We start from the raw sequence: 55,243 nt of genomic DNA, 5'->3' as shown, positions 1-55,243 counted from the left end.
GCTCGTTGGCCTCACCCGGGGTGAGCGGCGCGTCCAGGGAGCTGGGCACGAAGCACCCGCTGGCCCCCAGCGCCTCGAGCACCAGGTCGAGCTCGACGCCGAGGTGGGCGGCGATCTCCCGGGGTCGCGGAGACCGGCCCAGCTCCTGGACCAGCGCCTCCTCGGCGCCGTTGATGGCGGCCTGCATCTCCTGGATGGAGCGCGGGGGGCGGACCATCCAACCGCGGTCGCGGAAGTGGCGGCGCAGCTCACCGCGGATGGTGGGCACGGCGAAGCTCAGGAAGTCGCGACCCTTGTCGGCCTGGAAGCGGCGCACGGCCTTGACCAGACCCAGGCAGGCGACCTGCTCGAGGTCGTCGAGGTCGATGCCGCGGTTGCGGTAGCGACGGGCTACGTCACGGGCGACGTCCACGTTGAGCTCGACGACGAGCTCCTCGATCTCGCGGCGCTCGTCACCCTCCTTGGTCGCGGCCTTCTCAAGCAGTTGGGCGGTGGCCGCCCGGCGGTCTGCCGGGTCGGGCCAGATGTTCTCTACGCCAGCCTTGCTGGCGAGTTTCTGCAGCACGAGGAACCTCCCACAAACGGGGGTTGACGTGGCAACGACTTCTCGACCACTCGCCCTACATAAGCACGCCTGTCGACGACTCGCAAGCCAGCGGGCACGCGAGAAAATACTTCAGGTACTAAGGTTTCGACCGCTCGGAACGGGGAATCACTCTGCAGCCATCTGTGCCCGATAGACCAGTGCGGCGGCCACCTCGGCCACCCTGACGTTGGTGTCGTTGGAGAGCTTGACCAGCACCTTGAAGGCCTCGTCGGGCCCGCAGCCGCGGTCGGCCATCAGGAGTCCCTTGGCCTGCTCGATCGTGGCCCTCGAGGTGAGCGCCTCCCGGAGCTGGAGCACCTCGTGACCGAGGTTGCTGATCTGCTCGAGGGCCTGGGAGAGCGCCGCCACACGCTCCTCGGCGGCGGGCTCGTCGAGGAAGATCCCGCCCTCGGTGGCGTCGTGGACCGCAGCGATCGCAGCCCGGGCGGCGGAGGTCGGCGGGTCGAGGGGGCGGACCCGGTTGACCACGCCCCGGACGGCGCCGTCGACGAGGAGGGGCCGGTTGACCGGCAGCCAGTAGCGGGTGAGGAACCCTCCCGGGAGGGAGCGGTCGGGGATGTCGTAGCGCTGGAGCAGCAGGTGGTGGAGACGCCCCTCACGGAGCACCCGCTCGGCGGAGCGGCTCATCTGAAGGTGGCCGTCGCTCTCCGGGTCGTCGGGGTTCTCGGGGAAGACGTGGAGCAGGCCGAAGGAGAGCAGCTCGTCCTCGGTGAAGCCGGTCACCGTGGTGAAGACGGGGTTCACCGCCCGGAACACGAGGTTCTCGTCGAGGACGCAGGCGGCTTCCTCGCAGTGGACGAACGAGTCCTCGCGGCCTACCGCCTCGAGCTGTCTGATCAATGCGTGCCTCCGAGGGAGCATGCGACGCGGGCGCAGAAGCTCGCGGCAGAACCTCCGAAGACATTCAACCATCCGTGGGGCCAAAGGCACACCCACGGTTTCCCGGCGGGGCCCCCGGGGTACGCCGCACGTGTGAGTGGCCCGATCTGGCTCGACGGCAGGAATGCCGTGCCGCACCCGCCGTTGGGTGCCGACGCGGAGTGCGACGTGGTGGTGATCGGGGCCGGCATCACCGGGCTGAGCACCGCCTGGGAGCTGGCCCGGGCCGGGCGGCGGGTCGTGCTGCTCGAGGCGCGCCGGCTGGGGAGCAGCACCACCGGCGGGTCGACGGCCAAGGTGAGCGCGCTCCAGGGCACGACCTACTCGCGGATCGCCGACCGTGCCGACCTGGACTCAGCCCGGGCCTACGCGCGGTCCCAGCTGATGGCGGTGGAGCACCTGGCCGGCGTGGTCGCCCGGATCGGTGGCGGCTGCGGGTTGGAGCGGCGGGCCAGCTGGATCTTCGCCGAGGACGCGCAGGAGGCGGCGGCGCTGCGCCGCGAGGCCGAGGTGCTCGCCGAGTGCGGCCTGGAGGTGCGGACCGGGTCCGACCCGGGGCTGCCCTTCGAGGTGGAGGAGACGCTCCGGCTCGACCGCCAGCTGATGATCGACCCCGTCGCCTACCTCGACGCCCTGGCCGCCGACTTCGTGCGGGCCGGCGGCGTGCTCCACGAGGAGAGCCGCGTCGTCGAGCTCGCCACCGGGGACCCGCACTGCGCGGTCACCCAGCAGGGCCACACCGTGCGGGCGCCGCACGTCGTGGTCGCCACCCACTTCCCAGCCTTCTCCGAGGGCCTCCTGTTCGCCCGTCTCAAGACCCACCGCGAGCACGTCCTCAGCGGACTGTTGCCCGAGGCGCTCTCCCTGCCCGACATGTACGTGGGCCTCGGTCCCGTCTCGCCCGCGCTGCGACCGGCCGGGGGAGAGGGCGGGGCGCGACTGCTCGTCTCGGGGGCCTCCTACATGCCCGGCAAGCAGAGCGCGGCGGTCCGCCTCAGCGACCTGATGGGCTGGGCCCGCGACCGGCTCCCCGGCTACGAGGCGGAGCGCCAGTGGTCGGCGCAGGACCACCACACCCCCGACGGCATCCCCTTCATCGGCGAGCTGCGCCCGCTGACCAGGCCCGGCTCCGGGGTCTGGGCGGCCACCGGGTTCGGCGGGTGGGGGATGGCGAGCGGCGCGCTGGCCGGGGTGCTGCTGCGCGACCTCGTCCTCGACTCCGACGTCGGTCGGGTCGTCCGGCCGCGTCCGGACGACGCGGAGCTCGGCTGGCGCGAGCTCTTCACGCTGCGCCGGGCCCGCTGGGGGGCCGAGAGCCGCCAGGCCGCCGAGCAGGGGGCGGCGTTCGTGGGCAACGCGGTCGCCGGCCGGCTGGTCGCGGCCGGCAGCACCGTCCTCCCGGGCTCCGCGGCCGACCTCGCCCCGGGGGCGGCCGGCCGCTTCCAGCGAGGAGGGGAGGTGGTCGCGGCCTACCGGGACCACGACGGCGTCCTCCACCAGGTCGCCGCGGCCTGCACGCACATGGGCTGCCTCGTCTCCCTCGACGAGACGGCGGAGAAGTGGCAATGCCCCTGCCACGGGTCGCGCTTCGAGCTCGACGGGCAGGTCGTCGAAGGGCCGGCCACCGCGCCGCTGCGGCGCGTCGAGGAGTGAGACCCCTCAGGGGCGGAGCTTGGGCGGCAGCACCTTGTGGGTGCCGTCGCACCACGGGGCGGTCTCGGTCTTGCCGCACCGGCAGACCGCGCTGACCGGCCGCTCGGTGCGGACCACGTTGCCCTGACCGTCGTCGACGAGGTGGTCGCCCCGCAGCAGCATCGGGCCGCCGGGGCAGATCACCACGTCGGCGTGCGGGATACGGCCGACCGGCCCCGGCCGGCCGCCGGGCTCGGCGCTCACGCCGCCGCCTCCCACCGCTCCAGGAAGTGCCGGGCGATCCGGTCCTCCTGGTCCAGGCAGGTGAAGGCGCCGAAGATGACGTCCTCCAGCAGCTCGGGCGACTCCTCCAGCAGGGCGCCGCAGATGGTGCGCACCGCCAGCTGCTCGTGCACCGCGTCGGCCTCGACGTGCTCGCGGTAGTAGTGCTGCATCTCCTCGGGGAGGCCGAGGCGGTCCAGGCCCTGGGCGATCCGCCGGCTCGGCAGCGAGCTGGTCACCTCGAAGGCGGCCAGGTGGCCCAGAGCGGCGCCGCGCAGCCGGCGGTGCAGGCCGAAGAGCGTCATCACGTTGTTCTGCTCCAGCACCTCGGTGGGCGTCTCGGCGACGTAGGCGCCGTAGGTCGCGTCAAGCCCGCAGGCGCGCATGCCCAGGGCGAAGAGGTGCGAGTGCAGCCGGTTGGGGTCGCCGCCGCCGTACTCGTCGTACTGCAGCTCCATCAGCGCCGCCTTGGCGGCGGTGCCGAGCCGGGGGACGACCCAGGAGACCGGGTCCGACTCCTTGAGGTGGTAGACCGACCGGGCCCGGAGCAGCTCGAGGAACTGCTCGCGGGTGGCGTGCCGGTGCAGGTACGGCGAGAGGGAGGCGCCCTCGTGCTCGTCGGCGAGCCGGAAGATCTCCTCCGCGCTCTGCGCGGTGGTGCCCGACTTCTCGAAGCGCGCGCGGAGGTCCTGCTCGAGGTCGTCCTCGAGGTGGCGGCGCAGGCCGAGCAGGATCGGGTCCCACTCCAGGGCATCGTCGACGCCGTCGAAGCCCCCGTAGTGCAGCTCGTGCAGCATCCACAGGCTCAGCTGGGCGTCGTGGTCGTCGTCGGCGACCGGGGCCGGCCGGGAGGCGAGGGGGCGGGGGCTCGACGCGGCCAGGGCGTCTCGCAGACGGTGACTGAGCGTCCCGCGGGGAGGAGGCAACTGCATGGTCCCGACGTACCCGGCGCCGGGCCGGGTCATGCCAGCCTCAGATCCAGCGGCGGAACCACATCCGCTCCAGCCACTCCTGGTGGGTGAGGAGCTCGTTGGTCCACACCGGCCAGAACCAGACGAAGCAGAGGGCCACCAGGGCCACGAAGGAGCCGCCCAGCACCGCGCCGAGCGTCCGCCGACGGTTCGGCCGCGGATCCGGGCCGACCAGCCGGGCCAGGCAGAGCACCACCGCGAGGACCAGGAACGGCAGGGTCGCGACGGCGTAGAAGAGGAAGATGGTGCGGTCGTCGTACTGGAACCAGGGCAGCCAGGTGGCGGCGGTGCCCACCACGGGCACGCCGAGGCGCCAGTCGCGCGCACCGACCCACAGCACCAGCGAGGCGAGCAGCGCGAGCGTCCCGCCCCACCACAGCACCGGGTTGCCCAGCAGCAGCACCTGGCGCAGGCAGGTGGAGCCCTGGGGCGCGTCGCACCCCTGCTCGCCGGGTGCGATGTCGAGCTCGGTGGCGACGCCGACCGGCCGGTTCATCAGCAGCCAGCCGTGGGGCTTGGAGGCATAGGTGTGGGTGGCGTCGTTGAGGAACTCGGTGTGGAAGGCGTAGACGTCGCGGTGGTAGTGGGCCAGGGAGGTCAGCGACTGCTTCAGCTCGCCGAGGCCCTCGGCGTCGGGCTCGTCGCGGGTCGGCCAGGGCTCCCCGCCGTCGTGGGTGGTGTACTGCGTGCTGGACAGCGCGCGCTCGTACTCGTCGGCGTGGGCCAGCCACCCCGACCAGGACGCCACGTAGACCACGAAGGCCACCAGCACCAGGTGGACGAAGGCCGGGACGCCGTCCAGCAGGGCCGAGCGGAGCACCGGCCAGCGCACGCCGCGAGCCCGTCGGGCGCCGGCGCTCCAGGCCCACACCAGCAGGCCGAACGCCGCCAGCGGGTAGAGCGCGGTCCACTTCGTCCCCACCGCCAGGCCGAAGGCGACGCCGCCGGCCAGCAGCCACGGCCGGAACCAGACCCGCGGCCCCCACCCGCGGGTGACCCCGCCGGGGACGCGCTCCTCCAGCCGCTGCCGGAACCACTGCCGGTCGGCCACCAGGCAGTGCACGGCACACAGCAGGAAGAAGGCCATGAAGATGTCGAGCAGCGCGAGCCGGGAGAGCACCAGGTGGAGTCCGTCGAGCGAGAGCAGCAGGCCGGCCAGCAGCCCCCAGAACACCGAGCCGGTCAGGCGCAGCGCGAGGCGGCACATCACCAGCACCATCAGCGAGCCGACCACCGCCGAGGCGACCCGCCATCCGTAGGGGTCCATCCCGAAGAGGTGCTCGCCCAGCCCGATCAGCCACTTGCCGACCTCGGGGTGGACGACCATCGAGGGGTCGCCGGTCCACAGGCCGTCGGTGGTCCCGTCCAGGATCTTCTCGTCGGCGCCCTCGGTGTAGCCGCGCGCGTAGCCGTGGTTGACCAGCGACCAGGCGTCCTTGGCGTAGTAGGTCTCGTCGAAGGAGAACTGGTGCGGGGAGCCGAGCCGCCAGAGCCGGAGGAAGAGCGTGACCCCGGTGAGGAGCAGCGCCGCGGACCACGCGACGACCGGGTCCTGGAGCCGTGGTCGGCGGCGCGGAGGGGTCACGAACGGACACTGTAGACGGATGCGGGTGCAGGATGGGCGCATGCACTCAGAGCGGGATCCAGGGCGTGGCGCCACCTCATCGACCCCCGGCGGGCCCGGTGTGCTGGTGCTCGCCGCGACGCCGATCGGGCAGGTGGGCGACGCCCCGCCGCGACTCGCCCACGAGCTCGCCCACGCCGACGTGGTGGCCGCCGAGGACACCCGCCGGCTGCGCCGGCTGACCAGCGACCTCGGGCTGGAGCTGGGCGGTCGGGTGGTCTCCTACTTCGAGGGCAACGAGCAGGCCCGCACCCCGGTGCTGCTCGAGGCGCTGCTCGCCGGGGAGCGGGTGGTGCTGGTGACCGACGCGGGGATGCCGAGCGTCTCCGACCCCGGCTACCGCCTGGTGGTCGCGGCGGTCGAGCACGACGTCCGGGTGACCGCGGTGCCGGGCCCGAGCGCGGTGCTGACCGCGCTCGCCGTCTCGGGGCTGCCGGTCGACCGGTTCTGCTTCGAGGGCTTCCTGCCCCGCAAGGCCGGCGACCGGGCCCGCCGCCTCGACTCGCTGCGTGCCGAGGAGCGGACGATGGTCTTCTTCGAGGCCCCGCACCGCACGGCGTCCGCGCTGGCCGTGCTGGCCGACGCCTTCGGCGACGACCGCCCGGGCGCGGTCTGCCGCGAGCTCACCAAGACCTATGAGGAGGTGCGCCGCGGCGGGCTGCGCGAGCTGGCTGAGTGGGCCGCCGACGGGGTACGCGGGGAGGTGACGGTGGTGGTCGCCGGGGCGGAGGGTGCCCCGGAGGTGGCCGACGACCCGGAGAGCCTCGCGGCTGCCGTCACGGCAGCGGAGGAGGACGGGATGAGTCGCAAGGAGGCGATCGCTGCGGTCGCGAAGAGGGCCGGGGTGCCCAAGCGCGTGGTCTACGACGTGGTGCACGTCCGATGAGCGGCCGGATCCCGTCGTACCGACGCGGTCGGCTGACCTTCGACGTCGTCGACAGCGGGCCCCAGGACGGCGACCCGGTGGTGCTGCTCCACGGCTTCCCCGAGCGGGCCGGCTCCTGGCAGGCCGTCAGCGCCCTGCTCCACGACGCGGGGCTGCGCACCCTCGCCCCGGACCAGCGGGGCTACTCCGCCGGGGCCCGGCCGGCCACCCGGTGGTCCTACCGGTTCCCCGAGCTGGTCCACGACGTGGTCGCCCTGGTCGAGGAGGTGGGGAGCCCGGTCCACCTGGTCGGCCACGACTGGGGCGCGGTGGTGGCCTGGGCGCTGGCCGACCGGCGTCCCGACCTGGTCCGCTGCCTGACCGCCGTCTCCGTGCCGCACCCCAAGGCCATGGTGCACGCCGCGCTGCACGGCCCCCAGCTGGCGCAGTCCTGGTACGTCGCGCCCTTCGCCGTCCCCGCCCTGGTCGAGACGGTGGTCCGGCTGCGTCCGGAGCTGATCGACGTACCGCTGCTCAAGGGCGGCATGCGCCCCGAGGACGTGGAGCGCTTCCACCGCGAGATCGTGGACGACGCAGCGCTGCCCGGCGCGCTCGGGTGGTACCGCGGGGCCTTCCTCTCCCCGCCCTCGGTGGGCCGGATCCAGGTGCCCACCACCTACGTGTGGAGCGACCGGGACGTGGCGCTCTCGCGGGAGGCGGCGCAGGCCTGCGGCGACTTCGTGGACGGCGACTACGAGCTGGTGGTGCTGGAGGGGATGAACCACTGGATCCCGAGGCAGGCGCCGGAGGAGCTGACGGCCGCGATCCTGGCCCGGATAGCCTCGGTGGGATGAGCCAGCCCACCCCCGTCGACCGGCCGAGCCGGGCCAGCGGCGCCACCCGCGACAGGGTCCGCCCGCCGGCCCCCGAGCCGTTGCCCCACCCGGTGGTCGACAACCACTGCCACCTCGACATCGCCGACGGCGATCCGCCTGCGACGCAGGAGGCCATCGCCGCAGCCGCCGCGGTCGGGGTGCCCCGGATCGTGCAGATCGGCTGCGACCTGCCCGGCGCCCGCTGGGCGGTGGCCGCGGCGCAGGAGCACGGGGCGCTGGTCGCGGGGGTGGCGCTCCACCCCAACGAGGCACCCCGGCTGGCGGCCGAGGGTCGGCTGGAGGAGGCACTGGCCGAGATCGAGGCGCTGGCCCTCGCCCACGACCGGGTCCGCGCCGTCGGCGAGACGGGCCTGGACCACTTCCGCACCGGGGAGGACGGCCGGCCCGCGCAGGAGGAGAGCTTCCGGCGGCACATCGAGATGGCCAAGCGGCTGGACCGGACGCTGGTCATCCACGACCGCGACGCCCACGACGACGTGCTCCGGGTCCTCGACTCCGAGGGTGTCCCCGACCGCTGGGTGATGCACTGCTTCTCCGGCGACGCGGCGTTCGCCCGCGCCTGCCTGGACCGGGGGGCCCACCTGAGCTTCGCCGGCACGGTGACCTTCAAGAACGCCCAGCCCCTGCGGGACGCGCTGGCGCTGGCCCCGCGCGACCGGATCCTGGTGGAGACCGACGCGCCCTACCTGACGCCGGTGCCGTTCCGGGGCCGGCCCAACGCCTCCTACCTGGTCCCGCACACGGTGCGGGCGATGGCGCAGGTCCGCGGCGACGACCTCGAGACGCTGTGCGCGGCCATCGAGGCCAACACCGACGCCGCGTTCGGCGGCTCCTGGTAGCCGCGGGCCTCCCCGAGCTCCGTGCCCGACCCTGTTCTGGCGTGACGCATGTCGGTCCTGGGGCAGATGTGGTCTGTGGGGCGAGAGGAGTGTCACTTTCTCCCGGTTTTCACCGGTTCGAGTTTGGCGCCTACCCAATTCTCGTTATCGTCTCGTGACTGTTGGCCGGGATCGGATGACTTCGCCAGCCGGGACCGCCCCACACCGCACCTCACCAGGAGCACGTGGATGCCGGATCCGGCACCGAGGCCCGGGAAGAACGAAGCTTGGAGACTCGTGCGCGAAAAGATCGCACACCTCAGCAAGAAGACCCCGCTGCTCGTCACGCTGGCCGCCTTCGTGGCCGTGGCGCTGGTGGGCACCACCCTCGGCTACGCCGCCTTGACCAAGTCGGTGACCCTGACGCTGGACGGCGAGACGCGTGAGATCAGCGCGATGGGCGACACCGTCGCCGACGTCCTGGAGGCCGAGGGCATCGAGATCGGCGAGCGCGACGAGGTCGCGCCCGGTCTCTCCACCCCCGTCAGCGACGGGAGCGAGGTGACCGTCGCCTTCAGCCGTCCCCTGGAGCTCGTCGTCGACGGCGACGCCGAGACCCACTGGGTGACGGCCCCCGACGTCGCGGGCGCGCTGGCCCAGATCGGTGACCGCTTCCGCGGGGCCGACCTGTCGGCCAGCCGCAGCGCCTCCATCCGGCGCTCCGGCATGGAGCTCGAGGTCGTCACCCCCAAGCCGGTCTCGGTGGCCGTGGCAGGCCGCAAGGCCCGCAAGCACCACGTGCCTGCGCTGACCGTCCAGGACGTGCTGGACGAGCTCGACGTCAGCCTCGACGCCGACGACGAGGTCAAGCCGGCCCCGGGCCGCGAGGTGAAGCCCGGCGACCGGATCACCGTCACCCGGGTCAAGGTCGTGCGCAAGCAGGTCAAGGGCGAGCGCGTCGGCTTCCGCACCGTGGAGAAGAAGGACGACGGCATGCTGGAGGGCGAGCGCAGCGTGGTCCGCGAGGGCCGGCCCGGCCTGCGCGACGTCACCTACCGGCTGCGCTACGAGAACGGCGACCTGGTCCGCCGTACGGTGCTGGACGCCAAGGTGCGGCGCAAGGCGGTCGACGCCACGGTCAAGGTCGGCACCCGCTCGTCGGGTCCGGACTACTCCTCCGGCAACACCGTCTGGGACCGGCTCGCGCAGTGCGAGTCGGGCGGCAACTGGGCCACCAACACCGGCAACGGGTACTACGGCGGCGTGCAGTTCAGCGCCGCCACCTGGCGCTCGGTGGGCGGCACCGGCCTCCCGCACCAGCACAGCCGCGAGGAGCAGATCAAGCGGGCCTCGATCCTGCAGGCGCGGGCGGGCTGGGGCCAGTGGCCCCACTGCAGCGCGCAGCTGGGCCTGCGCTGACTCTCCCGCCGGGGGTGCCAGGTCATAGGGTGACCCGCATGACGACGAGACCGCCGAGGCTCCTCGGTCCGGCGGAGGTGCGTCTGCTGGCCGCCGAGCTCGACCTGCGCCCCACCAAGCAGCGGGGGCAGAACTTCGTCATCGACGCCAACACGGTGCGCCGCATCGTGCGCGACGCCGCGGTGGGTCCCGACGACGTGGTCGTCGAGGTCGGGCCGGGCCTGGGCTCGCTGACCCTGGCCCTGCTCGAGGCCGCCGGCCGGGTGGTCGCGGTCGAGGTCGACCCGCTGCTGGCCGGGCGCCTGCCGGCGACGATCGCCGAGCGCGCGCCCGACCACGTCGACCGCTTCGAGGTGGTGCTGGGCGACGCGCTGCGCATCACCGAGGTGCCGGGGCCGGCGCCCACCGTGCTGGTGGCCAACCTGCCCTACAACGTCTCGGTCCCGGTGCTGCTCCACATGCTGGCCCTGCTGCCGTCGCTGGAGCGGGGGCTGGTCATGGTCCAGGCCGAGGTCGCCGACCGGCTGGCCGCCTCCCCGGGCTCGAAGGTCTACGGGGTCCCGTCGGTCAAGGCGGCCTGGTACGCCGACGTGCGCCGGGCCGGCGCGGTCGGCCGCAACGTCTTCTGGCCGGCGCCCAACGTCGACTCCGGGCTGGTGGCCTGGACCCGTCGCGAGCCGCCGGCGACCACGGCCACCCGCCAGCAGGTCTTCGCGGTCATCGACGCGGCGTTCGCCCAGCGGCGCAAGACCCTGCGCGCCACCCTGCGTGCGATGGCCGGCTCCGCCGAGGCCGCCGAGGCCGCGCTGGTCGCCGCCGGCGTCGACCCGCAGGCCCGGGGCGAGGTCCTCGACGTCGCCGACTTCGCCCGGATCGCCGAGAAGCTCCAGGAGGTCTCGTGATCAGGCGGCTGGAGAGTGCCGAGTCGGGCGTGCTGACCGTGCGGGCGGCCGCGAAGGTCAACCTGCACCTCGGGGTGGGCGCGCCGCGCGAGGACGGGTTCCACCCGCTCGACACCGTCTACCAGGCGGTCAGCCTCTACGACGACGTCTCCGTGGCGGCGTCCTCGGAGTGGACCGTCGAGACCGTCCTGGCGCCGTACCTGCTCGGCACCGAGGTGCCCGCACCCGGCGCCAACATCGTCGACCGGGTGGGGCGGCTGATGGGCGGCGAGCAGGGGCCCGGCGCGGCGGTGCGGATCGGCAAGTCGATCCCGGTGGCCGGCGGGATGGCCGGGGGCTCGGCCGACGCGGCCGCCGCGATGGTGGCGCTGGACCGTCTCTGGGACCTGCGGACCCCCGACTCGGAGCTGCTGGCGATGGCCGCCGAGCTGGGCAGCGACGTGCCCTTCGCCCTGCTGGGCGGCACCGCCCGCGGGCAGGGGCGCGGCGAGCAGGTCACCGAGGTCGCCGACCACGGCGACTACGCGTGGGTGGTGGTGCCCGACGAGCGCGGCCTCTCCACCCCCGAGGTCTACCGGCGCTTCGACGCCCTCTTCCCCGACGCCCCCGACGAGCCGTCGCCGGCCACCCGGGTGCTGGAGGCACTCTCCTACGGCGACCCCGGCCGGCTGGCAGTGGCGCTCCACAACGACCTGCAGCCCGCCGCCCTCGACCTGCGTCCCGACCTGTCCCGGGTGCTGGAGCGCGGCGAGGCGGAGGGTGCGCTGCGTGGGCTGGTCTCCGGCTCCGGGCCCACCTGCGTCTTCCTCTGCGACTCCACCGACGCGGCCCAGTCGGTGGCCGACGCGATGGCGGCGGTCCATCCGCTGGCGCTGCTGGCGGTCGGCCCGGTCGCCGGCGCCCACATGGTGGAGGTCCTCTGATGGCCGGCGGCTCGGTGCGTCCCAACCTGCTCAACCTCGAGCGCGTCTCGAAGTCCTACGGGATCCGCCCGCTGCTCGACGACGTCTCCCTCGGGATCGGCGCGGGGGAGCGGATCGGCATCGTCGGCCGCAACGGCGACGGCAAGACCACCCTGCTGGAGGTGATGACCGGGATCGAGGAACCGGACTCCGGTCGCGTCTCGCGCACCGGCGGCCTCGACGTCGGCTACCTGCACCAGGGTGACGAGCTGGAGGACACCCACACGGTCCGCGTGGCGGTGCTGCGGGGCAAGGACGACCACGAGTGGGCCGCCGACGCCACCGCACGCGGGGTGGTGCGCGAGCTGCTGGTCGGCATCGACCTCGACCGGGCGGTCACGGGTCTCTCCGGGGGCGAACGGCGGCGCTGCGCGCTCGCCGCCCTGCTGCTGGAGCCGCACGACCTGGTGATCCTCGACGAGCCCACCAACCACCTCGACGTGGAGGCCGTGGCCTGGCTGGCCCGCCACGTCGCCTCCCTGCCCAGCGCCCTGGTCGTGGTCACCCACGACCGGTGGTTCCTCGACGAGGTCTGTCAGACCACCTGGGAGGTGCACGACGGCCAGGTCGACTCCTACGAGGGCGGGTACGCCGCCTTCGTGCTGGCCAAGGCCGAACGGCAGCGCCAGTCGGCGGCCAGCGAGACCCGGCGGCAGAACCTCGTGCGCAAGGAGCTGGCCTGGCTGCGCCGCGGCGCCCCTGCCCGCACCTCGAAGCCGAAGTTCCGCATCGACGCCGCCAACCAGCTCATCGAGGACGTCCCGCCGCCGCGGGACCGCCTGGAGCTGCAGCGCTTCGCCGCCCAGCGCCTGGGCAAGGACGTGCTCGACGTCGAGGACGTCGACCTCTTCCGCGGGGAGCGCCAGCTGCTCTCCCACGCCACCTGGCGGCTCGGCCCCGGCGACCGGGTCGGCCTGGTCGGCGTCAACGGCGCCGGCAAGAGCTCGGTGCTGGCCATGCTGTCGGGCGACCTCGCGCCCCGCGCCGGCAAGGTCAAGCACGGCCGCACGATCGCCATGCAGCACCTCAGCCAGCAGCTCGACGACCTCGACCCCGACGCGCGGGTGCTGCCGATGGTGGAGTCGGTACGCCGGGTGACCAGGACCGCCGACGGGCAGGAGGTGACCGCCACCTCGATGCTCGAGCGCTTCGGCTTCACCGGCGACCGGCTGACCACCCGCATCGGTGAGCTCTCCGGCGGGGAGCGCCGGCGCCTCCAGCTGCTCCTGCTGCTGCTGAGCGAGCCCAACGTGCTGCTCCTCGACGAGCCGACCAACGACCTCGACATCGACACGCTCACCGTGCTGGAGGACTTCCTCGACGGGTGGCCCGGGACCCTGGTGGTCGTCTCCCACGACCGCTACTTCCTGGAGCGGGTCACCGACTCGGTGTGGGCGCTGCTCGACGACGGCAAGATCTCGATGCTGCCGCGCGGGGTCGACGAGTACCTGGAGCGGCGCCAGGCGATGCTGGCCGCCGCGGCCGCAGCACCCTCAGCCTCCGCAGCCGCCGAGCCGACGCCGAAGGTGCGCAGCGGCAGCGCCGAGGAGCGCGCCGCCCGCAAGACGATGGCGCGGATCGACAAGCAGCTGGCGAGGATCACCGAGCAGGAGGCCGTGCTCAGCGCGCAGATCCTCGAGGCCGGCGAGGACTACGAGCGGATGGGCGCGCTCAACGCCACCCTGCAGGAGCTGGCCGCGGAGCGCGACGAGCTCGAGCTGGAGTGGCTGGAGGCGGCCGAGCAGGTCGAGTGAGCCGACCGGTCAGCTGAAGGGGCGGAGCAGCTTGCGCAACAACGCGGCCAGCTGCTCCCGGTCGGCGTCGGGGAGGTCGCTCATCAACCGGCCCTCCGCCTCGAGCAGCGCCTCGAAGGCGCCGTCGACGGTGACCTTGCCGTCGGGGGTGAGGCGCACCAGCACGCCGCGCCGGTCGTGCGGGTCGGGCAGCCGCTCGACCAGGCCCCGGCTGGTGAGCCGGTCGACGCGGTTGGTCATGGTGCCGCTGGTGACCAGGGTCTCGCGCAGCAGCCGCCCGGGGGAGAGCTCGTAGGGCTCGCCGGCGCGGCGCAACGCGGCGAGCACGTCGAACTCCCACGACTCGATGCCGTGCGCGGTGAAGGCCGAGCGGCGAGCCAGGTCGAGGTGCCGGGCGAGGCGCCCGATCCGGCTGAAGACCTCGACGGGCGCGAGGTCGAGGTCGGAGCGCTCGCGCGCCCACGCCTCGACCAGCCCGTCCACCTCGTCCCGCATGGGTCCCACACTATCGGACGGTCGAGAATCTTGACATCAAGACAAATGTTGGCGAGGGTGGACGTCATGACCTTCTCCTGGGACCCGGCCCTCTACCTCGAGTACGGCGACGAGCGCGGTCGCCCCTTCGTCGACCTGCTCGCCCGGGTCCCCGCCGCGGCGCCGGCCCGGGTGGTCGACCTGGGCTGCGGCCCGGGCAACCTGACCCGGCTCCTCGCCGAGCGCTGGGCCGGGGCGGAGGTGACCGGGGTCGACTCCAGTCCCGAGATGATCGAGCGCGCCCGCGCCGTGCCGGGCATCGCCTGGCAGGTGGCGGACCTGCGCGACTGGCTCGCCGCCGGTCCGGACCCGGTCGACGTGCTGGTCTCCAACGCCACGCTGCAGTGGCTGCCCGACCACCTCGACCTGCTCCCCGCGCTCCTCGGGGCGGTCCGTCCCGGCGGGTGGCTGGCTTTCCAGGTGCCCGGCAACTTCGAGGAGCCCAGCCACACCATCCGGCGCGAGCTCGCCGCCTCGCCGCCGTACGCCGCGCACACCGGGGGAGCCGCGGTCCCGGACTCGCACGACGCGGCGACCTACCTGAGGGCGCTGCGCGGCCTGGGCTGCTCGGTCGACGCGTGGGAGACGACGTACCTGCACGTCCTCTCCGGCCCCGACCCCGTCTTCGAGTGGGTCTCGGCGACGGGGGCGCGCCCGACCCTCCAGGCGCTGCCGAGCGACCTGCGGCCCGCCTTCGAGGACGAGTTCCGTCGCCGGCTGCGCGAGGCCTACCCGGCCACGGACGGAGCCGTGGTGCTGCCCTTCCGCCGGATCTTCGTGGTGGCCGCAGTCACGGGGTGAGCAGGCTCGGGCTGGCCTCCATGCCGGAGAGCCCGTGCCAGGCCAGGTTGACCAGGTGTGCGGCGACGACCTCCTTGGCGGGCTGGCGGGCGTCGAGCCACCACTGACCGAGCATGGCGGTCATCCCGACCAGCATCTGCGCATACATCGGGGCGACCTCCGGGTCGAGGCCCTTCTCGCCGAACTTCTGCATCAGGATGCCCTCCACCCGGCTCGCGACGTCGCCGATCAGCGACTTGAAGGTCGACGTCGACGCCCCCACCGGGCTGTCGCGGACCAGGATCCGGAAGCCCTCGGGGCTCAGCTCGATGAAGTCGAGGAGCGCCCCCACCGAGTTCTGCAGGAGCTCGCGGGAGCTGTCGCCGGTCAGCGAGGCCCGCATCATCGTGAGCAGCCTGGTGACCTCCCGGTCGACGACCACGGCGTAGAGGCCCTCCTTGCCGCCGAAGTGCTCGTAGACGACCGGCTTGGAGACCCCGGCCTGGGCGGCCACCTCCTCCACCGCCGTCCCGTCGAAGCCTCGTTCGGCGAAGAGCCCGCGTGCGACGTCGATGAGCTGCTCGCGGCGCTCGGCTCCCGTCATCCGGCTGCGTGGCGGCTTGGTGCTCATGCGCACGAGCCTAAGCGGTCGGCTCGCTCTGACTAGGGTGGGGCGCATGAGCCTCCCGCAACGACCCCTCGGCGACAGTGCCGTCAGTGCGATCGGCCTCGGCGCCATGCCGCTCTCCATCGGGGGGGAGGAGGCGGCCGGCCGGGCGCGGGCGACCATCCACGCCGCGCTCGACGCGGGCGTCACCCTGATCGACACCGCCGACTGCTACGCCCCCGACGGCACCGGGCTCGGCCACAACGAGCGGCTCGTCGCCGACGCGCTCTCCTCCTACGCCGGCGACACCGAGCAGGTGGTCGTGGCCACCAAGGGCGGGCTGCGCCGCGACGGCGCCGCATGGCCGACCGACGGGCGCCCGGAGTGGATCCGCGAGGCGGTCGAGGGCTCCCTGGAGCGCCTCGGCGTCGAGCGGATCGACCTCTACCAGCACCACAGCCCCGACCCGGCCGTCCCCTACGAGGAGACGATCGGCGCGTTCGCCGAGCTGGTGGCCCAGGGCAAGGTGGCCCGGGTGGGTCTCTCCAACGCCGACCCGGCGCAGATCCGCCTGGCCCACGGCATCCTCGGCAGCTCCCTGGTCTCGGTGCAGAACCGGTTCTCGCCGAGCTTCCGCGGCTCGCGCCCCGAGCTGAACCTCTGCGCCGAGCTGGGCCTGGCCTTCCTGCCGTGGAGCCCGCTGGGCGGCATCTCGCACGCCGCCGGCCTGGGCTCGTCGTTCCCCGACTTCGGCGACGTCGCGCGCAAGCACGACGCCACCCCCCAGCAGGTCGCCCTGGCCTGGGAGCTGGCGCAGGACCCGTGCGTCATCCCGATCCCGGGCGCGAGCCGGCCGGAGTCGATCCGCGGGTCGGTCGAGGCGCTGCAGCTCCGGCTGGACGCCGAGGACGTCGCCCGGCTGGACGCCTCCTCCCAGCAGTGGGCCACCGGCTCCTGAGCGCGCTCAGACCCGCTTGTCGTCGTCCGGAGCGCCGCCGACCATCGAGACCTGGAGCACCTTCTTCTCGCCGACGAAGCGCTTCTGCACCAGGGTGGCCAGCCAGGTGAGGACCAGGTTGATCACGATGTAGAGCAGCGCCGTGACGAAGAGGGTCGGCACCCGGTTGTCGAACTCGAGGTAGATCTGGCGGGAGACCTGGGTGAGGCCCGGCGCCACCACGTAGAGCCCGAGCGCGGTGTCCTTGAGCGCGACCACGCACTGGCTGATGATCGCGGGCAGCATGATCTTCACCGCCTGCGGCAGCAGCACGATGTTCATCACCTGCGTCTTGCGCATCCCGATGGCGTACGCCGCCTCCGCCTGGCCCGGGGGGACCGCGTTGACCCCGGCGCGCAGCACCTCGGCGAGCACCGACCCGTTGTAGAGGGTGAGTGCGATGACCACCGCCCAGTAGGAGGAGCTGCCGTCGGCGATGCCCAGGGCGTACCAGGTGAAGACCATCAGCAGCAACACCGGGACGGCGCGGAAGAACTCCACCACCGCCCAGGCGGGCCACCTGACCCACCCGTGGTCCGACATCTTGCCCAGGCCGAAGATGGCGCCGAAGACCACGGCGCCTGCCACCGCGGTGCCGGCCATCTTGACGGTCTCCAGGACCCCGTCGACGAGGAGCGCCTCGACGAAGCGGGGGGTCACGAAGACCTCCCACTTCTCGCCGGCGAGCTGCCCGGCGTCGTAGAAGCGCCAGACCGCCCAGGCGACGAGGCCGACGAGGGCCACCAGCGAGACGACGCTGTAGAGGCGGTGCCGCGCGACGGTACGGGGCCCGGGGGCGTCGAACAGGACGCTGGTGCTCATCAGGCGATCCTCCAGTGACGCTCGAGGCGGTTGGCGGCGAAGGAGAACAGCTCGACGAGCACGATGTAGCCGAGGGCGAAGGCGATGAAGATCGCGGTGCGCTCGGAGCTGTAGTTGTTGGTGAACGAGCGCATCTGGGAGACCGCCTCGGCGACCCCGAAGACCGCGGCGACCGAGGTGTTCTTGATCAGGGCGATCTGCACGCTGGCCAGCGGCGGCACGGAGGCGCGGAACGCCTGGGGCAGCACCACCTGGCGCATCACGCCGGCGAAGGGGAGGCCGATCGCCCGCGCCGCCTCGGCCTGGCCGAGGGGGACGGCGTTGACGCCGGAGCGCAGCGCCTCGCAGACGAAGGCGGAGGTGTAGAGCGAGAGGGAGACCACCGCGGCGCCGAAGAAGGCGGTGAGGTCGAAGTCGCCGAACGAGATCTGCAGCCAGTTGAACCGGATGTCCAGCACCGGTGCGGCGAAGGAGAAGAAGGCGAAGACGATCACCAGCGGGGTGTTGCGCACGGTGGTGACGTAGAAGGCGGCGGCCTTGCTCAGCACCGCGACGGGGCCGACGCGGAAGGCGACCAGCAGCGTGCCCAGGAGCATCGAGAGGACACCGGAGAAGAGGAAGAGGAAGACGGTGTAGCCGAAGCCCTTGAAGTAGAGGTCGAGGTTGTCCAGGACTGCGGTCAAGCCGGGCTTCCCTTCTCGGTGGTGGGGACCTGGCCCGGGGCGGCGCGTGGTGCGCCGCCCCGGGTCATGGCGTCATGCGTGGTGCGTGGTCACGCCTGGATCAGGCGCAGTCGTCCAGCGCCGGGGGCTCGGGGGTCTCGACGCCCGACGGGCCGAGGGTGTCCTCGAAGGCCTTCGCCCACGTGCCGTCCTCGAACGCCTCGGTGAGGGTGTCGTTGATCCACTGGCACATCTCCGGGCTGTCCTGGGAGTAGCCGACGCCGATGCGCTCCTCGGAGAACTCCTCGCCGACGACCTTGAGCTGGCCCTCGTTCTGGGCGGCGAAGCCGGCCAGGATCGCACCGTCGGTGGACATGCCCTCGACGGTGCCGTCGAGCACCTTCTGCACGCACTCGGAGTAGCTGTCGAAGCCCACGCCCTTGGCGCCCTGCTCGTTGATCCGGTCGATCGAGGTCGAGCCCGTCACCGAGCAGACCTCCTTGCCCTTGAGGTCGTCGATGCTCTCGACGTCGCTGTCGGCGGGGACCAGGAGCTGCTGGCCGGTGACCATGTAGGGGCCGGCCTGGCCGACGACCTTGCGGCGGTCGTCGGTGATCGAGTAGGTCGCGAGCACCAGGTCGACGCGGCCCTCCTGGAGGAAGGGCTCGCGGTTGTCGGAGATGGTCTCGGTCCAGATGTCGGCGTTGTTCGGGTCGATGCCGAGGTCGGCGACCAGGATCTTGGCGACCTCGACGTCGAAGCCCTTCGGGATGTCGTCGGTGGCACCCTTGAAGCCGAGGCCGGGCTGGTCGAACTTGACGCCCACGGTGATCTTGCCGGACTCGGCGATCTCCTTCATGCGCGTGCCGTCCTCGAAGTCCTCGGCTGCGTTCTCCGAGACCTCGACCTCCTCACCGGCGTCGTCCTCGCCCGCGTCGCCGCAGGCGGCCATGGTCAGCGCCAGCGTGGCGCCGACGATGAGCGCCTTGCTCCTGATGAATCGCATGCGTTCTCCCTTGCTTTTCTCGGGTTGATGAGTCGTGCGTCTGGGGGGGATGCTCAGTGCTTGAGGATCTTGCCGAGGAAGTCCTGGGCCCGCTCCGAGCGCGGGTTGGTGAAGAACTCCTCGGGGGTGTTCTCCTCGACGATGGCGCCGTCGGACATGAAGACCACCCGGTCGGCGGCGGTGCGGGCGAAGCCCATCTCGTGGGTGACCACGATCATCGTCATCCCGCCGCCGGCGAGGTCGACCATCACGTCGAGGACCTCCTTGATCATCTCCGGGTCCAGGGCCGAGGTCGGCTCGTCGAAGAGCATCACCTTCGGCTCCATCGCCAGCGCGCGGGCGATCGCCACCCGCTGCTGCTGGCCCCCGGAGAGCTGGGCGGGGTACTTCTCGGCCTGGTGCGCGACGCCGACCCGCTCGAGCAGCTCCATCGCGCGCTTCTCGGCGGTGGCCTTGTCCTGCTTGCGCACCTTGATCGGCCCCAGCGTGACGTTCTCCAGGATCGTCTTGTGGGCGAAGAGGTTGAAGGACTGGAAGACCATCCCCACCTCGGCGCGGAGGTTGGCCAGGGCCTTGCCCTCCTGGGGGAGCGGCTGCCCGTCGAGGCTGATGGAGCCCTTGTCGATCGTCTCGAGGCGGTTGATCGCCCGGCAGAGCGTCGACTTGCCGGACCCCGACGGACCGATCACCACGACGACCTCGCCGCGGGCGACCTCCAGGTCGATGTCCTTCAGCACGTGCAGCTGCCCGAACCACTTGTTGACGCCCTGGAGGCTGACCAGGGTCTGGCCGGTGGAGGTGCTCTGAGCCACGGTCATTGCGGCAACCTACCCAGAGTGCACGCGGCGAGGCACCCCTGACCCCGTGGGTTCACCGAATCGTGACCTCGCGGCAAGGTCGCCGTACCCTGGGGAGGCCATGACTGCCACGCCCCAGACCGCTCCCCGCACCTACGAGGTCCGCACCTACGGGTGCCAGATGAACGTCCACGACTCCGAGCGCCTCACCGGGCTGCTGGAGGAGGCGGGCTACGCCGCCGCCCCGGCCGGCGAGCAGGCCGACGTCGTGGTCTTCAACACCTGCGCGGTGCGGGAGAACGCCGACAACAAGCTCTACGGCAACCTGAGCCACCTCGCCCCGGTCAAGGCCAAGCGCCCCGGCATGCAGATCGCCGTCGGCGGCTGCATGGCGCAGAAGGACCGGGAGACCATCGTGGCGCGGGCGCCGTACGTCGACGTCGTCTTCGGCACCCACAACATCGGCTCGCTGCCGGCCCTGCTCGACCGGGCCCGCTCCCACGAGGAGGCGCAGGTCGAGATCCTGGAGTCCCTCTCGGTCTTCCCCTCCACGCTGCCGACCAAGCGCGACTCGGCCTACGCCGCCTGGGTCTCCATCTCGGTGGGCTGCAACAACACGTGCACGTTCTGCATCGTGCCGGCTCTGCGCGGCAAGGAGACCGACCGGCGTCCCGGCGACATCCTCGCCGAGATCCGGGCGTTGGTCGCCGAGGGCGTCACCGAGGTGACCCTGCTGGGCCAGAACGTCAACGCCTACGGAGTCGAGTTCGGTGACCGCCAGGCCTTCTCCAAGCTGCTGCGCGCCTGCGGCGAGATCGAGGGGCTGGAGCGGGTCCGCTTCACCTCCCCGCACCCGGCCGAGTTCACCGACGACGTGATCGAGGCGATGGCGCAGACCCCCAACGTGATGCCGCAGCTGCACATGCCGCTCCAGTCCGGCTCGGACCGGGTGCTGCGCGCGATGCGCCGCTCCTACCGGCAGTCGAAGTTCCTCGGGATCATCGAGCGGGTGCGCGCCGCGATGCCGCACGCGGCGATCTCCACCGACATCATCGTCGGCTTCCCCGGCGAGACCGAGGAGGACTTCCTCCAGACCCTCGAGGTGGTCCGCCGGGCCCGGTTCGCCAACGCCTACACCTTCCAGTACTCCATCCGCCCCGGCACGCCGGCCGCGACCATGCCCGACCAGATCCCGCCCGAGGTGGTCAAGGACCGCTACCAGCGCCTCGTCGCGGTGGTCGAGGAGGTCGCCTGGGAGGAGAGCCGCAAGCAGGTCGGTCAGGTCGTCGAGCTGATGGTCTCCGAGGGCGAGGGGCGCAAGGACAACGCCACCGCCCGCCTGTCGGGTCGTGGCCCCGACAACCGGCTGGTCCACTTCGAGGCCGACTTCAGCGGCGTCGAGGCCGACTCCGTGCGCCCCGGCGACATGGTGACCGTCCGGGTCACCTACGCCGCCCCGCACCACCTGGTCGCCGACGGCCCGGTGCTCTCGGTGCGCCGTACCCGCGCCGGCGACGCGTGGGAGCGCCGTACCGCGGCCCCCGCGGCGCCCGCCGGGGTCGGGCTCGGCATGCCCACCCTCGGCGTCCCCGCCCCGCTCCCGCCTGCGCCCGCCTGCCGCTGACCCGCCGCTGCGTCATACGGGTTTGTGCACCGGCAAGGTCACCCGCTGACCTTCTCGCTGCACAAACCACTCAGCAGGACGGGCAACTGCGGGGGCTGCCGGACCAGCCGCGGGTCCTGAGCAGTGCCCCGAGTCGCGCGGCTGTGAGGCAGGAGTGGTCGAAGACCTGGCCCCACCCCAGACGGATCGTGACCCACCCCGCGACAGCGGCATCCAGATCCCGTTCGAGGTCGCGGTGGCGTGCCGCGGCCGTGTCGTGGAAGAGGCGGCCGTCCAGCTCGACCAGGAGACCGTGGGCTCGATACTCCACATCCCGGTAGACCGAACCCCGGAGCGAGTCCCGCACCTGCCGGTCGGCCGCGGGCAGGCCGTGTGCCCGCTCGACCCGGTGCAGGTACCCGTGCTCGAGCACCGAGCAGGCTCCCGTCGCCACGTCATCGAGGACCCTGGCGAGGAACCGTCGTCGAGGCAAGCGCTCGAGCTCGGTCCAGGCCGCCTGGAGCCGGGGTGCGGTGGTCCGGCGGGACTGGACCGCGTCCGACAGGATCCGCACCGCTCCGAAGTCGCTCGGGGCTCGGGCGGCCTCGCGCAGCACGGCGTGCTCGGTGCGCATCCGGGGTGGCGAGGTGTTCCAGTGGACCTTCGGTGTGAGGTCGGCGACCCGGTGCAGGCGCAGGCCCGGCGGAAGGTCGAGATCGCGCTCGCGCTCCACCGCCACGTGGATGACGCCGGCGTCGTGCGTGGTCCTACCCGGACCGTCGGTCATCCGGAGGGAGGAGGAGTCGCACAGCGCCGCCGGCCACGCGAAGAGGACCCCGGCCCACGCGCGCTGGATCCATGTCGGCTCGCCGGTGTGGGCGAGGTAGACCCGGGGGTGGTGCCGCGTCAGCTCGCGGCGCCGCTCGAGCCGACGAAGGTCATGAGGCTGCAGACCTGCCTCCAAGGCCTGCCGCCGGGAGATGACCCCCGACTGGTGCGCGAGCAGCTCGGCGAAGTGGTCGGTCGTCACGCCCCCGAGACTGCCGCCGACGTCCGGGACCCTGCCCTCGCGGCGGCCGGATGCTGGGGAGGGCGCCGTGTTCCACAGGGTCTGTGCTCCCGAAGGGTCACCAGGTGTCCCTCCGGGAGCACAAAGCGTGCTGGCTCAGCGCCCGACGTCGTCCGACGGGGCCTGCTTGGGCGGGATGCCGACCGGCTTGGGCTCGTGGCCGTCGGCGGACTGCTCGGGTGGTGCGTCGTCCGGGCCGACGGGGTGGGGTGCGGAGTCCCGCAGTCCGTCGGTCGCCTCCTGGCCGGGGCCGGCGTGGCCGACCCGCTCGCTGCTGATCCCCATGCCGCCGCCGAGGCGGTCGTCGCCGCCCGCGGCCGGGTTGGATCCCTGCAGGGACTCGGCCACGTCCGGGTCGACGGCGCCGGGGTCACGGTCCTGGTCTGGTGTCTTCTCACTCATGCCGGCGGCTCGTCCTCGGTGTCGTCCTCGCCCGAGACCTTGCCGTCGTCGGGCGCCTGGTCCTTCTCCTGGTCGGGCTCGGTGATCTCGTCCGGGATCGCGTCGTCGACGGCCGCGTTGTCCGCGGGGTCGAGGTCGTGCGGGACCGGATCGGCCGTGGGCTCGTCGGGCACGATGGCGTCCACGCCTCCCGGGTGGAGCTCGGGCTCCTCGGTGGTGGGCTTCGGCTGCTTGCCGATCTCGTCACTCATGCGCGCGCTCCTGGTTCAGAATCCGAAGGTCAGGTACTTCACCTCAGTGCCCAGATTGGCCAGCGCCAATCGTTCGTGACCGACCACGGGGTCGGGGAGGGCGTCGAGCGGGAACCAGTCCAGTGCCGCGCACTTCTCCGGCTCCACGATGCGGGGCTCCCCGTCCCAGCTGCGGGCGGTGAGGAAGAAGTCGATCCGCTCGTCGATCGCCGACGCGTGGGCGGTGCGCTGCATCGTGAACTCCAGGCGCAGGTCGGCGCCGGTGATGCCGAGCTCCTCGGCAGCCTCGCGGTGCGCCGCGTCGTACGCCGTCTCGCCCCGCTCCACGTGACCCGCGGCGGCGGCCGCCCAGTGGTCGTCCATGTAGCCGGTGCCGGTGCGCAGCTGGAGCAGCACCTCGGTGCCCCCTGCCCCCTCGCGCAGCAGGTAGACGTAGCTGGCGGGGACGACGACGAAGCGCTCCACCTCAGCCGGTGGGGTTCGAGGGGTCGGTGGGCGGCCCGGGGGTGGTCAGCCCCGGCTCCTCCTCGGTCTGCGGGTCGGGCGTCGGGCGCTCCTCGTGCTCGGGGTCTCCCATGTTCCACCTCCAGCTCGTCGGTCAGGTCGCCTTGGCACACTAGCCCCCATGCCCAGCGAGCTCCCGCCCGTCGTCGCCGTGGTCGGGGCGACGGCCGCCGGCAAGACGGGGCTCTCCCTCGACCTGGCCGAGCGGCTGGACGGCGAGGTCGTCAACACCGACGCGATGCAGGTCTACCGCGGCATGGACATCGGCACCGCCAAGCTGCCCCCGGAGCAGCGGCGCGGCATCCCGCACCACCTGCTCGACCTGATGAGCGTGCGGGAGACCGCCAACGTGGCGCAGTTCCAGGAGCTGGCACGGCGCACGATCGCGGAGGTGCGCGGGCGGGGCCGGGTGCCGGTCCTGGTCGGCGGCTCGGCGCTCTACACCCGCGCGGTGCTCGACCGCTTCGAGTTCCCGGGCACCGAGGAGTCGGTACGCCGCCGGCTCGAGGCCGAGCTCGCCGAGGCCGGCCCCGCCCTCCTGCACGCCCGCCTGGCGAGCCTCGACCCACAGGCGGCCGCCGGCATCCTGGTCGCCAACGGGCGCCGCGTGGTCCGTGCCCTGGAGGTCATCGAGATCACCGGCAGGCCCTTCAGCGCCACCTTGCCGCGGCTGGAGTACGCCGACCCGGCGACGGTGCAGATCGGCGTGGACATCGACCGCCCCACCCTCCACGCCCGGATCGCCCGGCGGGTGGCGCAGATGTTCGACGAGGGCTTCGTCGAGGAGGTCGAGCGGTTGCTGGCCGAAGGCCTGGAGGAGGGACTGACCGCCTCCCGGGCGATCGGCTACCGCGAGGTCGCGGCCCACCTGCGCGGCGAGCTCACCCTGGCCGAGGCCCAGGAGCGGACCGTGATCGCGACCCGGCGCTTCGCCCGGCGGCAGGACTCCTGGTTCCGCAAGGACCCCCGGATCACCTGGATCCGGTTCGACGACCCAGACCGGGTGGAGCGTGCGCTCCGCGCGGTCGGCTGACCGGGGCGTCCCGGTGGCCGGGTGTCACACTGGGCCGGTGACTTATCCGTTCCTCAAGGGCCACGGCACCGAGAACGACTTCGTGCTGCTGCCCGACCACGACGGGTCCGTCCACGGGGACCTCTCCGCCGAGCGGGTCCGCGCCCTCTGCGACCGCCGGGCGGGCCTGGGTGCCGACGGGGTGCTGCGGGTGCTGCGCACCTCGGCCGTCGGGGCGGGGGACCCCGAGTGGTTCATGGACTACCGCAACTCCGACGGCTCGGTCAGCGAGATGTGCGGCAACGGCCTGCGCGTCTTCGTCCGTCACCTGGTCGAGGAGGGGCTGGTCCCGGCCGACGAGCCGGTGCCGGTGGCCACCAGGGACGGGATCAAGGTCTGCACCGTCGACGGCGACCTGGTCACCCTCGACATGGGGGTGCCGAAGGTGCTGGGGGAGACCTCGGTGGCGGTGGGCGAGCGCTCCTGGCCGGCGCTCAGCGTCGACATGGGCAACCCGCACGCCGTGGCCTTCGTCGACGACCTGGCCGAGGCCGGGTCGCTGCTGGAGGCGCCGCGCCACGACCCCACGGTCTTCCCCGACGGGGTCAACGTGGAGTTCGTCGTCCGCCGCGCCGCCGGTCACGTCGCGATGCGCGTCCACGAGCGCGGCTCGGGGGAGACCCGCAGCTGCGGCACCGGCGCCTGCGCGGTGATGGTGGCGACCGCTCGCGCCGACGGCGCCTCGCGCCCGGCGACGTACCGGGTGGACGTGCCGGGCGGGGAGCTCCAGGTGAGCTGGACCGAGCAGGGTCACGTCCTGCTGACGGGGCCCGCCGTGATCGTGGCCCGGGGAGAGACCGCGCTCTGAGTCGAGTCGCGGGCGCCGAGCGCCTCGCACTCCTCCAGCCACTGCGCGCGACGCTCCGGTGAGGCGTGGCGGACGTCGGTGAAGCGGGTGACCTTGACCGGCTTGATGCCGCAGAACTCCAGGGTCCGGGCCTTCACCTGCTTGACGGTGGTGTCTCCCACCAGCGGCAGGTACCAGCGGGGTGAGTCCGAGGTGACGACCACCCGACCGGTACGGCCGGCGAGCAGGCCCTCGGGGCGTCCGTTGTCGAGGTAGCGGAACGCCCAGCCGATCTCCAGGGTCCGGTCGAAGAAGCCCTTGAGGAGTGCCGGCACCGAGCCCCACCAGAGCGGGGTGAGCACGGTGACGTGCTCGCTGGACTCCAGCAGCTCGCGGGCGCGTGCCAGGTCGGGCTCCAGGTGCTGGCCGGGGCGGTAGCCGGCGTGCAGCACGGGGTCGAAGTCGAGCTCGCGCAGGGTCAGCGCGACCCCCTCGGCGGCGGCGCCGGCGGCGTAGCGGGCGGAGAGGGCGGCGGTGAGCGACGTCGGGTCGGGGTGGGCGTCGACGATCAGGGTGCGGGTCATGGCGGTGCTCCGATCTGGACAATGACAAGAATGTGGACACCGCCAACATCGCGTACCATCTTGTCCGTGTCAAGATCTCCGTCGGCCTATCACCACGGCAACCTCCGGCCCGCACTGGTGGCGGCCGCGGCCGACCTGCTCGAGGAGGTGCCTCCGGCCCGGATCAGCCTCCGCGAGGTCGCCCGGCGCGCCGGGGTCAGCCACAACGCGCCCTACCACCACTTCGGGGACCGGGCGGGGCTGCTCGTGGCGGTCGGCGTGCGGGCGATGGGCGACCTGGTCGCCGCCCAGGAGCGGGCGATGGCGGGGGAGGAGGGGCCGGTGGCGCGGCTGACCGCGATGTTCACGGCGTACGTCGGGTTCGCGGCCGACAACCCGCAGGCGTTCTCCCTGATCTTCGACCCCGAGTACTGCTCGGCCGGCACGCCCTCGACCGCGATGGCGCCGCTGATCGCGCGCAACGAGGAGCTCCTGGCACGCGAGGTGGACGGGCTGGTGGCGCTGCCTCGCTTCGCGGGCCGCGACCCCGCCGCCCTGGCGGCCGGCCTGTGGGCCACCGTGCACGGGATGTCGGAGCTGGTGGTGCTCGGCCACCTGCCTCGCGAGGTGGTCGCGCCCGCGGCCGCCGCCCTCCTCGCATGAGGAATGGCCGGGGCGGGCACGGTGTTGACCACCGATAACGGGTCGCGTCAGGTGCGCCCCGGGCCTACCCTGAAGGGCATATGACGAACGCACGCGACTTCTCGCTGAACGACCAGCTCGACGCCACGCAGGCGTGGGACGACGACGACTTCGAGTCGGGCTACGCGGAGCCCGACCCCGACGAGCCCGACCCCGAGGAGACCACCGGGTCGATGGACCTCGCCGAGCGCCACGCGCTCAAGCGGGTCGCCGGCCTCTCCACCGAGCTCGAGGACATCTCCGAGGTCGAGTACCGCCAGCTCCGGCTCGAGCGGGTCGTCCTGGTCGGCGTCTGGACCGAGGGGTCGGTCGAGGACGCGGAGAACTCCATGGCCGAGCTGGCGCTGCTGGCCGAGACCGCGGGCGCCGAGGTGCTCGACGCCATCTACCAGCGCCGGCAGCGCCCGGACCCCGCGACCTACATCGGGCGCGGCAAGGTCGACGGGCTGCGCGAGATCGTCGCCGCCACCGGCGCCGACACCGTGATCTGCGACGGGGAGCTGGCGCCCAGCCAGCTGAGGAACCTCGAGGACCGGCTCAAGGTCAAGGTCGTCGACCGGACCGCGCTGATCCTCGACATCTTCGCCCAGCACGCCAAGTCGCGTGAGGGCAAGGCGCAGGTCGAGCTGGCCCAGCTGACCTACATGAAGCAGCGGCTGCGCGGCTGGGGTGGCAACCTCTCCCGCCAGGCCGGTGGCCGGGTCTCCGGCGGTGAGGGCATCGGCGGCCGCGGCCCCGGTGAGACCAAGATCGAGACCGACCGTCGCCGGATCAACGACAAGATCGCCAAGCTCCGCCGTGACCTCAAGGCGATGAAGGGCACCCGGGAGACCAAGCGCTCCCAGCGCCAGCGCAACCAGATCCCGTCGGTGGCGATCGCCGGCTACACCAACGCCGGCAAGTCCTCGCTGCTCAACCGGCTCACCGACGCCGGGGTCCTGGTCGAGGACGCGCTCTTCGCCACCCTCGACCCCACCACCCGGCGTACGACGACCGCCGACGGCCGCGTCTACACGATGAGCGACACCGTCGGCTTCGTCCGGCACCTGCCCCACCAGCTCGTCGAGGCGTTCCGCTCGACGCTGGAGGAGGTCGCCGACTCCGACCTGATCCTGCACGTCGTCGACGGCTCGCACCCCGACCCGGAGGGCCAGCTGGCCGCCGTCCGCGAGGTCTTCGCCGAGATCGGGGCCGACAAGGTGCCCGAGCTGGTGGTGATCAACAAGGCTGACGCGGCCGACCCGATGGTCATCGCCCGGCTGCGCCAGCGCGAGCCCCACAGCGTGGTGGTCAGCGCCCGCACGGGCGAGGGCATCGCCGCGGCGCTCGCGACCGTCGAGGCCGAGCTGCCCCACCCGTCGGTGGAGTTCGACGCGCTGCTGCCCTACGAGCGGGGCGACCTGCTCAACAAGCTGCACCAGCACGGCGAGATCGACCAGCTCGAGCACACCGGCGCCGGGACCAGGGTCCGCGGACGAGCACACGAGGAGCTCGCGGGCGAGCTCCTCGTGTACTCCGTCTGAGCCGTCCTCAGATGAGGTCGCGCCCCTCGCGGCGCGCCTCGCGCCACTCGCCGAGGAACGCGCGGCTGATCACGAAGAGGACGGCGGCGACGATCACCGGCCACATCAGGACGTAGAGGGTGAGTGCGACGGTGCTCATGGCGTTCTCCTTGTGGGTCCGGGTCAGCGGACCGGGTCGAGGTTGTCGTCGAGGTCGTCGTCGGCGTCGAAGTCGCCGACCAGGTCCTTGACCGAGTCGAAGTCGAACGACGCACCGCTGAGCGACGACATGCCCCAGCAGACCAGCGTGCTGACGGCGTAGGCGACCAACGAGCCGCTGAGGGTGGCGTAGTCGTGGATCGCCCCGAAGGCGAACGGGGCCGCGACCAGCGCCGCGACGACACCGGCGATCTTCGCGGGCGTGAGCCCGAGGAAGCCGAAGACCATCAGGGCGGCGACCACGCCGACGCCGATGATGGAGAGCACGTCGACGACGAGCCCGGTGACGCCGTTCATCGGGATGAGCGAGAAGCGCACCGGGAGGAAGACGGCCAGGGCGACCAGCACCGAGACGGTGAACGCCTTGTTGGTGACCTTCTCCCAGTAGAAGCTGGCGATCACCGGGAAGACCAGCGCACCCCACAGGGCACCGACGAAGACCAGCAGGTCGAGGATGTCGAGCTGGAGGCTGGCGAAGGCGATGGCGATCGCCGTCGAGACGACCATGGTGGCGCGGCCGATCAGCAGCATGGTGCGCGGGTTGGCGCCCTCGCGGCCGGCGACGTTCTGGCCGTAGACGTCGGCCATCACGATCGACGACAGCGCCGAGAGGTCGGAGTCCGCGGTCGAGGAGAGCGCCCCGATGATCATGATGAAGAAGACGGCCACCAGGACACCGGGCAGGTAGGCGGCGGCCATCTGCGGGACGAGGTTGTTGACGTCCCCGCCCTGCGGCTCCAGCCCCAGGTAGAGCGCCATCACGCCCAGCATCCCGACCCCGATCACCATCGCGCCGTAGCCGATGGTGGCGGTGATGAAGGTGGGCTTGATCAGGTCCTCGCGCACGGCGAAGAGCCGCTGCGCGATGGTCTGGTTGCCGATGGCGTAGGCGAGGACCGCGGCGATGTAGGGCGCTCCCTGGTTGAGGAAGGCGTCGCTGGAGAAGAAGTTGCCCTGCTGCGCGGTCAGGTTGCCGGCGCCTGTCTCGAACGCCGCGGGGAAGCCGGCGGCGAAGAAGATCACCGGCACGATCACCATGACGGCACCGAGCATCGCCGCGACCTGCACGAAGTCGGTCAGCACCGAGGCGCGGAAGCCGGACCACAGCGTGTAGAGCAGCACGCCCCCGGCCACCATGAAGACGCCCTGGACGAAGGTGAAGGGGGAGAGCAGCGAGATGAGCACGCCGCCGGCGATGAAGTTGGACATCAGGCTGATCAGGCTGCCGACCACGTTGGAGCCGGCGAGCATCAGCTGGCTGGAGCGGCCGTGGCGCACGTGCAGCACCTCGGCGAGGGTGTGTGCGCGGGGCGCGACGGCGCGGATCCGCCGGCCGAACGGGTAGATGAACAAGATCATCAGCGCGCCCCACAACCCGTAGTGGATCGGGCCGGAGATGCCGTAGGTGTAGCCGGAGCTGGCGGAGGCGTACATCGACGACGCCCAGATCCAGGTCGCGGTCATGCTGGCCGCGGAGATCCCGAAGCCGATGTTGTGGCCGGCGGTCATGTAGCCGTCGGCGTTCTCGTTCTTCTTGCCGATCCGCGTGGAGATCCAGAAGGTCCCCCCGTAGAACGCCAGCAGCAGGAGCAGGATCGTCCCCACTCCGAAGGTCACCGAATCCAACCCGTCCACGTGCAGCTCCTCACGTCGCCGGAGGCGTCGCACCCCGCCGGCAGCGTTCCCGGAACCGGTGCGTGGTCGGGGGTTCTCGCTGGCGGCGGCCGCGTCCACACCCGGGGGCGGACGTCGGGGGCGGTCCCCGAAGGCGCGCGCTTAGGGCCCCAGCGAGTCAGTGATTCCTCGGGAGCTCCGACTTCTCAGCACGTTATCAACTTCCTCTCAGGTAACGTCACGGGGGACCTTCCGAGGGCACCGGAACCAACCGGGCGCGCGGCGCGTTCCAGAGGAGGTGCCCGGATTGGGCACCTCTGGTCGGCTAGGGAAAGATGCGTCGCATGTCACGTGGTGCCTGGATCCGCTTCATCCTCGTGCTCGGCCTGCTGGCCGGGTGCGCAGCGCTCGCCCTCAACAAGGAGCCGAGGCTGGGTCTCGACCTCAGCGGCGGCACGTCGATCACGCTGGAGACCAGCGACAGCCCCTCGGGGGTGAAGGCCAACGCGGAGAACACCGACCGGGCCGTCGAGGTCCTGCGGGGCCGCGTCGACGCGCTCGGCGTCTCCGAGCCGACCTTGGTCCGCTCCGGCGACAACCGCATCCTGGTCGAGCTGCCCGACGTGCAGGACTCCGAGCAGGCGGTCGAGACGATCGGCCGGACGGCGCAGCTGACCGTCCACCCGGTGGTCGCCGGCGGCCTGCCGAACGCCGACGGCAAGCCCTCGGAGAAGGGCAACCTGCTCGTCCCCAGCGAGCAGGGCGACGTGCTCGAGGTGGGCCCCGCGGTGATGGAGGGCAACGACATCACCGGCGCCGAGGCGGTGCAGCCCCAGAACAGCACGGGCTGGGCCGTCGCGGTCGACTTCTCCCGCGCCGGATCCGACGCCTTCGAGAAGCTCTCCGCCGACGCCGCCTGCGCCACGGGCGACCAGCGACGCATCGCCATCGTGCTCGACGGCGAGGTGATCTCCTCGCCCGAGGTCCAGGTGCCCTGCGGCAGCGCGATCATCGGCAGCACCCAGATCACCGGCAACTTCACGATCCAGGAGGCCCAGGAGCTGGCCATCCTGATCGAGGGCGGCGCGCTGCCGCTGCCGGTGGAGATCATCTCGGTCAGCGAGATCGGCCCCACCCTGGGTGACGCCGCGATCGACGCCTCGTGGAAGGCCGGCGTCATCGGCCTGGTGCTCACCGGGCTCTTCATCATCTTCGTCTACCGCTTCGTCGGCTTCCTCGCCACGATCGCGCTGACCTCCTACGCGCTGCTGGCCTACGCGATGCTCGTCGGGCTCGGCTCCACGCTGACCCTGCCGGGCCTCGCGGGCTTCGTGCTGGCCATCGGCATGGCGATCGACGCCAACGTGCTGGTCTTCGAGCGCGCCCGGGAGGAGTACCAGGCCAACCCGTCCGCGGGGCTGCGCCGGGCCCTGATGATCGGGTTCAACAAGGCCTGGACCGCGATCATCGACTCCAACGTCACCACCCTGCTCGCCGCCGGCCTGCTCTTCTTCCTCGGCTCCGGGCCGATCAAGGGCTTCGGTGTCACGCTGAGCATCGGCGTGGTGGCCTCGATGGTCTCGGCGCTGATCATCGCCCGGGTGCTCACCGAGCTAGGGGTCGCCAACAAGTGGGTCTCGCGGCACCCGCAGGTCTCCGGCATCGCCGACATCGGCCGGGTCCGCACCTGGCTGGAGCGCAAGAACCCGCAGCTGATGGTCAAGCGCGCCCTGTGGCTGGCGATCTCCGGTGTGGTCACCCTGGTGGCCCTGGCCGGCATCGTGGTCAACGGGCTCAACCTGGGCGTCGAGTTCAGCGGGGGCCGGGTGATGGAGTTCTCCACCACCGAGAAGCTGGACGCCGACGAGGCCCGCGACGCGGTCGAGGAGGCGGGCTTCGCCGACGCGACCGTCCAGGAGTCCGACCAGGCCAACATCACCGTCCGCACCGGCGAGATCAGCAACGAGGAGGCCGAGGAGATCCGGGCGGCGCTGGCCGAGATCGGCGGTGAGGCCGAGGAGGTCCGCGACGAGAAGATCAGCGCCTCGTTCGGCAACGAGCTGCGCGACAAGGCGATCATCGCCTTCGCGATCGCTTTCGCCGCCCAGCTGATCTACCTCGCCGTCCGCTTCAAGTGGACCTTCGGCCTGAGCGCGGTGATCGCGATGGCGCACGACGTGCTGATCGTGGTGGGTCTGTTCGCCTGGCTGCAGAAGCCGATCGACGGCATCTTCCTGGCCGCCGCGATGACCATCATCGGTCTGTCGGTCAACGACACGGTGGTCGTCTTCGACCGGGTCCGTGAGCGCTGGCGGGAGTCCAAGCCCGGCGAGCTCTTCACCGACCTGGCCAACAAGGCGGCGGTCGAGACGCTGCCGCGGACGGTCAACACGGGTCTGGGCACCATGTTCATCCTGGCCGCCCTCGCGGTCCTGGGTGGAGACTCGCTGCGCGACTTCGCGATCGCCCTCCTCGTGGGTCTGGTGGTCGGCACCTACAGCTCGGTCTTCACCGCGACCCCGCTGGTCACCTACCTCCAGGAGCGGTGGCCGATGTCGAAGGAGAAGAAGATCAGGGTCGAGCGCGCCCCCGACGACTCCGGTGCCGTCGTCTGAGGTGCCTGACTGTCGGCGCCCGGCCCTAGGCTTCTCGGATGCCTGACGCGACCGAGACCGCCGCACCTCCCGCACCCTCGGTGCCGGAGGTGCTGGCGGCTGCCGTGGGGGCGCTGGGCGGTCAGGAGCGCCCCGGCCAGGTCGAGATGGCCGAGGCGGTGACCGCGGCGATGGAGTCTGGCCAGCACCTGCTGGTCCAGGCCGGGACGGGCACCGGCAAGTCGTTGGCCTACCTGGTGCCCAGCCTGCTGCACCGCGACCGGGTGGTCGTGGCCACCGCCACCCTGGCCCTCCAGCACCAGCTGGTGGAGCGCGACATCCCGCGGCTCATGGAGGCGGTCGGCGACCGGGTGGACTCCTCCTACGCGGTGCTCAAGGGGCGGTCCAACTACGCCTGCCTGCACCGCGTCCGCGAGGGCGTCCCCGACGAGCAGGGTGTGCTGGTCGACGTCCCGGCCGGCTCGATGGGCGCCGAGGTCCTCGAGCTGCGCAGCTGGGCCGAGGCCGAGGTGGAGTCGGGCGGCTCCGGCGAGCGGGACAACGCGCCCCGCCACACCGACCGCACCTGGCGTCAGGTCAGCGTCAACCACCGGGAGTGCCTGGGCGCGGCGCGCTGCGCCTTCGCCACGGAGTGCTTCGCGGAGCGGGCCAAGGAGAAGGCCCAGCGCTCCCACCTGATCGTCACCAACCACTCCTTGCTCGCCATCGACGCGATCGAGGGGGTGCCGATGATCCCCGACTACGACGTGGTGGTGATCGATGAGGCCCACGAGCTCACCGCGCGGGTCACCCAGGCGGCGACCGACGAGCTGTCCGTGGGCGACGTGGAGCGGGCCTCGCGCCGGGCCCAGCGCCACGTGGCCGAGAACGCCGGCGCCTCCAACCCCGCCGACGACCTGGCCGACGCCGCCGAGGCCCTCGCCGACGCCCTGGCGATGACCCCGGGGGGCCGGATCGACCAGATGGGGCAGCAGCTGGGCGACGCGCTGGTGCTGGTCCGCGACGCCGCCCGGGCGGTGGTCTCGGCGTTCGGCAAGGAGGAGAAGGGCGCGGGGGAGGCCGACGCCGCCCGGACCCAGGCCAAGGGGCTGGCTCAGGAGGTCTTCACGACCGCGGAGCGGATGGCGGCCGGCAGCGACGCCGACGTGCTGTGGCTCAACGAGGCCCGCGAGCGGATGCCCGCCCGGCTGGCCGTGGCACCGCTCCAGGTGTGGGCGCAGATGCGCGAGCGCCTGCTCACCGACAAGACGGTCGTCTTCACCTCGGCGACCCTGATGCTGGGCGGCGACTTCGCCTCCGTGGCCGGCAGCCTGGGGCTCAAGCCCTCGGAGCGCGTCGACACCGGCGCCCCCGCCGTCGAGTCCGAGGGAGCGCGCCCGTGGCGCGGGCTCGACGTGGGCTCGCCGTTCGACTACGGGCGCCAGGGCATCCTCTACCTCGCCCGCCACCTGCCGCCGCCCGGCCGGGACGGGCTGGGCCAGGCGCAGCTCGACGAGATCGTCGATCTCGTCGACGCCGCCGACGGGCGCACGCTTGGCCTCTTCTCCTCCCGCCGCGCCGCCGAGGCGGCCGCCGAGGTGGTGCGGGAACGGCTGCCCCACCTGACCACCCTGGCCCAGGGCGAGGCCCAGCTCCCCGAGCTGGCGCGTCAGTTCGTGGCCGACCCGCACACCTGCCTGTTCGGCACCCTGAGCCTGTGGCAGGGAATCGACGTGCCAGGGCAGACCTGCCAGCTGGTGCTGATCGACCGGATCCCGTTCCCGCGTCCCGACGACCCGCTGATGTCGGCCCGCCAGCGCGCGGCCGACCGCGCCGGGGGCAACGGCTTCATGCAGGTGGCCGCGACCCACGCCGCCCTGCTGCTGGCTCAGGGCGCCGGCCGGCTGATCCGCACCACCTCGGACCGGGGTGTGGTCGCGGTGCTCGACCCGCGGCTGGCCACCGCGAGGTACGGCGGGTTCCTCAAGGCCAGCCTCCCGCCCATGTGGACGACCCACGACCCGCAGGTGGTGCGCAAGGCGCTCAGCCGCCTGGCCGCGGCCGCCGGGGAGTAGGGCTCAGTAGCCGAGGATCTGGTAGTCGCGCCGGTACATCGCGCTGACCAGCTCGCGGAGCTCGTCCGAGACGTCGAGCCGACGCCCGCCGGGGGCCGTCTGGTTGCGCGGGCGGGCGGGCACGGCGGGCGCGCCGACCCGCTCGCAGACCTCGGCGAAGTCGCGGTCGAAGGTCTCCAGCCGTCCCACGAAGTCGACCCGGTCGAGGTCGATCAGTCGGGTCTGCAGCGCCAGGTGCTGGTCGGTGCCCGGGACGGCGCGCAGGTCGTGGGTGGCGGTCCACCGGGCGAACTCCTCGACCCGCTGCATCCGGGCGTGGGTGTCGCCGTCGAACTTGAAGTAGTTCGTGTTGACGACCTTGTCCTGCCAGGCCGAGAGGAACCGCTCGAGCGGGTCGCGGACGAAGGCGAAGGCGAAGTAGTCGGCGAAGAGCGCCGTCGGGTAGCGCACCCGCATCGCGTGGTCGACGTCGAGGGAGACCTCGTGGGTGGCGAAGTGGTGCCGCACGGTGCGGGTGGCGACCTTGGCGACCCGGTACCAGACGAAGCGGTGGCTGTGGCTGATCGTGAGGTTGTAGCCCAGCGCCGAGACCCAGCCGGCCTCCGCGCTCGCCCGGGAGAGCGCGTCGAGCAGGTCCTTCGACTCCGCCGTCAGCTTGAAGCGGTCGTCGGGCCGGGTGCGGAACACCTCCGGCGAGACCCCCTCGGCGAGCGGCGGGGCCGGTGAGGACTGGGGCTCTGCTCGGGACCGTCGCATCGCCGCGAGTTTAGCCTGACCTCCCGGGCCAGGATCACATGCGGCGCAGGACCGCGGTGACCTTGCCGAGGATGGTGGCGTGGGTGCCGTCGATCGGCTCGTAGGCGTCGTTGTGGGGCAGCAGCCAGACCTGGCCGTCCTTGCGCTGGAAGGTCTTGACGGTCGCCTCGCCGTCGATCATCGCGGCCACGATCTCGCCGTTGGCGGCATCCGGCTGCTGCCGGATCACCACGTAGTCGCCGCTGCAGATGGCCGCGTCGATCATCGAGTCGCCCGAGACCTCGAGGAGGAAGAGGGTGCCGTCGCCGACGAGCTGCTTGGGGAGCGGGAAGACGTCCTCGACGCGCTCCTCGGCCAGGATCGGCCCGCCGGCGGCGATCCGGCCGAGGACCGGGACGTACTGGGCGGCGGGCGCCGCGTCACCCACACCCGTCGGGTCGAACGACGACTCCTCGGCGCTGCTCATCGCCCGGCGGGCGGCCAGCACCTCGGGCAGGAAGACCTCCAGGGCCCGAGGGCGGTTGGGGTCGCGCTTGAGGTAGCCCTTCTCCTCCAGCACCTTGAGCTGGTGGGCGACGCTGCTGGAGCTGGTGAGGCCGACCTCCCGGCCGATCTCGCGCATGCTCGGCGGGTAGCCACGCTGCTCGAGCGAGTCCTTGATGGAGAGCAGGATCCGCTGCTGACGCGGGGTGAGCCCGGTCGCGTCCGGCGGCCCGTCCGGCATCGGGACGACCTTGCCGCTCGTCTCGCGCGTCTTGGGCATGCGGTGCCTCCTGGGGGTGGTGCGGTCTCGGTGACCTCACCGTAGTGCGCCAGGAGGCGGAGTTCAAACAGGTGTTCGAACGGGCGTGTCGCTCAGGGTCAGGGGCTGCAGACCCAGCTGACCACGTTGAACCCGGTACGGAAGCCCAGGTCCACCAGGGCCTGGTAGGTCTCCTCGGCGGCGATCACCGTGGCGGTGCCGGCGCCGGTCTCCCGGGCCCGGTTCATCATGGTGCCGGCCAGGGCTCGCTCGAGGCCGCGCCCGTGGGCCTGGGGGAGCGTGACGATGTTGCCCAGCATCACGCTGTTCCCGCGGCGGTGGGAGGTCCCGGCGCCCTGGGGGTCGCCGGTGAAGGAGCTGCGCGCGATGAAGAACTGGTGGTCGGCCGGGTCCATCGTGTCCAGGAAGTCCATGTGGGTGCCCCCGGCGTGCGCCGGGAGGCCGAGCCCGGCGAAGATCGTGGCCGCGACGGGCTCGGTGTGGTCGGGCCACACGACGTCGATGTAGACGTCGTCGGGGGCCTCGGGGTCGATCGGCCGGTCCAGGTTGACGTGCATCGCCGCCGCCTCGGTCGCCACCAGGCCGGCCTGGGCCAGAGCGGCCTCGAGTGCCGGGGTGGTGGTCTCGGGGGTGGTCATCCACTGGAAGGGGAGCCCTCGGTCAAGGAAGGGCGCCAGGAGCTCGGGGACGCGCCCGGCGACGTCGGCCGAGGCGATCCGGGCGTTGGCGATCACGTTGCACACCTCGAGCGGGAGGTGGGACCAGTAGACCGTGGCGTCCGGCTCTTCGACGGTCTTGAAGGCCGGGGACTGCGCCATGGTGACGACCAGGGCCTCGAGATCGGCCTCGATGGTCTCCATGGGAGTGGTCAGGAGATCGCGCATGCAGCCACGCTATTCGCGCGGGAATCACACCCGCATGCCTGAAACTGATGACATCACTGTGCTTTGTGGCGGATGGCGACCGGGCGCGGCGTTGGTGGTCCTCAGTCGAGGACGTGCCTCAGGTACTGCATCGGCGCGTCCAGGTAGCGCCGCCAGTGGCTCACCAGCTCCAGCTCGTCCCACGTCGTCTCCCGGATCCCCCACGGCCCCACCTCGAGGAGCCGGGCGCCGGGCAGGGCCGCCACCAGGGGAGAGTGGGTGGCGCACAGCACCTGCGCTCCGCGGCCGGCCAGCTCGTGCAGCGTCGCCACCAGGGCGATCTGGGCGCTGAACGACAGCGCCGCCTCCGGCTCGTCGAGGCAGTAGAGCCCGGGGGAGTCGAACCGGGAGCGCAGCAGGGCCAGGAACGACTCGCCGTGGCTCATCTCGTGGTAGCGCGGGTCCTGACCGGTGGCGAACCCCTCCTGCCGGGTGAAGTAGCCGTGCATCGTCTCGGCGCGCAGGAAGAACCCCCAGCGCGGGGCTCCCGGGGACTTCTCCAGGTCGAGCCACTGATGCAGCGGTGACTCGGTGGCACGCGTCCCCTCCTGCACGTTGCGGGTGCCCCCCTCGGCCGCGAGGCCGAACGCCATCGCCACCGCCTCCACCAGGGTCGACTTGCCGGACCCGTTCTCCCCGACGAGCAGCGTGACGCCCTCGGCCATCTCGAGTCCCTCGCGCAGCACCTGGGCGACCGCCGGGACGGAGGCGGGCCAGACGGCGTCGGGTGAGCCGGCGTCCGGCGCGGCGGCGTTGGCGACCACCCGTCGTACGACGCGTCGCTCACGCGTCCAGTCCTGCCTGCGCACGTGGCGAGGGTATCCGCCCGGCCGGCGGGGCGACACGCCATCGAACAATTGTTCGGCCAGGTCCTTGATTCGTTCGAACACCTGATCTAACGTCGCACATGTGTTCGATCGAACGTGTGATCGAGACGGATCGCCCCAGTGCTTCGTCAGGACTGTCGGTGGTCGCAGTTAGACATCAGTTCGACAGCAACACCCACAGGCTGACCGCCACTTCCCCAGGAGGTCCCGATGAGCACGATGACTCTCACCCCCACCCGCCAGCTCGCCCCCGTCCGTGAGCTGCGGCCTGCTGCGCCCCGTGCGGAGGTTCGACCGGAGCGGGGCGGCGTCCGCCTGACCCGGCGCGGCCGTGTCGTCGTCTTCGTCGCCGCTCTCCTCTTCGTGCTTGTCGCGGGAGTCTTCCTGGGCGGCGGCTCTGTCGCCACGCAGGAGTCGGGCACGCCGGCGCCCACCGAGATCGTGATGGTCGAGGACGGCGACACCCTGTGGGGCATCGCCGCCGCGATCGCCGAAGACGGTGACGTGCGCGCCGTGATGGGGGAGATCGAGCGGCTCAACGCCCTCGACTCCGGGATGGTCACGATCGGCCAGAAGCTCCGCGTCCCGCTCGCTGAGTGACGAAGCCGCTGGCCTCACCCCTCCAGCCTCCACCGGTCGCTTCGACCCCGGCCGGTGGATACAACTGAATAGTTTCCGCCGGTCGCCTCGACCCCGGCCGGCGGATGGGGAAGACAAGAGGCGGGGCCCTGCCGGGCCCCGCCTCTCCCTGTGTCCAAGGGTGGACGTCGTCGTGGGGCCCGCCGTCGGTACGGGCAGGTCAGCGGCGAGAGATCCGGCGACCGCCGGGAGGCCGAGCTGCCCGGGCCGGGGGAGCGGGGGCCGGGTCCGACGTGGGCTCGGCCGGCCCCGGGAGGTCCTCCGGCTCGGAGCGGTGGGCGGCAGCTTCTCTGGCCAGCCCGAGCGCCGCGGTCAGACGGGAGGCGAGCATCAGCCCCACGAAGAGGCAGGCCATGGCGCCCAGCGAGGCGAGCGCCAGCATCAGCCAGCCGCCGGAGCTGCCGGAGCGTCCGGCGATGCCGAAGTCGATGGCGGCGTAGACGAGATAGCCCCAGGCGATCACGCAGAGGGTGATCCCGGCGGCGAGCCCCAGGATTGCTGGGTCGAAGGGCGGCGCGGAGCGCGCGGGCCGGGCGGCGCGGGCCGGGCGGCTCGCGCGGGCAGGAGCCGCCCGCCTCGCGCCTGCTCTCTTCCCCGTCGCCACGGCCTCATTGTGTCAGGCCGGTCCAGTCCCGCGGCCCGGGGATCGGGGCCGCGACACGCCGCGGTCCAGACCGATCCGGACCCCGGCAGGGGCCCTGACCTGCGACTTTGCCGGTGCCCGAGGGCGTCCTGCGAAACCGGGCGCCGACTTCGCCGGTTCAGGTTGCGCAGGTGGTGCCGGGGACGTACGGTTACCACTACATCTAGTAGTTACACCGTTGTGGTTTTCCACATGTAGTTAACAGTCGCCGGGCTCCCACCCACAGGCGAAGCCGATTCATCCACAGGAAATAGCCGCTCATCCACAGGTGTTAGACCTGTAAGGGCGGTGTCGTCGCGGTGCCCGGAAGGGCTCCTCTCCTCGACCCGAACGGAAGGAGACCCCCATGCACTGTCCGCACTGCCGGCACACCGACACGCGGGTCCTCGACTCCCGGGTCTCCGACGACGGCGGCCAGATCCGCCGCCGGCGTACCTGCCAGGCCTGCGGCAAGCGGTTCAGCACCGTCGAGCAGATGCAGCTGCTGGTGCTCAAGCGCTCCGGCGCCACCGAGCCGTTCGCCCGGGAGAAGGCCATCCACGGGGTCCGCAAGGCCTGCAAGGGCCGGCCGGTGACCGAGGACCAGCTGGCCTGCCTCGGCCAGGCGGTCGAGGACACCCTGCGCAGCGAGGGGGTCGCCGAGGTGCCGGCCCACGAGGTCGGCCTCGCCATCCTCAGCCCGCTGCGCGAGCTCGACGAGGTCGCCTACCTGCGCTTCGCCTCCGTCTACCGCGCGTTCGAGAGCGCGGCCGACTTCGAGGCGGAGATCGCCATGCTGCGCGCCGAGCGCGCGGCGCTGCCCGTCCCGACGGGCTAGCCCACGATCCGCCCGGCACGTAGTGGGGAAGCTGCGTGCCGGGCGCTCAACACAGAGCAAGAACCAGATGACAGACCGACGCAACGAAGCCAGGACTGAGGAGAACCCATGACGAAGACGGTGAACAAGGGGGGCCTGAAGATGCAGCGCATCTTCAGCACCGAAGGCACCCACCCCTACGACGCGATCAACTGGGAGCGCCGCGACGTCGTCCAGACCAACTGGAAGACCGGCGAGGCTGTCTTCGAGCAGCGCGGCGTCGAGTTCCCCGACTTCTGGAGCGTCAACGCCTCCACGATCGTCACCACCAAGTACTTCCGTGGCGCCGTGGGCACCGACGCGCGCGAGTGGAGCCTCAAGCAGCTCATCGACCGCGTGGTGAAGACCTACACCAAGGCCGGCATCGACCACGGCTACTTCGCGACCCCCGCGGACGCCGAGATCTTCGAGCACGAGCTCACCTGGCTGCTGGTCAACCAGTACTTCTCGTTCAACTCCCCGGTCTGGTTCAACGTCGGCACCTCTTCCCCGCAGCAGGTGTCGGCCTGCTTCATCCTCAGCGTCGACGACTCCATGGACTCGATCCTCAACTGGTACAAGGAAGAGGGGTTCATCTTCAAGGGCGGTTCTGGCGCCGGCCTCAACCTCTCCCGCATCCGCTCCTCCAAGGAGCTGCTGAGCAGCGGCGGCACGGCCTCGGGCCCGGTCTCCTTCATGCGCGGTGCCGACGCCTCCGCGGGCACCATCAAGTCGGGCGGCGCCACGCGCCGGGCCGCCAAGATGGTCGTCCTGGACGTCGACCACCCCGACATCGTCGAGTTCGTCGAGACCAAGGCGCGCGAGGAGGACAAGATCCGCGCGCTGCGCGACGCCGGGTTCGACATGGACCTGGGCGGCAAGGACATCACCTCCGTGCAGTACCAGAACGCCAACAACTCGGTGCGCGTCAGCGACGAGTTCATGCGGGCGGTCGAGGACGGCCGTGAGTTCGGCCTGCGGGCCCGCGACACCGGCGAGGTCATCGAGACCGTCGACGCCCGTGAGCTCTTCGCCAAGATCAGCAAGGCCGCCTGGGAGTGCGCCGACCCGGGCCTGCAGTACGACGACACCATCAACGACTGGCACACCAACCCCGAGACCGGCCGGATCACCGCGTCCAACCCGTGCTCGGAGTACATGTCGCTCGACAACTCCTCGTGCAACCTGGCGTCGCTCAACCTGCTGAAGTTCCTCAAGGACGACGACACCTTCGACGCCGACCTCTTCGCCAAGGCGGTCGAGTTCATCATCACCGCGATGGACATCTCGATCTGCTTCGCCGACTTCCCGACCGAGTCGATCGGCCAGACCACCGTCGACTACCGCCAGCTCGGCATCGGCTACGCCAACCTCGGCGCGCTGCTGATGGCGATGGGCCTGGGCTACGACTCCGAGGGTGGCCGCTCGATGGCCGCCGCGATCACCAGCCTGATGACCGGGACGTCGTACAAGCGCTCCGCCGAGCTCGCCTCCGTGGTGGGCCCGTACGCCGGCTACGCCCGCAACGCCGAGGCCCACAAGCGGGTCATGCGCAAGCACCAGTCGGCCAACGACCAGGTGCGGGTGCTGCACACCGAGGACAGCCGGGTGCTCAAGCTGGCCACGAGCGCGTGGGCCGAGGTGATCAAGCTGGGCGAGAAGAACGGCTTCCGCAACGCACAGGCCTCCGTGCTCGCGCCCACCGGCACCATCGGCTTCATGATGGACTGCGACACCACGGGCATCGAGCCCGACTTCTCCCTGGTGAAGTTCAAGAAGCTGGTCGGCGGCGGCTCGATGCAGATCGTCAACCAGACGGTGCCGCGGTCGCTGAAGAAGCTGGGCTACCAGCCCGAGCAGATCGAGGCGATCGTCGCCTACATCGCCGAGCACGGCCACGTCATCGACGCGCCGGGTCTCAAGCAGGAGCACTACGAGGTCTACGACACCGCGATGGGTGCGCGCGCGCTGGCCCCGATGGGCCACGTGCGGATGATGGCGGCGTGCCAGCCGTTCCTCTCCGGTGCGATCTCCAAGACGGTCAACCTGCCGGAGAACGCCACGGTCGAGGAGATCTCCGACATCTACCTTCAGTCCTGGAAGCTGGGGCTCAAGGCGACGGCGGTCTACCGCGACAACTGCAAGGTCGGCCAGCCGCTGGCCAGCGGCAAGGGCGAGAACAAGGGCCAGGACTCCAACAAGGCCGCGGCCGCCGCCGTCGAGCCGACCGTGGTGGAGAAGGTCGTCTACGCCCCCACCCGCAAGCGGCTGCCCAAGTCGCGGGTCTCGCGGACCACGTCGTTCACCGTCGGCGGTGCCGAGGGCTACATGACCTCCGGTGCCCACGACGACGGCGAGCTCGGCGAGGTCTTCCTCAAGCTCGGCAAGCAGGGCTCGACCCTGGCCGGCGTGATGGACGCCTTCTCGATCGCGGTCTCGATCGGCCTGCAGTACGGCGTCCCGCTGGAGACCTACGTCTCGAAGTTCACCAACCTGCGCTTCGAGCCCGCCGGTCTCACCGACGACCCGGACGTCCGGATGGCGCAGTCGATCATGGACTACATCTTCCGCCGCCTGGCTCTGGACTACATGTCCTTCGACGAGCGGTCGATGCTCGGCATCTACTCCGCCGAGGAGCGGCAGCGCCACCTCGAGACCGGCTCCTACGAGCCGCTCGTCGAGATCAGCGAGGCCGAGTCCCTGAAGACCGACACCGCGTCCTTCGACCTCGAGGAGGTCGAGACCAAGGACACCCACGGTGCCGAGGCCCGCGAGGTGCCGGCTCGCCCGACCACCGGCGAGGCGCACACTTCCGCCGAGCTCTTTGAGAAGCTCACCGGGACCGCGGTCGACAGCCCGCTCTGCATGACGTGTGGGACCAAGATGCGTCCGGCTGGGTCGTGCTACGTGTGCGAAGGGTGCGGGAGCACCTCGGGTTGCAGCTGATCTGACCTGCATAGGACGACAGTCCGATGCTGAGCGAACGACAAGTGCTGCGACAAGTACTGCGACAGGTGCTGCGACAAGTGCTGAGTTCGTGATCAGCCACTGAACGACAACGACTGAGCCCCCGAAGGAATCCTTCGGGGGCTCAGGCGTTCTTGCTTGGTGCTTTCGACCAACACGCGGCGCTACGCATCGCGGTCGTGGAGCGCAACCACGCCATGCGCGTCGACGCATCCGAGTGGGACAAGCCGGGCGTCTACATCCTTCTCGACCCGCCGCAAGCCGACGGCTCGTGGGGCTGCTACGTCGGGAAGGCACCGGCTGGCCTGCGGAGCAGGCTCACCGCGCACGTGCGAGGCAAAGACCACTGGCGGCGTGCCCTGCTGGTGCAACGCGACACGACACATGGGTTCAACTCCGCACAGGTCGCCCTGCTCGATGCCGCCGAAGACGCCCGCCCCTCCAACGGGAACCGCCCCTCGGATGAGACCCTGCCCGCGTTCGAACGCGCCTCGCTCCAGAACGCGATCACCCCAATCGCCCGCGTCCTCAGACTGTTGGGCTACGACACCGCCACCGCTGACGACTCGGGCACCATCACCACGACCACCCGTGCCACCCGGACCAGCCGCTTCGTGGGCATCACCCTCAAGCAAATCATCACAGCAGGCTTCCTCCCCACCACCCCCACGACAGTGACGTCCACCAACTCGGCGTGGCCAGCCAGCGGCACCCTCAACACCGACGGCACTATCCCCTACCAAGGCGCCACCTACCCCACGCCCTCGGCAGCAGCCGCCGCCGTGAAGGGCGGCGCAGCGAACGGCTGGGACTTCTGGGCCACCGAAGACGCAAGCGGCAAAACCACCCTCGCCACATGGCGTGCTCGCTTCGTTGACGCCAAGACAGCGCCGAGTGCCTCACCGCCGCCAACGGTCGCTTGAGACTGTCAGCGAAGCAGGCACCTGTCGTCGACTGCTGTTGAATTGTTGACAGGCTCCCTCCGATGGTCGTCCTATAGAAAGTCAAATGACGGGGCGATAGAGGGCGTGCAGTCATTATCCCCCACGCGAATCATGAAGGGCAGTGCGACATGAATGTCGAAACCAAGAGGTCTCAGTGCGTTACGGGATTCGTCGTACTTTCTGCGCTCATCGCCGTTAGTGGTGGTTTGCTCGCGGACCTGCTGTTCCCGCAGAAGCACATGATGGCTCCCGGCGGCCGTACTAACCACGGGCTGGAGGTTGCGTTTAATAGCAGTGCCATCTTCTACGCGTCGGTGTTTGTGGTCAGCCTTCCCCTTGGCCTGCTCACCTTCGGATCTCGCACCACCGCCGTCATCCATGAGTCGGCGGTCGCCGTCGCAGGCATCCTTGCCGCGCTGGTCATCGGTTTACACCTGTACAGTGAGATGGAGTGGAGTCGCGAGTCCATGGTGGGGGGGATCCTCACCCAGCCGAGTCCGGAGCACTACGCCACCATCCTTGTCGCCGGACTAGTTGCTTGGGTTCTGCTGCTCGTCCCGCTGGCTCGGCGAGTGGGTCACCGGTGGCGGAGCGGCCAAGAGGACGCGGTCGGATCCGACCTGTCGTCTGATACGTCATCCTACTGTCGTCTACGGGATCAGTGAGGTTGCAGAAACTCCAGCCGGTTGCCGTTGTTGTCCTCGGTATAGAACCGCCGCATACCGGGGAAGGCGTCATCCCACGTCAAGGGCCACTGGTGCGCGCTGAGCCGCTGCGCCAGCGCGTCCAGATCGGAGACGAGCAGTCCCGGGTGCGCCTTCTTCTGCGGCCTGAAGTCCGCCTCCACACCGAGGTGGATCTCCAGTGAGTCGGCGCGGACCCATAGTCCGCCGCGTGCAGCGAGCGCCGCGGGCTTCTGAACCTCGGTCAGGCCGAGTACGCCGACGTAGAACGCACGGCACGCGTCCTCACCGCCGGGCGGCAGAGCCAACTGAACGTGATGCAGCCCGAAGTTGAACTCCGTGGTCTTGGCCGGATCTTCATAGGGCTGAATCACGTGGGCGCTCCTGGTGTCTTGATGTCAAGAGTCTGACATGAAGGTCGCTACATGCCCGTGCACAGAAGCTCAGGGTCGCCAACGAGCGGATATGCATTCAGCTCGGGCGCAGAGGTGTTGGTCGCGGAGAGTGACATTCGGTAGGGAAGGTTCAGTGCGACCTCGAACGGATGGGCGGCGCCGGGAGTCAGGACGGGGGAGGTCCAGAGCGGCTGCTCCTCAGCCGAGAGCGTCACCGTGCCAGTGGTCCCATCCGCAGACGCGTCCGAGAGACCGGCGAGACCACGGAACATCTTGCAGTTGCGCCCAGGGGTGTAGCGCGATTCCCAGGAGCGGGCGGGGTAGTAGGTCAATCCGCCCCACGCCGGCATCCGGCGGCCAGAGAGGGTCGTCTCCGTGACGCCCGTCGCGGTGGTCTGCTGGTACGGCGTGAACTCACGAAGCGGGATCCACCGCCACACCTTGATGGCCACCGGCTTGGACGCCTTGCTGCGTCCTGCCTTGGTCTCGATGCGCACGCGGAACCTCTTGGTGTTCTCGTGCTGGGCGGTGATCTTGAAGACAAGCTTCTTGCGCCCGCGGACTGCCATGGCCTTCACCGGCTCCCACGTGGACAGAGTCGAGTAGATCGACTTCTCGAAACTCTCAAGAGTCGCCTTGCGGACGTTCTTGGCAGCCGGAATGCGTGCACGGATCTCCAGCACGTCGCCCTCCACCACTTCGGCCGTTTGGCGAGGAGTCATGATGACTGGTTTCGCGGACGCGGCTTGCGCCACGCCAGCGGGCATGACGAGTGCCAGAGTGCACAGAAGGACGGGCGAGAGACGTCGGAACACGGGACCTCCTAGAAATGGCAGAAGCAGTGACTACTGAGCGACCGCGGACGCGTGGTTGAAGAAGTCCGTCGGCATCTGGGTTCGGAGTCGCCAGGTGATGGCGATCGGCCGATCGCCGGTGTGGCTGACGTACGTAGCCGGCCCCAAGAACAGGTAGGGCGCGGTCCCGAACTCGTCCTTGGGCTCCTGACGGGCGAACAGCAGCACCGTGCTGGACCCGCTGAGGTAGCGCTGACCAGTCTTCGACTGCACCGACGTCGTGGACTGTGACTCCCAGTGGAACAGGTCTCGGGAGATCGGGTAGTCGGCGTACATGGTGGTGGGGGAGTAGTCGGCTTCAGACTTCTTCAGGGTGATGAAGAACGCGTCCACGTTGAGGTCGGGGAGGTAGAGCACGCCCTCGCGGAAGCTGTTGGGCAGACGAGGAAAGTCGAGCGCCGCGAGAATCTCTTCGCGCTGGTAGCGGGCATGAATCTGCAGCGGAACGCCGCTCAACGACTCGTCGAGCGGGACGGGTACGTGCCGAGCCGCTTGGAAACTCAGGTTCACGACGGTGGAGATCTCGGCGCGCGTCGCCACCTCCCGACGGACCGCGTCGAATCCGTCCGTGACGCTCTCGTAGCCACCCCCGTCCGACCACAGGGAGTAATAGAGCATGCGGGCGAGGCGCTGCTCCACGGGCGACAGGTCGTCGTACTTGGCGGAGTCCCCCTCGAGGAAGCCGCTGTAGAACGACGCACGGACCGGGTCGTCGACGTGCGCGAACGCGCGCACGCGTTTGAGCAACCTTTGCTCAAGATCCGATCCGGGCAGGGTGGGGAGCCCGGCATCCTTCCGAAGCTTGGTCCAGGAGTGACTGCCACGGCGCAGGACGTCGCTGAGCTCAAGTCCCGATCCGGCCAGGAAGGAGTCAAGCGTCTTGTCCTGGCGATGACGAAGCTGAGCAACGATCTGGGTCCAGCGATTCCCCAACTGGGACTTGAGGTTTTCCAGCACCACCTGCTGGGTCTGCCGGTCCAGACGAACCTGGCATCCGGACGGGAGGAAGGGGAAGTCCTCTTGGACAGCCTTCTCCAGCTGTTTGCCGTGAAGTCCGGTCAGGGCGGCGAACCTGCTGCCGAAGTCGAACTCCTTGCGGTGATAGCCCACGAAATCCAGCACGGTGAGCACGGCTTTGGTGTGCGTGCGCCGTAGGCCGCGTCCGAGCTGCTGCATGAAGATCGTGGCGCTCTGCGTGGGGCGGAGGAACAGCACCGTGTCGACCTCAGGAATGTCGAGCCCCTCATTGAAGACGTCCACGGTGAAGAGGACGTTGACACGAGCATCCCGCAGATCGCGCAGTGACTGGGCCCGCTGGTCCTGCGGGGTCGCGCCCGTCACGGACTGGGCGGGAATGCCCGCATCATTGAAGGCGCGGGTCATGTACTCGGCGTGCGCCACGCTGACACAGAAGCCGAGTGCCCTCATGCGTGCGACGTCGGCGACCTTGTCCCGTACGGCCGCCAGGATGATGCGTGAACGCACGTCATTGCCCGTGAAGACGTTGTCCAGTTGCGTGTCGTCGTAGCGACCACGCGCCCAGGTCACGGCCCGAAGGTCGGTGCCATCGGCCACGGCGAAGTAGTGGAAGGGACACAGGAGATCGGCTCCTAGGGCGTCCCACAGCCTGAGTTCCGCGGCGGTGCGGCCCTCGAAGAAGCCACGCACGTCCAACCCATCCGCCCGTTCGGGGGTCGCGGTGAGGCCCAGGAGCTCTCGCGGCTGAAGGTGTTCCAAGAGCCGCCGATAGGTGCGAGCTTCTGCGTGATGGAACTCGTCGATGACCACGATGTCGTACGCGTCGGCAGGGATGTTCGCGATGCCGTACGACGTCAGCGACTGGACGCTGGCGAACACGTGCTTCCAGCGCTCCGGTCGCTGACCACCCACATAGAGCTCTCCGAAGTCGCCGTCGCCCAGCACCTCGCGGTAGGTGCGCATGGACTGCTTGAGAATCTCCTGGCGATGAGCCACGAACAGCAGGCTTGGTTGTGATCCTGCGGCTCGAGCCAGGTTGCGGTAGTCCAGGGCCGCGATCACCGTCTTGCCCGTTCCGGTGGCGGCGACTACGAGGTTGCGATGGCGGTTGTGCAGCACACGCTCGACCTCGATCGCGTCCAACATCTCTTGCTGGTAGGCGTAAGGACGGACGTCGAGCCCGGCCAGCGTGATCGTGACGCGGTCAGAGGCTTTGACTCCCTTGGCCTCAAGGAGGGCGTCGTCCAACCGGTCTGCGTCCCGCTCCGGGTCGTAGGGCTCGAACTCGGGACTGTTCCAATATGAGTCGAAGGTGGCTCGGAACTTGTCCAGGAGACTGGGCGTGGCAGCCGCGCTGAGCCGCACGTTCCACTCGACGCCCTCGAGCATCGCCGAGGTGGTCAGGTTGGACGACCCGACGTACGCCGTGTCGTAGCCCGTGGCTCGACCGAACATCCACGCCTTGGCGTGCAGGCGGGTGCGCTTGGCGTCGTACTGGATCTTCACCTGCGCCCCGAAGTCCCGGACCAAGCGGTCCAAGGCGCGTCGCTCGGTGCCACCGATGTACGTGGTCGTCACCACTCGAATGGGGACCCCGGCCTGACGAGCGTGCTCGAGCTCTTGCTCGATGAGTCGCAGCCCGTGCCACATGACGAAGGCGCAGAGGAGATCGATCGAGTCCGCTGAGGTGATCTCGGCGCGCAGTTCCGAGGCGAGGCTGGGCTCCCCCTGGGCATTGGTCAGGAGCGCGGCGTCGTTGAGCGGAGTCTTGGGGCGCAGCGAGGGCCGCACGGGTGACCCAGGGCCTGGCTGAGGAAGGACGGCGTGCAACTCCTGCACTGGCGACAGCACGGCGTCGGCGCTGGTGTCTTGGATAGACCTCAGGATGGAGTTCGCGGTCGCGAGGCGGGCTACCGGGTCTTTCACTGACGCCAAGCGCGCGTGCAGTGCTGACGCCAGGTGCCGGGTCAGGACGTGCGGCTGGTCCGCGTCATCGACCCTGCCTAGATCGATCTGGCGAGGGTCGCCGACGAGCCGCGCATCGAGCTGCTCAGTCCACAAGGACTCGTAGAGTCCGGACGGGAACTCGCTCTCCTGGGCCACGGCTGGGAGCTTGCCAGGAGTTCCACGCGTGGGTGGGAAAAGCGCAGATTCGTCGGAGTCGTCAGGGGGATGAGGTCGAGCCCGTCGCGCCGACCCGGGCCTGACCCCGACCTACGCCGGCTGCCGGACCTCCGGCACCGCGGCGACCGCGGCGGCGGCCTCGGAGGCCGGCAGCGCCGCCCGCACCCCCCACTCGAACATCAGCAGGGAGAACGCGGTGACCGCCACCATGTCGACGCCGTTGGGGAGCCACTCCCGGCCGCCGCCGAACCTGCCGACGAAGGTCAGCAGGAGCAGCCCGGCGTAGTAGGGGCCGAGCCACACGAGCGAGCGCAGCGAGAGCGCCCGTGCCAACTCCGGATTGCGAAGCAGACGCCCGGCCAGCACCACCATGCCGACGCCGATCGGGAGGGTCAGCTTGATCATCGTCTCCCAGCCGGTCCAGTAGACGATCAGGCCGACCACCACGAAGGCGAACCGCGCCACCACCGCCAGGGCGGGGAGCCGGAACGGCCGCGTCCGATCGGGCACCTGCCGGCGCAGCGCGACCACCGTGATCGGTCCCAGGCACATCGACAGCACGATCGCGCCCGAGTTGAAGGAGAGCAGCTCCGACCAGCCGTCCCGGAAGGCCAGGAGCAGGGCCAGCCCGACCACCAGGTTGAGGACCATCGCCCGCAGCGGGACACCGTGCCGCGAGAAGACGGCCACAGCGCGTGGGAAGAGCCCGTTCTCCGCGACCGCCACCGTGAGGCGCCCGCTGGAGGCGGTGGAGACCAGGCCCGCGCCGAACGGCCCCAGCACGGCGTCGGCCACGACCAGCTTGGCCAGCAGGGCCATGCCCAGCCCCGAGAGGATGGCGGCCAGGGGACCGTTGGCCCCGCCCTGGTCGAGCCTGGCCCAGCCCCGGTCGAGGTCGGCGGGGTCGACCGCGCCGATGAAGCCGAGCTGCAGCACCGTGAAGAGCACGACGCAGATCATGATCCCGCCGACGAGCGCGACCGGGATGGCCCGCTGCGGTCGCCGTGCCTCCCCGGCGAGGTCGAGCGCGTGCCGGAAGCCGAGGAAGGCGAAGACCACCCCGCCGGTGGTGATCGCGCTGAGCACCCCGGTCATGCCCTCGGGAGCGAATCCCTTCTCCTGGATCGGGGCGGAGGAGAAGCGGGTCAGCAGTGCCACGGCGACGACGAGCGGGATGAGGAGCTTGACCCAGGTCACCAGGGTGTTGACCCGGGCGAAGAGGGCGACCCCGAAGGCGTTGAACGCCGTGAAGACCACGAGGACGACCGTCGCGGCCACGATCCCTCCCACGCTGAGAGCGCTCTGCCCGTTGGCGGAGGCCTCGGCGACGAAGAGCCAGTCGAACGCCGGCTCGTTGCTCGCGTACTCCAGCATCGCCTGGGTCTCGATCGGCGCCGCCGTCACGTAGCCCACCCACGCCACCCAGCCGATCGCGATCCCGACCCCCTGACCGTGGCTGAAGGTGGGCAGCAGCCCGAGGCCGCCGACGACCGGCAGCATGGCGGAGACCTCGGCATAGACCAGAGCCACCGCGATCAGCATGATCCCCGCGATGGGCCAGGCGAGGATCGCGGCGGGGCCGGCCTGCTGCGCGGCGAAGAGGGGGGCGAACAGCACTCCGGAGCCGACGACGCCGCCGATTGCGACGAAGGTCAACCCGAGAGTTCCAACCGAGCGATTGGGAGCTTGTGGCTCGTCCATCACGTTTCACGGTAGCCCGGCCCGGGCGACCAGGACAGGCTCTGGGAGGTCCGCGTAGCCAATCGGCCTCCCCGTCGTTGCACAGGGTGTGACGGTCTAGCCCAGTGGGAGATGGCGGATGAGCGAGCTGACGCAGTTGCTGCAGGAGATCAACGACGGACGGGTGGACGTCGAGGAGGCGGCCCCGAGGATCGCCTGCCTCGTGTCGAGCCTCCCCGACGACCAGCCCTCCGAGAGGGATCGGCTCAGCCGGTTCGAGATCATCCAGCTGAAGATGGAGGGGGCGCTCGACGGACCCTCCGAGAGCTTCATCGAGGTGGAGGTCGCCCACGTCGTCGGCGAGCTGACCGACGAGCAGTACGACGTGATCAAGACGGCCGTCGTCCACCTGGCGCTGCGATGAGCGCCACCCATACGTCAGACTGACGCCCATGTCGTCGTCCCAGCCTGTTGCCGCCAGCAGCTTCGCCCAGACCGTCCGCATCCTGACCGGGGCCCTCGTCGGCGCCCCGGTCCTGATCGGGCTGGTGCTCGCCTTCGTCGGGAGCAGCGACGCGGAGTCGGGCGACAGCTGGCTCACCGGCACCCCGGACCCGGTCTTCGCCGGGATCCTCCTGGTCGCCGGGGTGGCGCTCTTCGCACTCATCCCGTCGATGGGCTACAACCTGCCGCCGCTCGCCCCCGGCACCGAGGCGGGTCAGGCCCGCAAGGCGGCGCAGGGGCGCTACCAGGCCGGCATGATCCTGCGGTTCGCGCTGGCCGAGGCGCCGGTTCTGCTCGGGATCGTCTTCGCCTTCCTCGACTCCTCCTACCTGCTCTACCTGCTCGGCGCGGTCATCGGCCTGACCCTGATGTTCCTCCACGTGCTGCCGACACGGCGGGTGGTCGAGCGCTCCGCCGAGGTGCTGGAGGCCAACGGGGTCGACTCGGGCCTGCGCCAGGAGTTCGGCTACGACCACCGGCTCTAGAGCCGCCGCGCCCGCAGCACCGAGTCCCGCACCCTCATCTCCTCGCCCGTCTGCGGGTGGGCCTGGGTGCGGTCGCGCGCCTCGCACACCTCCACCTGCCACTCGCCCTCGTCGAGGGCGGGCAGCAGCGACTCGGGCGTGAAGAGGAACGAGCGGTGCCCGTGCCGGACGCCGGTCGCGTGGTCGTCGGGGTGGTGGCCGACGACGAGCAGGGTGCCTCCCGGCGCGACGGCCGAGCCGAGCCGCCGGGTCACCGCCACCATCCCGCCGTCCGGGAGGTGCATGAACTGCGAGCTGACCAGGTCCCACCGCTCCTCGCCGGGCTCCCAGGTCCGGACGTCGACCTGCCGGGTCTCCACCCGGTCGCCGACGCCGGCCCCGGCGGCGTGCTCGGCCGTCTTCGCCAGCGCCGCCTCGGCGAAGTCGACCGCGGTGACAGCCCAGCCGTGCTGGGCCAGCCAGATCGCGTCACCGCCCTCGCCGCAGCCCACGTCGAGCGCCCGGCCCGGTGTCAGCGACACGGCCTCCGCGGCGAGCTGGGGGTTGACCCGTCCGCTCCACACCCGCTCCCCGGAGTAGCGCTCCTCCCACGCCGGGCGCTCGAACCGCTGCGCGCGCGCCTCCGCGACCGCTCGGTCGGCGTCGGCGGCCGCCAGGTCGGCGTTGATGGAGGCGCCCACCCGGTTGCCGTGGGCGGCCGAGGCCATCAGGGTCATGCTGATGTCCGTGGCGTTCCCCGCGGCGTACACGCCCGGCACCGCGGTGGCGCCGAGGGCGTCGACCCGCAGCACCGAGCCCATCACCACCCCGCCCATCTCGAACGGCTCGGGCGCCAGAGGCAGGGGGCCCAGGAAGTCGACGCGGACGTGGGGCTCGGAGGCCACCACGACGGCGTCCCGCTCCAGCACCGACCCGTCGGCCAACCGGAGACCGAGCAGGCGGTCGCCTTCGACCACGACCTCGCGCGGGGTGCCGGAGAGCAGGCGTACGCCGACGGCCTCCAGCCGCTCCACGTCCGCGTCCGGCAGCTCCACGCCGTCCGCGACGACGACCACGACGTCGTCGGAGAGCTGGCGGAAGAGCAGTGCCTGGTGGGCAGCCACCGCGCTCGTCGCCAGCACGGCGATCGCCCGGTCGCGCACCTCCCAGCCGTGGCAGTAGGGGCAGTGCAGCACGTCGGTGCCCCACCGGTCGGCCAGCCCGGGCACCTCGGGCAGCTCGTCGAGCACGCCGCCGGTCACCAGGACCCGGCGGGCACTGATCTGCCGGCCGCTCGCCGTGGTGACGGTGAAGTCGTCGGCCGAGCCCACGACCTCGCTCACCCGGTCGGTGACGACCTCCACGCCGTACGCCGCCACCTCGGCGCGCCCGGACTCCAGCAGGTCGAGCGGCGCGACGCCCTCGCGGCCCAGGTAGTTGTGCGCGTGCGCCGACGGCGCGTTGCGCGGTTCGCCCGCGTCGACCACCAGCACCCGGCGCCGCGAGCGCCCCAGCGCCATGGCGCCACTCAGGCCGGCGGCCCCACCACCGACGACCACCACGTCATAGCTCGACTTCTCGCTCATGCCTCCAGCATCGCCCCCACCCGCAAGACTTGCGCCCCCTGCTGACCACGGCGGGTAGCCTGCGGCGATGAGCCAGATCATGTCCCGCGCCGACCTCGAGTTCCTGCTGTTCGACTGGCTCGGCACGGAGCGGCTCTTCGAGCGGGCGCGGTACGCCGACCACTCGCGCGACACCGTCGAGGACCTGCTCCGGCTGGCTGAGCAGATCGCCACAGAGTCGTTCGCCCCGCACAACCGCAAGGCCGACCTGGAGGAGCCCCGCTTCGACGGGGAGAAGGTCGAGCTGGTGCCCGAGGTGGAGCCCGCGCTTCGCGCCTTTGCCGACGCCGGCTTTCTGGCCGCGCCGCTGGGGGAGTCCGTCGGCGGGATGCAGCTGCCCACGTCGGTCTTCAACGCCGCGATGGCGTGGTTCCACGCCGCCAACGTGGGCACCACCGGCTACGCCCTGCTCACCATGGCCAACGCCAACCTGCTCACCGTGCACGGCACGCCCGAGCAGGTCGAGCGCTACGTGCAGCCGATGATCGAGGGCCGTTTCTTCGGCACGATGGCGCTCTCCGAGCCGCACGCCGGGTCCAACCTCGCCGACATCACCACCCGGGCCGAGCCCCAGGACGACGGCAGCTACCGGCTCTTCGGCCGCAAGATGTGGATCTCCGGCGGCGACCACGAGATGGGCGACAACATCGTCCACCTGGTGCTGGCGCGCACCCCCGGCGCCCCGGCCGGCACCAAGGGCGTCTCGCTCTTCCTGGTGCCCAAGCACCTGGTCGCCGAGGACGGCTCGATCGGTGAGCGCAACGACGTCGTGCTCGCCGGGATCAACCACAAGATGGGCTTCCGCGGCACCGTCAACACTGCGCCCGTGCTCGGCGACGGCGCCTACACACCCGGGGGTCGTCCGGGAGCGGTCGGCTACCTGGTGGGCGAGCTCAACCGGGGCCTCCCCGCGATGTTCACCATGATCAACGAGGCCCGGATCGGCGTCGGGCTGGGCGCCACCGCACTCGGCTACACCGGCTACCTCAAGTCGCTGGCCTACGCGCGGGACCGGCTGCAGGGCCGACCCGCCGGCGCCTCGCCCGAGACCGCGCAGGTGCCGCTGGTCGACCACCCCGACGTGCGCCGGATGCTGCTGGCGCAGAAGTCGTACGTCGAGGGCGCGCTGGCGCTCAACCTCTACTGCGCGCGGCTGGTCGACGACATCGCCTCGCTCGAGGACGCCGGCGAGGTGAGCGCCGCGGAGAAGCTGCTCGGCGTCCTCACCCCGATCGCAAAGAGCTGGCCCTCCCAGTGGTGCCTGACCGCCAACGACCTGGCGATCCAGGTGCTCGGCGGGGCCGGCTACACCCGTGACTTCGACGTGGAGCAGCACTACCGCGACAACCGGCTCAACCCGATCCACGAGGGCACCCACGGCATCCAGGCCCAGGACCTGCTGGGCCGCAAGGTCCTGCTCGACGGCGGCGCCGGCCTCGGGCTGCTGGCGGACCGGATCCGGACGACGATCAGCCGGGCCGCCCAGGTCGAGACCGCGCAGTTCTACGCCTACCAGCTCGGCGGCGTGCTCGACCGCCTGCTCGAGGTGACCGCCCAGGTCGCCGGCCGCGGGACGCCCGCCGAGATCCTGGCCGACGCCACCGCCTACCTCGAGGCGACCGGGCACGTGGTCGTCGCCTGGCTCTGGCTGGAGCAGCTCCTGGTCGCCGAGGGCCGCGAGGGCGCCTTCCACGACGGCAAGCGGGCGGCCACGGCCTACTTCTTCGGCCGCGAGCTGCCCAAGGTGGGCCCGATGCTGGACCTGCTGGCCGCCGGCGACCGGACGACGCTGGACCTGGACCCGGCCTGCCTCTGATCGCTCTACGAGTCGCCGGTGTTCCCCTGAGTGCGGGTCGAGCGTGCTTC

54 protein-coding genes (2 of these 54 running past the window's edge) are annotated in these 55,243 nt (G+C 71.1%); 25 read left to right on the top strand and 29 right to left on the bottom strand.

The genetic code is table 11. The annotated features are described in order from the left end of the window. Positions 1 to 565 carry the 5' portion of a SigB/SigF/SigG family RNA polymerase sigma factor gene (locus AC4BGE_RS15495; protein WP_490569581.1) on the bottom strand. The gene continues 242 nt to the left of window position 1, outside the view, so only the first 565 of its 807 coding nucleotides appear in the window; it begins with the start codon at positions 563 to 565; its stop codon lies beyond the left edge, outside the window. Between the two features lie 147 nt (positions 566 to 712). Then, complete coding sequence (locus tag AC4BGE_RS15490) at positions 713 to 1,447, bottom strand: ANTAR domain-containing protein (RefSeq protein WP_490575844.1); 735 nt, start codon at positions 1,445 to 1,447, stop codon at positions 713 to 715. A 132-nt stretch (positions 1,448 to 1,579) separates the two neighbouring features. Between AC4BGE_RS15490 and AC4BGE_RS15485 the strand changes: the two genes are divergently transcribed. Continuing rightward, positions 1,580 to 3,139 carry an FAD-dependent oxidoreductase gene (locus AC4BGE_RS15485; RefSeq protein ID WP_490575843.1) on the top strand — a complete coding sequence of 520 codons (1,560 nt, stop codon included), beginning with the start codon at positions 1,580 to 1,582 and terminating at the stop codon, positions 3,137 to 3,139. A 6-nt stretch (positions 3,140 to 3,145) separates the two neighbouring features. Here AC4BGE_RS15485 and AC4BGE_RS15480 read toward each other — a convergent pair whose 3' ends face one another. Genes AC4BGE_RS15480 through AC4BGE_RS15470 form a run of 3 tightly spaced genes read right to left on the bottom strand, consistent with a single transcriptional unit; the run spans position 3,146 to position 5,956 of the window. After that, positions 3,146 to 3,382, bottom strand: coding sequence for a CDGSH iron-sulfur domain-containing protein (locus AC4BGE_RS15480; protein WP_490569578.1), 237 nt, complete (start codon positions 3,380 to 3,382; stop codon positions 3,146 to 3,148). Further along, entirely contained in the window at positions 3,379 to 4,365 is a 987-nt protein-coding gene (locus AC4BGE_RS15475; RefSeq protein WP_490569577.1) for an iron-containing redox enzyme family protein, read from the bottom strand. Before AC4BGE_RS15475 ends, AC4BGE_RS15480 begins: the two co-directional genes overlap by 4 nt. 7 nt (positions 4,366 to 4,372) lie before the next feature. Beyond that, entirely contained in the window at positions 4,373 to 5,956 is a 1,584-nt protein-coding gene (locus tag AC4BGE_RS15470) for a dolichyl-phosphate-mannose--protein mannosyltransferase (protein ID WP_490575842.1), read from the bottom strand. Positions 5,957 to 5,996: 40 nt separating this feature from the next. On the opposite strand from AC4BGE_RS15470, the gene rsmI reads away from it, so the two are divergent. The 7 genes from rsmI to AC4BGE_RS15435 all read left to right on the top strand — a co-directional run bounded on the left by rsmI (position 5,997) and on the right by AC4BGE_RS15435 (position 13,611). After that, complete coding sequence (gene rsmI, locus AC4BGE_RS15465) at positions 5,997 to 6,881, top strand: 16S rRNA (cytidine(1402)-2'-O)-methyltransferase (protein WP_490575841.1); 885 nt, start codon at positions 5,997 to 5,999, stop codon at positions 6,879 to 6,881. Continuing rightward, a complete protein-coding gene (locus AC4BGE_RS15460; RefSeq protein WP_490575840.1) occupies positions 6,878 to 7,714 on the top strand; it encodes an alpha/beta fold hydrolase in 837 nt (278 codons plus the stop codon). Before rsmI ends, AC4BGE_RS15460 begins: the two co-directional genes overlap by 4 nt. Further along, a complete protein-coding gene (locus AC4BGE_RS15455) occupies positions 7,711 to 8,595 on the top strand; it encodes a TatD family hydrolase (protein WP_490575839.1) in 885 nt (294 codons plus the stop codon). Before AC4BGE_RS15460 ends, AC4BGE_RS15455 begins: the two co-directional genes overlap by 4 nt. Positions 8,596 to 8,871: 276 nt before the next feature. After that, positions 8,872 to 9,993 carry a resuscitation-promoting factor gene (locus AC4BGE_RS15450; RefSeq protein WP_490575838.1) on the top strand — a complete coding sequence of 374 codons (1,122 nt, stop codon included), beginning with the start codon at positions 8,872 to 8,874 and terminating at the stop codon, positions 9,991 to 9,993. 38 nt (positions 9,994 to 10,031) lie between these two features. After that, positions 10,032 to 10,895: a 16S rRNA (adenine(1518)-N(6)/adenine(1519)-N(6))-dimethyltransferase RsmA gene (gene rsmA, locus AC4BGE_RS15445; protein ID WP_490569571.1), complete on the top strand. Its 864-nt coding sequence runs from the start codon at positions 10,032 to 10,034 to the stop codon at positions 10,893 to 10,895. Continuing rightward, positions 10,892 to 11,818, top strand: coding sequence for a 4-(cytidine 5'-diphospho)-2-C-methyl-D-erythritol kinase (locus tag AC4BGE_RS15440; protein WP_490575837.1), 927 nt, complete (start codon positions 10,892 to 10,894; stop codon positions 11,816 to 11,818). Before rsmA ends, AC4BGE_RS15440 begins: the two co-directional genes overlap by 4 nt. Continuing rightward, complete coding sequence (locus tag AC4BGE_RS15435; RefSeq protein WP_490575836.1) at positions 11,818 to 13,611, top strand: ABC-F family ATP-binding cassette domain-containing protein; 1,794 nt, start codon at positions 11,818 to 11,820, stop codon at positions 13,609 to 13,611. The genes AC4BGE_RS15440 and AC4BGE_RS15435 overlap by 1 nt, the downstream gene beginning before the upstream one ends. 9 nt (positions 13,612 to 13,620) lie before the next feature. Here AC4BGE_RS15435 and AC4BGE_RS15430 read toward each other — a convergent pair whose 3' ends face one another. Then, positions 13,621 to 14,106, bottom strand: coding sequence for a MarR family winged helix-turn-helix transcriptional regulator (locus AC4BGE_RS15430; protein WP_489964537.1), 486 nt, complete (start codon positions 14,104 to 14,106; stop codon positions 13,621 to 13,623). A 66-nt stretch (positions 14,107 to 14,172) separates the two neighbouring features. Here AC4BGE_RS15430 and AC4BGE_RS15425 point away from each other — a divergent pair, with 66 nt between their 5' ends. Next, the gene (locus AC4BGE_RS15425; protein ID WP_490569568.1) at positions 14,173 to 14,946 is read left to right on the top strand and encodes a methyltransferase domain-containing protein; all 774 of its coding nucleotides are present in this window, start codon (positions 14,173 to 14,175) and stop codon (positions 14,944 to 14,946) included. On the opposite strand, the gene AC4BGE_RS15420 is transcribed toward AC4BGE_RS15425, so the two are convergent. Further along, entirely contained in the window at positions 14,936 to 15,556 is a 621-nt protein-coding gene (locus AC4BGE_RS15420) for a TetR/AcrR family transcriptional regulator (RefSeq protein ID WP_490575835.1), read from the bottom strand. The genes AC4BGE_RS15425 and AC4BGE_RS15420 overlap by 11 nt on opposite strands. 46 nt (positions 15,557 to 15,602) lie before the next feature. Between AC4BGE_RS15420 and AC4BGE_RS15415 the strand changes: the two genes are divergently transcribed. Then, a complete protein-coding gene (locus tag AC4BGE_RS15415) occupies positions 15,603 to 16,490 on the top strand; it encodes an aldo/keto reductase (protein WP_490575834.1) in 888 nt (295 codons plus the stop codon). A gap of 6 nt (positions 16,491 to 16,496) precedes the next feature. On the opposite strand, the gene AC4BGE_RS15410 is transcribed toward AC4BGE_RS15415, so the two are convergent. From AC4BGE_RS15410 to AC4BGE_RS15395, 4 genes are all read right to left on the bottom strand, one after another. Continuing rightward, complete coding sequence (locus AC4BGE_RS15410; protein WP_490569565.1) at positions 16,497 to 17,351, bottom strand: amino acid ABC transporter permease; 855 nt, start codon at positions 17,349 to 17,351, stop codon at positions 16,497 to 16,499. After that, on the bottom strand, positions 17,351 to 18,034 hold the full coding sequence (locus tag AC4BGE_RS15405; protein WP_489964543.1) for an amino acid ABC transporter permease: 684 nt from the start codon (positions 18,032 to 18,034) through the stop codon (positions 17,351 to 17,353). Before AC4BGE_RS15405 ends, AC4BGE_RS15410 begins: the two co-directional genes overlap by 1 nt. 100 nt (positions 18,035 to 18,134) lie before the next feature. Then, entirely contained in the window at positions 18,135 to 19,019 is an 885-nt protein-coding gene (locus tag AC4BGE_RS15400; RefSeq protein WP_490575833.1) for a glutamate ABC transporter substrate-binding protein, read from the bottom strand. A gap of 53 nt (positions 19,020 to 19,072) precedes the next feature. Next, positions 19,073 to 19,837: an amino acid ABC transporter ATP-binding protein gene (locus tag AC4BGE_RS15395; RefSeq protein ID WP_490569563.1), complete on the bottom strand. Its 765-nt coding sequence runs from the start codon at positions 19,835 to 19,837 to the stop codon at positions 19,073 to 19,075. Between the two features lie 100 nt (positions 19,838 to 19,937). Here AC4BGE_RS15395 and miaB point away from each other — a divergent pair, with 100 nt between their 5' ends. After that, complete coding sequence (miaB, locus tag AC4BGE_RS15390) at positions 19,938 to 21,440, top strand: tRNA (N6-isopentenyl adenosine(37)-C2)-methylthiotransferase MiaB (RefSeq protein ID WP_490575832.1); 1,503 nt, start codon at positions 19,938 to 19,940, stop codon at positions 21,438 to 21,440. Between the two features lie 70 nt (positions 21,441 to 21,510). Here miaB and AC4BGE_RS15385 read toward each other — a convergent pair whose 3' ends face one another. The 4 genes from AC4BGE_RS15385 to AC4BGE_RS15370 all read right to left on the bottom strand — a co-directional run bounded on the left by AC4BGE_RS15385 (position 21,511) and on the right by AC4BGE_RS15370 (position 23,606). Then, positions 21,511 to 22,449 (bottom strand): hypothetical protein, encoded by a 939-nt coding sequence (locus AC4BGE_RS15385; protein WP_490575831.1) that lies wholly within the window; start codon positions 22,447 to 22,449, stop codon positions 21,511 to 21,513. Positions 22,450 to 22,584: 135 nt separating this feature from the next. Next, on the bottom strand, positions 22,585 to 22,890 hold the full coding sequence (locus AC4BGE_RS15380; RefSeq protein WP_490575830.1) for a hypothetical protein: 306 nt from the start codon (positions 22,888 to 22,890) through the stop codon (positions 22,585 to 22,587). Then, a complete protein-coding gene (locus AC4BGE_RS15375; protein ID WP_490569559.1) occupies positions 22,887 to 23,141 on the bottom strand; it encodes a hypothetical protein in 255 nt (84 codons plus the stop codon). Before AC4BGE_RS15375 ends, AC4BGE_RS15380 begins: the two co-directional genes overlap by 4 nt. Positions 23,142 to 23,156: 15 nt before the next feature. Beyond that, positions 23,157 to 23,606, bottom strand: a complete 450-nt coding sequence (locus AC4BGE_RS15370) for an NUDIX domain-containing protein (protein WP_490569558.1) — start codon at positions 23,604 to 23,606, stop codon at positions 23,157 to 23,159. Between the two features lie 160 nt (positions 23,607 to 23,766). On the opposite strand from AC4BGE_RS15370, the gene miaA reads away from it, so the two are divergent. After that, positions 23,767 to 24,678, top strand: coding sequence for a tRNA (adenosine(37)-N6)-dimethylallyltransferase MiaA (miaA, locus tag AC4BGE_RS15365; RefSeq protein WP_490575829.1), 912 nt, complete (start codon positions 23,767 to 23,769; stop codon positions 24,676 to 24,678). A 37-nt stretch (positions 24,679 to 24,715) separates the two neighbouring features. After that, the gene (gene dapF, locus AC4BGE_RS15360; protein ID WP_490575828.1) at positions 24,716 to 25,525 is read left to right on the top strand and encodes a diaminopimelate epimerase; all 810 of its coding nucleotides are present in this window, start codon (positions 24,716 to 24,718) and stop codon (positions 25,523 to 25,525) included. Here dapF and AC4BGE_RS15355 read toward each other — a convergent pair. Further along, positions 25,468 to 26,088 carry an NAD(P)H-dependent oxidoreductase gene (locus AC4BGE_RS15355; protein WP_490575827.1) on the bottom strand — a complete coding sequence of 207 codons (621 nt, stop codon included), beginning with the start codon at positions 26,086 to 26,088 and terminating at the stop codon, positions 25,468 to 25,470. The genes dapF and AC4BGE_RS15355 overlap by 58 nt on opposite strands. Positions 26,089 to 26,154: 66 nt before the next feature. Here AC4BGE_RS15355 and AC4BGE_RS15350 point away from each other — a divergent pair, with 66 nt between their 5' ends. Continuing rightward, positions 26,155 to 26,730, top strand: a complete 576-nt coding sequence (locus AC4BGE_RS15350) for a TetR/AcrR family transcriptional regulator (protein ID WP_490575826.1) — start codon at positions 26,155 to 26,157, stop codon at positions 26,728 to 26,730. 80 nt (positions 26,731 to 26,810) lie between these two features. Then, positions 26,811 to 28,292 (top strand): GTPase HflX, encoded by a 1,482-nt coding sequence (hflX, locus tag AC4BGE_RS15345; protein WP_490575825.1) that lies wholly within the window; start codon positions 26,811 to 26,813, stop codon positions 28,290 to 28,292. A gap of 7 nt (positions 28,293 to 28,299) precedes the next feature. On the opposite strand, the gene AC4BGE_RS15340 is transcribed toward hflX, so the two are convergent. Next, positions 28,300 to 28,431: a putative transporter small subunit gene (locus AC4BGE_RS15340; protein WP_490569552.1), complete on the bottom strand. Its 132-nt coding sequence runs from the start codon at positions 28,429 to 28,431 to the stop codon at positions 28,300 to 28,302. A gap of 23 nt (positions 28,432 to 28,454) precedes the next feature. Beyond that, positions 28,455 to 30,125 carry a sodium:solute symporter family transporter gene (locus AC4BGE_RS15335; RefSeq protein ID WP_490575824.1) on the bottom strand — a complete coding sequence of 557 codons (1,671 nt, stop codon included), beginning with the start codon at positions 30,123 to 30,125 and terminating at the stop codon, positions 28,455 to 28,457. A gap of 323 nt (positions 30,126 to 30,448) precedes the next feature. Between AC4BGE_RS15335 and secD the strand changes: the two genes are divergently transcribed. Together secD and AC4BGE_RS15325 are read left to right on the top strand one after the other, a co-directional pair. After that, entirely contained in the window at positions 30,449 to 32,719 is a 2,271-nt protein-coding gene (gene secD, locus AC4BGE_RS15330) for a protein translocase subunit SecD (RefSeq protein ID WP_490569550.1), read from the top strand. A 38-nt stretch (positions 32,720 to 32,757) separates the two neighbouring features. Then, entirely contained in the window at positions 32,758 to 34,773 is a 2,016-nt protein-coding gene (locus AC4BGE_RS15325) for an ATP-dependent DNA helicase (RefSeq protein WP_490575823.1), read from the top strand. Positions 34,774 to 34,776: 3 nt separating this feature from the next. Here the strand turns inward: AC4BGE_RS15325 and AC4BGE_RS15320 are convergent, their stop codons facing one another. The 4 genes from AC4BGE_RS15320 to AC4BGE_RS15305 all read right to left on the bottom strand — a co-directional run bounded on the left by AC4BGE_RS15320 (position 34,777) and on the right by AC4BGE_RS15305 (position 38,024). Further along, positions 34,777 to 35,529 carry a sulfotransferase family 2 domain-containing protein gene (locus tag AC4BGE_RS15320; RefSeq protein WP_490569548.1) on the bottom strand — a complete coding sequence of 251 codons (753 nt, stop codon included), beginning with the start codon at positions 35,527 to 35,529 and terminating at the stop codon, positions 34,777 to 34,779. 34 nt (positions 35,530 to 35,563) lie between these two features. After that, entirely contained in the window at positions 35,564 to 36,292 is a 729-nt protein-coding gene (gene lexA, locus AC4BGE_RS15315) for a transcriptional repressor LexA (RefSeq protein WP_490569547.1), read from the bottom strand. Between the two features lie 98 nt (positions 36,293 to 36,390). Next, positions 36,391 to 37,176: a GNAT family N-acetyltransferase gene (locus AC4BGE_RS15310; RefSeq protein WP_490575822.1), complete on the bottom strand. Its 786-nt coding sequence runs from the start codon at positions 37,174 to 37,176 to the stop codon at positions 36,391 to 36,393. 101 nt (positions 37,177 to 37,277) lie between these two features. Next, the gene (locus AC4BGE_RS15305; protein ID WP_490575821.1) at positions 37,278 to 38,024 is read right to left on the bottom strand and encodes an AAA family ATPase; all 747 of its coding nucleotides are present in this window, start codon (positions 38,022 to 38,024) and stop codon (positions 37,278 to 37,280) included. A 228-nt stretch (positions 38,025 to 38,252) separates the two neighbouring features. Between AC4BGE_RS15305 and AC4BGE_RS15300 the strand changes: the two genes are divergently transcribed. Next, on the top strand, positions 38,253 to 38,642 hold the full coding sequence (locus AC4BGE_RS15300) for a LysM peptidoglycan-binding domain-containing protein (protein ID WP_490569544.1): 390 nt from the start codon (positions 38,253 to 38,255) through the stop codon (positions 38,640 to 38,642). 199 nt (positions 38,643 to 38,841) lie between these two features. Here AC4BGE_RS15300 and AC4BGE_RS15295 read toward each other — a convergent pair whose 3' ends face one another. Then, entirely contained in the window at positions 38,842 to 39,285 is a 444-nt protein-coding gene (locus tag AC4BGE_RS15295; protein WP_490575820.1) for a hypothetical protein, read from the bottom strand. 385 nt (positions 39,286 to 39,670) lie between these two features. Here AC4BGE_RS15295 and nrdR point away from each other — a divergent pair, with 385 nt between their 5' ends. The 4 genes from nrdR to AC4BGE_RS15275 all read left to right on the top strand — a co-directional run bounded on the left by nrdR (position 39,671) and on the right by AC4BGE_RS15275 (position 44,735). Next, positions 39,671 to 40,141, top strand: a complete 471-nt coding sequence (nrdR, locus tag AC4BGE_RS15290) for a transcriptional regulator NrdR (protein WP_490569542.1) — start codon at positions 39,671 to 39,673, stop codon at positions 40,139 to 40,141. 108 nt (positions 40,142 to 40,249) lie between these two features. After that, the gene (locus AC4BGE_RS15285; protein WP_490575819.1) at positions 40,250 to 43,105 is read left to right on the top strand and encodes a vitamin B12-dependent ribonucleotide reductase; all 2,856 of its coding nucleotides are present in this window, start codon (positions 40,250 to 40,252) and stop codon (positions 43,103 to 43,105) included. A gap of 200 nt (positions 43,106 to 43,305) precedes the next feature. Further along, entirely contained in the window at positions 43,306 to 44,049 is a 744-nt protein-coding gene (locus AC4BGE_RS15280; protein ID WP_490575818.1) for a restriction system modified-DNA reader domain-containing protein, read from the top strand. Between the two features lie 149 nt (positions 44,050 to 44,198). Beyond that, positions 44,199 to 44,735: a hypothetical protein gene (locus tag AC4BGE_RS15275; protein ID WP_490575817.1), complete on the top strand. Its 537-nt coding sequence runs from the start codon at positions 44,199 to 44,201 to the stop codon at positions 44,733 to 44,735. Here AC4BGE_RS15275 and AC4BGE_RS15270 read toward each other — a convergent pair. From AC4BGE_RS15270 to AC4BGE_RS15255, 4 genes are all read right to left on the bottom strand, one after another. Then, the gene (locus tag AC4BGE_RS15270) at positions 44,729 to 45,127 is read right to left on the bottom strand and encodes a VOC family protein (protein WP_490575816.1); all 399 of its coding nucleotides are present in this window, start codon (positions 45,125 to 45,127) and stop codon (positions 44,729 to 44,731) included. The two genes, AC4BGE_RS15275 and AC4BGE_RS15270, sit on opposite strands and share 7 nt — an antisense overlap. Positions 45,128 to 45,174: 47 nt before the next feature. Beyond that, positions 45,175 to 45,963 (bottom strand): hypothetical protein, encoded by a 789-nt coding sequence (locus AC4BGE_RS15265; RefSeq protein ID WP_490575815.1) that lies wholly within the window; start codon positions 45,961 to 45,963, stop codon positions 45,175 to 45,177. Between the two features lie 30 nt (positions 45,964 to 45,993). After that, entirely contained in the window at positions 45,994 to 49,083 is a 3,090-nt protein-coding gene (locus AC4BGE_RS15260; RefSeq protein ID WP_490575814.1) for a DEAD/DEAH box helicase, read from the bottom strand. 111 nt (positions 49,084 to 49,194) lie between these two features. Next, positions 49,195 to 50,760 carry an APC family permease gene (locus AC4BGE_RS15255; RefSeq protein ID WP_490575813.1) on the bottom strand — a complete coding sequence of 522 codons (1,566 nt, stop codon included), beginning with the start codon at positions 50,758 to 50,760 and terminating at the stop codon, positions 49,195 to 49,197. Between the two features lie 163 nt (positions 50,761 to 50,923). Here AC4BGE_RS15255 and AC4BGE_RS15250 point away from each other — a divergent pair, with 163 nt between their 5' ends. Together AC4BGE_RS15250 and AC4BGE_RS15245 are read left to right on the top strand one after the other, a co-directional pair. Then, positions 50,924 to 51,208, top strand: coding sequence for a hypothetical protein (locus AC4BGE_RS15250; RefSeq protein WP_490569534.1), 285 nt, complete (start codon positions 50,924 to 50,926; stop codon positions 51,206 to 51,208). Positions 51,209 to 51,236: 28 nt separating this feature from the next. After that, positions 51,237 to 51,773 (top strand): hypothetical protein, encoded by a 537-nt coding sequence (locus AC4BGE_RS15245; RefSeq protein ID WP_490569533.1) that lies wholly within the window; start codon positions 51,237 to 51,239, stop codon positions 51,771 to 51,773. Here AC4BGE_RS15245 and AC4BGE_RS15240 read toward each other — a convergent pair. Beyond that, positions 51,770 to 53,338: an FAD-dependent oxidoreductase gene (locus AC4BGE_RS15240; protein WP_490575812.1), complete on the bottom strand. Its 1,569-nt coding sequence runs from the start codon at positions 53,336 to 53,338 to the stop codon at positions 51,770 to 51,772. The two genes, AC4BGE_RS15245 and AC4BGE_RS15240, sit on opposite strands and share 4 nt — an antisense overlap. A gap of 67 nt (positions 53,339 to 53,405) precedes the next feature. On the opposite strand from AC4BGE_RS15240, the gene AC4BGE_RS15235 reads away from it, so the two are divergent. Next, complete coding sequence (locus AC4BGE_RS15235; RefSeq protein ID WP_490575811.1) at positions 53,406 to 55,193, top strand: acyl-CoA dehydrogenase; 1,788 nt, start codon at positions 53,406 to 53,408, stop codon at positions 55,191 to 55,193. Between the two features lie 5 nt (positions 55,194 to 55,198). Here AC4BGE_RS15235 and AC4BGE_RS15230 read toward each other — a convergent pair whose 3' ends face one another. After that, positions 55,199 to 55,243 carry the 3' end of a contact-dependent growth inhibition system immunity protein gene (locus tag AC4BGE_RS15230; protein WP_490575810.1) on the bottom strand. Its footprint extends 876 nt past the window's final position, so 45 of the gene's 921 nt are visible here — the last part of the coding sequence; its start codon lies beyond the right edge, outside the window; it ends in the stop codon at positions 55,199 to 55,201.

Source organism: Nocardioides sp. Z50_6 (genome assembly GCF_058215755.1).
Note: the sequence above shows the minus strand (reverse complement) of the source record. Positions and strands in the feature narration are given on the sequence as shown.

Excerpts from the sequence above, each read along its gene's own strand:
- secD (WP_490569550.1), top strand. The coding sequence starts at position 30,449 with ATGTCACGTGGTGCCTGGATCCGCTTCATCCTCGTGCTCGGCCTGCTG.
- AC4BGE_RS15235 (WP_490575811.1), top strand. The coding sequence starts at position 53,406 with ATGAGCCAGATCATGTCCCGCGCCGACCTCGAGTTCCTGCTGTTCGAC.
- AC4BGE_RS15250 (WP_490569534.1), top strand. The coding sequence starts at position 50,924 with ATGAGCGAGCTGACGCAGTTGCTGCAGGAGATCAACGACGGACGGGTG.
- rsmA (WP_490569571.1), top strand. The coding sequence starts at position 10,032 with ATGACGACGAGACCGCCGAGGCTCCTCGGTCCGGCGGAGGTGCGTCTG.
- AC4BGE_RS15435 (WP_490575836.1), top strand. The coding sequence starts at position 11,818 with ATGGCCGGCGGCTCGGTGCGTCCCAACCTGCTCAACCTCGAGCGCGTC.
- AC4BGE_RS15400 (WP_490575833.1), bottom strand. The coding sequence starts at position 19,019 with ATGCGATTCATCAGGAGCAAGGCGCTCATCGTCGGCGCCACGCTGGCG.
- AC4BGE_RS15425 (WP_490569568.1), top strand. The coding sequence starts at position 14,173 with ATGACCTTCTCCTGGGACCCGGCCCTCTACCTCGAGTACGGCGACGAG.
- nrdR (WP_490569542.1), top strand. The coding sequence starts at position 39,671 with ATGCACTGTCCGCACTGCCGGCACACCGACACGCGGGTCCTCGACTCC.
- AC4BGE_RS15455 (WP_490575839.1), top strand. The coding sequence starts at position 7,711 with ATGAGCCAGCCCACCCCCGTCGACCGGCCGAGCCGGGCCAGCGGCGCC.
- AC4BGE_RS15340 (WP_490569552.1), bottom strand. The coding sequence starts at position 28,431 with ATGAGCACCGTCGCACTCACCCTCTACGTCCTGATGTGGCCGGTGATC.
- lexA (WP_490569547.1), bottom strand. The coding sequence starts at position 36,292 with ATGCCCAAGACGCGCGAGACGAGCGGCAAGGTCGTCCCGATGCCGGAC.
- AC4BGE_RS15300 (WP_490569544.1), top strand. The coding sequence starts at position 38,253 with ATGAGCACGATGACTCTCACCCCCACCCGCCAGCTCGCCCCCGTCCGT.
- miaA (WP_490575829.1), top strand. The coding sequence starts at position 23,767 with ATGCCCAGCGAGCTCCCGCCCGTCGTCGCCGTGGTCGGGGCGACGGCC.
- AC4BGE_RS15245 (WP_490569533.1), top strand. The coding sequence starts at position 51,237 with ATGTCGTCGTCCCAGCCTGTTGCCGCCAGCAGCTTCGCCCAGACCGTC.
- AC4BGE_RS15355 (WP_490575827.1), bottom strand. The coding sequence starts at position 26,088 with ATGACCCGCACCCTGATCGTCGACGCCCACCCCGACCCGACGTCGCTC.
- AC4BGE_RS15275 (WP_490575817.1), top strand. The coding sequence starts at position 44,199 with ATGAATGTCGAAACCAAGAGGTCTCAGTGCGTTACGGGATTCGTCGTA.
- AC4BGE_RS15380 (WP_490575830.1), bottom strand. The coding sequence starts at position 22,890 with ATGAGTGAGAAGACACCAGACCAGGACCGTGACCCCGGCGCCGTCGAC.
- AC4BGE_RS15410 (WP_490569565.1), bottom strand. The coding sequence starts at position 17,351 with ATGAGCACCAGCGTCCTGTTCGACGCCCCCGGGCCCCGTACCGTCGCG.
- AC4BGE_RS15325 (WP_490575823.1), top strand. The coding sequence starts at position 32,758 with ATGCCTGACGCGACCGAGACCGCCGCACCTCCCGCACCCTCGGTGCCG.
- AC4BGE_RS15240 (WP_490575812.1), bottom strand. The coding sequence starts at position 53,338 with ATGAGCGAGAAGTCGAGCTATGACGTGGTGGTCGTCGGTGGTGGGGCC.
- AC4BGE_RS15310 (WP_490575822.1), bottom strand. The coding sequence starts at position 37,176 with ATGCGCGATCTCCTGACCACTCCCATGGAGACCATCGAGGCCGATCTC.
- AC4BGE_RS15460 (WP_490575840.1), top strand. The coding sequence starts at position 6,878 with ATGAGCGGCCGGATCCCGTCGTACCGACGCGGTCGGCTGACCTTCGAC.
- rsmI (WP_490575841.1), top strand. The coding sequence starts at position 5,997 with ATGCACTCAGAGCGGGATCCAGGGCGTGGCGCCACCTCATCGACCCCC.
- AC4BGE_RS15320 (WP_490569548.1), bottom strand. The coding sequence starts at position 35,529 with ATGCGACGGTCCCGAGCAGAGCCCCAGTCCTCACCGGCCCCGCCGCTC.
- AC4BGE_RS15285 (WP_490575819.1), top strand. The coding sequence starts at position 40,250 with ATGACGAAGACGGTGAACAAGGGGGGCCTGAAGATGCAGCGCATCTTC.
- AC4BGE_RS15395 (WP_490569563.1), bottom strand. The coding sequence starts at position 19,837 with ATGACCGTGGCTCAGAGCACCTCCACCGGCCAGACCCTGGTCAGCCTC.
- AC4BGE_RS15415 (WP_490575834.1), top strand. The coding sequence starts at position 15,603 with ATGAGCCTCCCGCAACGACCCCTCGGCGACAGTGCCGTCAGTGCGATC.
- AC4BGE_RS15375 (WP_490569559.1), bottom strand. The coding sequence starts at position 23,141 with ATGAGTGACGAGATCGGCAAGCAGCCGAAGCCCACCACCGAGGAGCCC.
- miaB (WP_490575832.1), top strand. The coding sequence starts at position 19,938 with ATGACTGCCACGCCCCAGACCGCTCCCCGCACCTACGAGGTCCGCACC.
- AC4BGE_RS15420 (WP_490575835.1), bottom strand. The coding sequence starts at position 15,556 with ATGAGCACCAAGCCGCCACGCAGCCGGATGACGGGAGCCGAGCGCCGC.
- hflX (WP_490575825.1), top strand. The coding sequence starts at position 26,811 with ATGACGAACGCACGCGACTTCTCGCTGAACGACCAGCTCGACGCCACG.
- AC4BGE_RS15475 (WP_490569577.1), bottom strand. The coding sequence starts at position 4,365 with ATGACCCGGCCCGGCGCCGGGTACGTCGGGACCATGCAGTTGCCTCCT.
- AC4BGE_RS15430 (WP_489964537.1), bottom strand. The coding sequence starts at position 14,106 with ATGCGGGACGAGGTGGACGGGCTGGTCGAGGCGTGGGCGCGCGAGCGC.